At 70.8% G+C, this 55,477-nt stretch carries 54 protein-coding genes and 1 pseudogene (1 of these 55 running past the window's edge); 26 read left to right on the forward strand and 29 right to left on the reverse strand.

The annotated features are described in order from the left end of the window. From glgB to ACTIFU_RS01065, 7 genes are all read left to right on the forward strand, one after another. Positions 1-1,259: 1,4-alpha-glucan branching enzyme (glgB, locus tag ACTIFU_RS01035; RefSeq protein ID WP_439576416.1), on the forward strand; the 1,259-nt coding region annotated here is incomplete at its 5' end. A 181-nt stretch (positions 1,260-1,440) separates the two neighbouring features. Further along, on the forward strand, positions 1,441-1,761 hold the full coding sequence (locus tag ACTIFU_RS01040) for a transporter substrate-binding domain-containing protein (protein WP_439576417.1): 321 nt from the start codon (positions 1,441-1,443) through the stop codon (positions 1,759-1,761). 6 nt (positions 1,762-1,767) lie between these two features. After that, positions 1,768-2,469 carry a hypothetical protein gene (locus ACTIFU_RS01045; RefSeq protein ID WP_439576418.1) on the forward strand — a complete coding sequence of 234 codons (702 nt, stop codon included), beginning with the start codon at positions 1,768-1,770 and terminating at the stop codon, positions 2,467-2,469. Between the two features lie 129 nt (positions 2,470-2,598). After that, positions 2,599-3,765: an amino acid ABC transporter permease gene (locus ACTIFU_RS01050; RefSeq protein WP_439576419.1), complete on the forward strand. Its 1,167-nt coding sequence runs from the start codon at positions 2,599-2,601 to the stop codon at positions 3,763-3,765. 3 nt (positions 3,766-3,768) lie between these two features. Beyond that, a complete protein-coding gene (locus ACTIFU_RS01055; RefSeq protein WP_439576420.1) occupies positions 3,769-5,133 on the forward strand; it encodes an amino acid ABC transporter permease in 1,365 nt (454 codons plus the stop codon). Next, complete coding sequence (locus tag ACTIFU_RS01060; RefSeq protein WP_439576421.1) at positions 5,130-5,906, forward strand: amino acid ABC transporter ATP-binding protein; 777 nt, start codon at positions 5,130-5,132, stop codon at positions 5,904-5,906. Before ACTIFU_RS01055 ends, ACTIFU_RS01060 begins: the two co-directional genes overlap by 4 nt. Before the next feature lie 39 nt (positions 5,907-5,945). Continuing rightward, positions 5,946-6,944 carry an LLM class flavin-dependent oxidoreductase gene (locus ACTIFU_RS01065; RefSeq protein ID WP_439576422.1) on the forward strand — a complete coding sequence of 333 codons (999 nt, stop codon included), beginning with the start codon at positions 5,946-5,948 and terminating at the stop codon, positions 6,942-6,944. A gap of 3 nt (positions 6,945-6,947) precedes the next feature. On the opposite strand, the gene ACTIFU_RS01070 is transcribed toward ACTIFU_RS01065, so the two are convergent. Both ACTIFU_RS01070 and ACTIFU_RS01075 read right to left on the reverse strand, forming a co-directional pair. Continuing rightward, the gene (locus ACTIFU_RS01070) at positions 6,948-8,198 is read right to left on the reverse strand and encodes an MFS transporter (RefSeq protein WP_439576423.1); all 1,251 of its coding nucleotides are present in this window, start codon (positions 8,196-8,198) and stop codon (positions 6,948-6,950) included. A gap of 24 nt (positions 8,199-8,222) precedes the next feature. Then, positions 8,223-9,032, reverse strand: a complete 810-nt coding sequence (locus ACTIFU_RS01075) for an SDR family NAD(P)-dependent oxidoreductase (RefSeq protein ID WP_439576424.1) — start codon at positions 9,030-9,032, stop codon at positions 8,223-8,225. Positions 9,033-9,161: 129 nt separating this feature from the next. On the opposite strand from ACTIFU_RS01075, the gene ACTIFU_RS01080 reads away from it, so the two are divergent. From ACTIFU_RS01080 to ACTIFU_RS01090, 3 genes are read left to right on the forward strand one after another with little or no spacing between them, the layout of a single operon-like run. Beyond that, the gene (locus ACTIFU_RS01080; protein WP_439576425.1) at positions 9,162-10,322 is read left to right on the forward strand and encodes an acyl-CoA dehydrogenase family protein; all 1,161 of its coding nucleotides are present in this window, start codon (positions 9,162-9,164) and stop codon (positions 10,320-10,322) included. Then, on the forward strand, positions 10,319-11,083 hold the full coding sequence (locus ACTIFU_RS01085) for a 3-ketoacyl-ACP reductase (protein WP_439576426.1): 765 nt from the start codon (positions 10,319-10,321) through the stop codon (positions 11,081-11,083). Before ACTIFU_RS01080 ends, ACTIFU_RS01085 begins: the two co-directional genes overlap by 4 nt. Then, a complete protein-coding gene (locus tag ACTIFU_RS01090) occupies positions 11,080-11,526 on the forward strand; it encodes a MaoC family dehydratase (RefSeq protein WP_439576427.1) in 447 nt (148 codons plus the stop codon). The genes ACTIFU_RS01085 and ACTIFU_RS01090 overlap by 4 nt, the downstream gene beginning before the upstream one ends. Here ACTIFU_RS01090 and ACTIFU_RS01095 read toward each other — a convergent pair. The 20 genes and pseudogenes from ACTIFU_RS01095 to ACTIFU_RS01190 form a co-directional block, all read right to left on the reverse strand. After that, on the reverse strand, positions 11,516-12,283 hold the full coding sequence (locus ACTIFU_RS01095; protein ID WP_439576428.1) for an enoyl-CoA hydratase/isomerase family protein: 768 nt from the start codon (positions 12,281-12,283) through the stop codon (positions 11,516-11,518). The genes ACTIFU_RS01090 and ACTIFU_RS01095 overlap by 11 nt on opposite strands. Before the next feature lie 98 nt (positions 12,284-12,381). Continuing rightward, positions 12,382-13,152, reverse strand: a complete 771-nt coding sequence (locus ACTIFU_RS01100; protein ID WP_439576429.1) for an IclR family transcriptional regulator — start codon at positions 13,150-13,152, stop codon at positions 12,382-12,384. 3 nt (positions 13,153-13,155) lie between these two features. After that, a complete protein-coding gene (locus tag ACTIFU_RS01105) occupies positions 13,156-13,956 on the reverse strand; it encodes an SDR family NAD(P)-dependent oxidoreductase (protein WP_439576430.1) in 801 nt (266 codons plus the stop codon). Positions 13,957-13,963: 7 nt separating this feature from the next. Then, complete coding sequence (locus ACTIFU_RS01110; protein ID WP_439576431.1) at positions 13,964-14,488, reverse strand: ABC transporter permease; 525 nt, start codon at positions 14,486-14,488, stop codon at positions 13,964-13,966. A 178-nt stretch (positions 14,489-14,666) separates the two neighbouring features. After that, a pseudogene (locus ACTIFU_RS01115) lies at positions 14,667-14,909 on the reverse strand (ABC transporter permease); the annotation flags it as partial. After that, positions 14,906-15,775, reverse strand: coding sequence for an ABC transporter permease (locus ACTIFU_RS01120; protein ID WP_439576432.1), 870 nt, complete (start codon positions 15,773-15,775; stop codon positions 14,906-14,908). The gene ACTIFU_RS01120 and the pseudogene ACTIFU_RS01115, both read right to left, overlap by 4 nt. Positions 15,776-15,777: 2 nt before the next feature. Continuing rightward, positions 15,778-17,835: an ABC transporter ATP-binding protein gene (locus ACTIFU_RS01125; protein ID WP_439576433.1), complete on the reverse strand. Its 2,058-nt coding sequence runs from the start codon at positions 17,833-17,835 to the stop codon at positions 15,778-15,780. Between the two features lie 34 nt (positions 17,836-17,869). Continuing rightward, positions 17,870-19,402, reverse strand: coding sequence for an ABC transporter substrate-binding protein (locus ACTIFU_RS01130; protein WP_439576434.1), 1,533 nt, complete (start codon positions 19,400-19,402; stop codon positions 17,870-17,872). Between the two features lie 53 nt (positions 19,403-19,455). After that, positions 19,456-20,949, reverse strand: a complete 1,494-nt coding sequence (locus ACTIFU_RS01135; protein ID WP_439576435.1) for a M81 family metallopeptidase — start codon at positions 20,947-20,949, stop codon at positions 19,456-19,458. Between the two features lie 69 nt (positions 20,950-21,018). Continuing rightward, positions 21,019-22,491, reverse strand: coding sequence for a M81 family metallopeptidase (locus ACTIFU_RS01140; RefSeq protein ID WP_439576436.1), 1,473 nt, complete (start codon positions 22,489-22,491; stop codon positions 21,019-21,021). Beyond that, positions 22,491-23,843, reverse strand: coding sequence for an aspartate aminotransferase family protein (locus ACTIFU_RS01145; protein WP_439576437.1), 1,353 nt, complete (start codon positions 23,841-23,843; stop codon positions 22,491-22,493). Before ACTIFU_RS01145 ends, ACTIFU_RS01140 begins: the two co-directional genes overlap by 1 nt. A 106-nt stretch (positions 23,844-23,949) precedes the next feature. Beyond that, positions 23,950-24,261 carry a DUF4387 domain-containing protein gene (locus tag ACTIFU_RS01150; protein ID WP_439576438.1) on the reverse strand — a complete coding sequence of 104 codons (312 nt, stop codon included), beginning with the start codon at positions 24,259-24,261 and terminating at the stop codon, positions 23,950-23,952. A gap of 13 nt (positions 24,262-24,274) precedes the next feature. Beyond that, positions 24,275-25,663, reverse strand: a complete 1,389-nt coding sequence (locus ACTIFU_RS01155; protein WP_439576439.1) for an acyclic terpene utilization AtuA family protein — start codon at positions 25,661-25,663, stop codon at positions 24,275-24,277. 129 nt (positions 25,664-25,792) lie between these two features. Next, a complete protein-coding gene (locus ACTIFU_RS01160) occupies positions 25,793-26,785 on the reverse strand; it encodes a sigma-54 interaction domain-containing protein (RefSeq protein WP_439576440.1) in 993 nt (330 codons plus the stop codon). Positions 26,786-26,826: 41 nt separating this feature from the next. Then, positions 26,827-27,846 carry a C45 family autoproteolytic acyltransferase/hydolase gene (locus tag ACTIFU_RS01165; RefSeq protein ID WP_439576441.1) on the reverse strand — a complete coding sequence of 340 codons (1,020 nt, stop codon included), beginning with the start codon at positions 27,844-27,846 and terminating at the stop codon, positions 26,827-26,829. Beyond that, positions 27,843-28,832 carry an ABC transporter ATP-binding protein gene (locus ACTIFU_RS01170; protein WP_439576442.1) on the reverse strand — a complete coding sequence of 330 codons (990 nt, stop codon included), beginning with the start codon at positions 28,830-28,832 and terminating at the stop codon, positions 27,843-27,845. The genes ACTIFU_RS01165 and ACTIFU_RS01170 overlap by 4 nt, the downstream gene beginning before the upstream one ends. Continuing rightward, positions 28,829-29,800 carry an ABC transporter ATP-binding protein gene (locus tag ACTIFU_RS01175; protein WP_439576443.1) on the reverse strand — a complete coding sequence of 324 codons (972 nt, stop codon included), beginning with the start codon at positions 29,798-29,800 and terminating at the stop codon, positions 28,829-28,831. Before ACTIFU_RS01175 ends, ACTIFU_RS01170 begins: the two co-directional genes overlap by 4 nt. Then, entirely contained in the window at positions 29,797-30,687 is an 891-nt protein-coding gene (locus ACTIFU_RS01180) for an ABC transporter permease (protein WP_439576444.1), read from the reverse strand. The genes ACTIFU_RS01175 and ACTIFU_RS01180 overlap by 4 nt, the downstream gene beginning before the upstream one ends. After that, positions 30,684-31,691, reverse strand: a complete 1,008-nt coding sequence (locus tag ACTIFU_RS01185) for an ABC transporter permease (protein ID WP_439576445.1) — start codon at positions 31,689-31,691, stop codon at positions 30,684-30,686. The genes ACTIFU_RS01180 and ACTIFU_RS01185 overlap by 4 nt, the downstream gene beginning before the upstream one ends. Positions 31,692-31,710: 19 nt before the next feature. Next, positions 31,711-33,255, reverse strand: a complete 1,545-nt coding sequence (locus ACTIFU_RS01190; protein ID WP_439576446.1) for an ABC transporter substrate-binding protein — start codon at positions 33,253-33,255, stop codon at positions 31,711-31,713. Positions 33,256-33,926: 671 nt separating this feature from the next. Between ACTIFU_RS01190 and ACTIFU_RS01195 the strand changes: the two genes are divergently transcribed. The 6 genes from ACTIFU_RS01195 (at position 33,927) to ACTIFU_RS01220 (ending at position 41,357) form a co-directional block, all read left to right on the forward strand. Continuing rightward, positions 33,927-36,755 carry a class I SAM-dependent DNA methyltransferase gene (locus ACTIFU_RS01195; protein WP_439576447.1) on the forward strand — a complete coding sequence of 943 codons (2,829 nt, stop codon included), beginning with the start codon at positions 33,927-33,929 and terminating at the stop codon, positions 36,753-36,755. 354 nt (positions 36,756-37,109) lie between these two features. Continuing rightward, positions 37,110-37,907 (forward strand): ABC transporter permease, encoded by a 798-nt coding sequence (locus ACTIFU_RS01200; RefSeq protein WP_439576448.1) that lies wholly within the window; start codon positions 37,110-37,112, stop codon positions 37,905-37,907. A 52-nt stretch (positions 37,908-37,959) separates the two neighbouring features. Further along, positions 37,960-38,646: a lipid-binding SYLF domain-containing protein gene (locus tag ACTIFU_RS01205; protein ID WP_439576449.1), complete on the forward strand. Its 687-nt coding sequence runs from the start codon at positions 37,960-37,962 to the stop codon at positions 38,644-38,646. Between the two features lie 43 nt (positions 38,647-38,689). Then, entirely contained in the window at positions 38,690-39,190 is a 501-nt protein-coding gene (locus tag ACTIFU_RS01210) for a YcgN family cysteine cluster protein (RefSeq protein ID WP_439576450.1), read from the forward strand. Next, the gene (locus ACTIFU_RS01215; protein ID WP_439576451.1) at positions 39,187-40,125 is read left to right on the forward strand and encodes a dihydrodipicolinate synthase family protein; all 939 of its coding nucleotides are present in this window, start codon (positions 39,187-39,189) and stop codon (positions 40,123-40,125) included. Before ACTIFU_RS01210 ends, ACTIFU_RS01215 begins: the two co-directional genes overlap by 4 nt. A gap of 260 nt (positions 40,126-40,385) precedes the next feature. Continuing rightward, entirely contained in the window at positions 40,386-41,357 is a 972-nt protein-coding gene (locus ACTIFU_RS01220) for a Bug family tripartite tricarboxylate transporter substrate binding protein (protein WP_439576452.1), read from the forward strand. Positions 41,358-41,455: 98 nt separating this feature from the next. Here ACTIFU_RS01220 and ACTIFU_RS01225 read toward each other — a convergent pair whose 3' ends face one another. Then, entirely contained in the window at positions 41,456-41,791 is a 336-nt protein-coding gene (locus ACTIFU_RS01225; protein ID WP_439576453.1) for a DMT family transporter, read from the reverse strand. Between the two features lie 193 nt (positions 41,792-41,984). On the opposite strand from ACTIFU_RS01225, the gene ACTIFU_RS01230 reads away from it, so the two are divergent. From ACTIFU_RS01230 to phnE (ACTIFU_RS01265), 8 genes are all read left to right on the forward strand, one after another. Then, positions 41,985-42,740, forward strand: coding sequence for a metal ABC transporter ATP-binding protein (locus ACTIFU_RS01230; RefSeq protein WP_439576454.1), 756 nt, complete (start codon positions 41,985-41,987; stop codon positions 42,738-42,740). A 5-nt stretch (positions 42,741-42,745) separates the two neighbouring features. Beyond that, the gene (locus tag ACTIFU_RS01235) at positions 42,746-43,603 is read left to right on the forward strand and encodes a metal ABC transporter permease (RefSeq protein WP_439576455.1); all 858 of its coding nucleotides are present in this window, start codon (positions 42,746-42,748) and stop codon (positions 43,601-43,603) included. Between the two features lie 14 nt (positions 43,604-43,617). Next, positions 43,618-44,553: a metal ABC transporter solute-binding protein, Zn/Mn family gene (locus tag ACTIFU_RS01240; RefSeq protein WP_439576456.1), complete on the forward strand. Its 936-nt coding sequence runs from the start codon at positions 43,618-43,620 to the stop codon at positions 44,551-44,553. 92 nt (positions 44,554-44,645) lie between these two features. Beyond that, a complete protein-coding gene (gene phnD, locus ACTIFU_RS01245) occupies positions 44,646-45,632 on the forward strand; it encodes a phosphate/phosphite/phosphonate ABC transporter substrate-binding protein (protein ID WP_439576457.1) in 987 nt (328 codons plus the stop codon). Positions 45,633-45,758: 126 nt separating this feature from the next. Continuing rightward, on the forward strand, positions 45,759-46,751 hold the full coding sequence (gene phnD, locus ACTIFU_RS01250; RefSeq protein ID WP_439576458.1) for a phosphate/phosphite/phosphonate ABC transporter substrate-binding protein: 993 nt from the start codon (positions 45,759-45,761) through the stop codon (positions 46,749-46,751). A gap of 66 nt (positions 46,752-46,817) precedes the next feature. After that, positions 46,818-47,642 (forward strand): phosphonate ABC transporter ATP-binding protein, encoded by an 825-nt coding sequence (gene phnC, locus ACTIFU_RS01255; RefSeq protein ID WP_439576459.1) that lies wholly within the window; start codon positions 46,818-46,820, stop codon positions 47,640-47,642. 118 nt (positions 47,643-47,760) lie between these two features. After that, positions 47,761-48,567 carry a phosphonate ABC transporter, permease protein PhnE gene (gene phnE / locus ACTIFU_RS01260; protein ID WP_439576460.1) on the forward strand — a complete coding sequence of 269 codons (807 nt, stop codon included), beginning with the start codon at positions 47,761-47,763 and terminating at the stop codon, positions 48,565-48,567. Further along, positions 48,567-49,385, forward strand: coding sequence for a phosphonate ABC transporter, permease protein PhnE (phnE, locus tag ACTIFU_RS01265; RefSeq protein ID WP_439576461.1), 819 nt, complete (start codon positions 48,567-48,569; stop codon positions 49,383-49,385). Before phnE (ACTIFU_RS01260) ends, phnE (ACTIFU_RS01265) begins: the two co-directional genes overlap by 1 nt. A gap of 27 nt (positions 49,386-49,412) precedes the next feature. On the opposite strand, the gene ACTIFU_RS01270 is transcribed toward phnE (ACTIFU_RS01265), so the two are convergent. Both ACTIFU_RS01270 and ACTIFU_RS01275 read right to left on the reverse strand, forming a co-directional pair. Further along, positions 49,413-49,841: an OsmC family protein gene (locus tag ACTIFU_RS01270; protein ID WP_439576462.1), complete on the reverse strand. Its 429-nt coding sequence runs from the start codon at positions 49,839-49,841 to the stop codon at positions 49,413-49,415. A 122-nt stretch (positions 49,842-49,963) separates the two neighbouring features. Further along, positions 49,964-51,220, reverse strand: coding sequence for an MgtC/SapB family protein (locus ACTIFU_RS01275; RefSeq protein WP_439576463.1), 1,257 nt, complete (start codon positions 51,218-51,220; stop codon positions 49,964-49,966). Positions 51,221-51,266: 46 nt separating this feature from the next. Here ACTIFU_RS01275 and ACTIFU_RS01280 point away from each other — a divergent pair, with 46 nt between their 5' ends. Continuing rightward, positions 51,267-51,626, forward strand: a complete 360-nt coding sequence (locus ACTIFU_RS01280) for a RidA family protein (RefSeq protein WP_439576464.1) — start codon at positions 51,267-51,269, stop codon at positions 51,624-51,626. A 242-nt stretch (positions 51,627-51,868) separates the two neighbouring features. Next, positions 51,869-52,687: a cyclase family protein gene (locus tag ACTIFU_RS01285; RefSeq protein WP_439576465.1), complete on the forward strand. Its 819-nt coding sequence runs from the start codon at positions 51,869-51,871 to the stop codon at positions 52,685-52,687. 136 nt (positions 52,688-52,823) lie between these two features. Here ACTIFU_RS01285 and ACTIFU_RS01290 read toward each other — a convergent pair whose 3' ends face one another. The 4 genes from ACTIFU_RS01290 to ACTIFU_RS01305 form a co-directional block, all read right to left on the reverse strand. Next, positions 52,824-53,357, reverse strand: coding sequence for a hypothetical protein (locus ACTIFU_RS01290; RefSeq protein ID WP_439576466.1), 534 nt, complete (start codon positions 53,355-53,357; stop codon positions 52,824-52,826). Between the two features lie 27 nt (positions 53,358-53,384). Beyond that, positions 53,385-53,684: a nickel-binding protein gene (locus ACTIFU_RS01295; protein WP_439576467.1), complete on the reverse strand. Its 300-nt coding sequence runs from the start codon at positions 53,682-53,684 to the stop codon at positions 53,385-53,387. Positions 53,685-53,824: 140 nt separating this feature from the next. Then, on the reverse strand, positions 53,825-54,847 hold the full coding sequence (locus ACTIFU_RS01300) for a succinylglutamate desuccinylase/aspartoacylase family protein (RefSeq protein ID WP_439576468.1): 1,023 nt from the start codon (positions 54,845-54,847) through the stop codon (positions 53,825-53,827). Between the two features lie 11 nt (positions 54,848-54,858). Next, positions 54,859-55,477, reverse strand: the 3' portion of a protein-coding gene (locus ACTIFU_RS01305) for an ABC transporter ATP-binding protein (protein ID WP_439576469.1). It continues 338 nt past the right edge of the window; 619 of the gene's 957 nt are visible here — the last part of the coding sequence; the start codon falls outside the window, past its right edge; the stop codon is at positions 54,859-54,861.

Genomic DNA, 55,477 nt, shown 5'->3' on the forward strand with positions numbered 1-55,477 from the left:
TCGCGCCGTGTTCGCGGCTCGGCCCGCCGGAGGGGTTCGCGCGCTTCGTCGATCGCTGCCACGCCGCCCGGATCGGCGTCATCCTCGACTGGGTGCCGGCGCATTTCCCCACCGACGCGCACGGCATGGGAAGGTTTGACGGCACGGCCCTCTACGAGCACGCCGACCCGCGCGAAGGGTTCCATCGCGACTGGAACACGCTGATCTACAATTTCGGCCGCCACGAGGTGCGTGCCTTCCTGATCGCTTCCGCCCTGCACTGGCTCGAGCACTTCCACGTCGATGGCCTGCGTGTCGATGCGGTCGCCTCGATGCTCTACCGCGACTACTCGCGCGAGGCAGGGGACTGGCTCCCGAACGTCCATGGCGGGCGCGAGAACCTCGAAGCGGTCGCGTTCCTGCGCGAGCTCAACACCGCCGTGCACGCGCGCTGCCCCGGCGCGCTGATGATTGCCGAGGAGAGCACCGCCTGGCCCGGCGTGACGCGCGCGGCCGAACAGGGCGGGCTCGGCTTCGACTGGAAATGGAACATGGGCTGGATGCACGACACGCTGCACTACATGTCGCGCGAGTCCGCCTACCGGCAGTGGCACCACGACGAGATCACCTTCGGCCTCGTCTATGCCTGGAGCGAGCGCTTCATGCTGCCGATCTCGCATGACGAGGTGGTGCACGGGAAGGGCTCGCTCTACGGCAAGATGCCGGGCGATGACTGGCAGAAGCGGGCGAACCTGCGCGCGCTGCTGACGCTGCAATGGACGCATCCCGGCAAGACGCTGCTGTTCATGGGCAGCGAGCTTGCCCAGCCCACCGAGTGGAACCACGACGCCGGTCTGCCCTGGCATCTGCTCGACGACCCGCGCCATGCCGGGGTGCAGCGCCTCGTGCGCGATCTCAACCATGCCTGCCGGGCGCGGCCCGCGCTGCACCGGGACGACACCTCGCCCGACGGGTTCGCCTGGGTCATCGGGGATGATGCGGCCCAGAGCGTGTTCGCCTTTCTGCGCCGCGCCGGCGACGACGTCGCGCTGGTGGTCCTCAATCTCACGCCCGTGCCTCGGCTCGGGTACCGCATCGGCGTGCCGCGGGATGGCGCCTGGCGCGAGGTGCTGAACAGCGACGCCGGCGTCTATGGCGGCGGCAATCTCGGCAATGGCGGCGCGACGCTCGCCACCGGCGAGGGCGCGCACGGCCATCCGTATGCCCTGTCGCTGACGCTGCCGCCGCTCGCCGCGATCGTCCTCGTCCCAGGGGCCTGACCCGACCGGGCGCCCGGGCTGGTGCCGGGTCGGCCACCGGGGCGACCGACCACGCGCGTTTATGGTTTGCATGAATGGTTGAAATGGATAGGCTCCCCGATACGGGGCTCAGAATACGTCGGACGATCTCAAGGATCGGCGGGCTGGGGCTCAGGTTTCACAACCAGGGAGCGTGGATCGCATGAAGAAGAGTCTCTCGCTGCTCGGTGCAGCAGCTGTTGTGCTGGCAGCGACCGGTACGGAGGTCGCGGCGCAGCAGACCCTCGCGCAGGTCAAGGAACGGGGTGCGCTGAACTGCCAGGTCGGCCTGCCGACGCCGGGGTTCTATGCGCTGTCGGCCGACGGCAAGTGGTCCGGCCTCGACGTCGACATGTGCCGCGCGGTCGCCGCGGCGATCTTCAACGACCCGGACAAGGTGCGCTACCAGTCGGTGACCTCGGCGGTGCGGTTCACCTCGCTCGCCAACGGCGAGTCCGACATGCTCTCGCGCACCACCACCTAGACGGCGGTGCGCGACACGCAGCTCGGTCTCGAGTTCACCGGCGTCAACTTCTACGACGGCCAGGGCTTCCTCGTGCCCAGGGCGTCCGGCATCAGGTCGGCGCGCGAACTCGACGGCGCGACCGTCTGCGTGCTGACCGGCACGACGACCGAACTCAACCTGGCCGACTATTTCCGCGCCAACAACATGCGCCTCCAGTCGGTGACGAACGAGAACGTCAACGTGCTGGTCGAGACCTATCTCGGCGGCGGCTGCGACGCCTACACCAACGACAAGTCGGGCCTCGCGGCGCGACGCTCGGCCTTCCCGAACCCGCAGGACCACGTGATCCTGCCGGAGACGATCTCGAAGGAACCGCTCGGCCCGGTGGTCCGGCACGGCGACAACAACTGGGGCGACATCGTCCGCTGGGTGCTGATCGGCATGATCGAGGCCGAGGAGCTCGGTGTGAGCTCGAAGAACGTCGACGAGATGATGAAGTCCGACAATCCGAGCATCAAGCGGCTGCTCGGCGTCGAGGGCAATATCGGCCAGGGCATGGGCCTGACCAACGACTTCATGGTGCGGGTGCTCAAGCACATCGGCAACTATGGCGAGGCGTATGAGCGTCATGTCGGCGCCAATACGCCGGTCGGGATCCCCCGCGATGAGTCGCTGAACGCGCTCTGGACCAAGGGCGGGCTGATGTACGCCATGCCGTTCCGGTGAGCCGACACGGAGCGTGACTGACACGCGGGATCCGCGCGCACGCGCGGATCCCGCCTCGTCCTTCTCCGCGTTCCTGACCGGGCAGGGCAGGCCATGGCAACAACGGCCGCGACAACACGATCGGCCGCGGTGACCGCGAGGGGATCCTCGTTCGTCAACGATGCGTTCGTGCGCGCCGTCTTCTACCAGATCCTCACTGCCGCGATCCTGGTCGGTGGCATCTGGTACCTGGTGTCGAACACCATCAAGAACATGTCGCAGCGCGGCATGGCGGCCGGCTTCGACTTCCTGGAGTACACCGCCGGCTTCAACATCGTCTTTACGCTGATCCCCTACCGCGAGGGTGACACCTACCTCCGCGTGTTCCAGGTCGGGCTCGCGAACACGCTGCTGGTCGCCGTGATCGGCATCGTGCTTGCGACCGTGATCGGGCTGCTGATGGGGCTCGCGCGCCTGTCGACCAACTGGCTCATCCGCAGCCTTGCGCGCTGGTATGTCGAAATCCTGCGCAATACGCCGCTGCTGCTGCAGATCATCGCCTGGTATTTCGGGTTCTTCAATCTGCTCCCCGTGCCGCGTCAGAGCATCGACTGGGGCGGCGCATTCTTCCTCAACAACCGCGGCTTCTACTTCCCTGGACCGGTTCCGCAGGACGGCTTCGGCTGGACCGGGGTGGCGCTTGGACTCGGAATCGTGGTTGCGATCGCGATCCATCGCTGGGCGCGACGGCGGCTCGAAGCGACTGGCCAGTCCTTCCCGTCGGTGATCGTCGGCGTGGGACTGATCGTACTGCTGCCGGTCGCGGTCTTCCTCGCGACCGGTTCGCCGCTCGACTGGGAGATCCCTGCCCTGCGCGGCTTCAACTTCCGCGGCGGGCTGAGCGTGCCGCCGACCTTCTGCGCACTGATCATCGCGCTCGCGATCTACACCTCGTGCTTCATCGCCGAGATCGTGCGCGCCGGCATCCAGTCGGTCAGCCACGGCCAGACCGAGGCGGCGCGCGCGCTCGGCGTGAAGCCCTCGCGCATCATGCGCTTCGTGATCCTGCCGCAGGCGCTGCGCGTGATCATTCCGCCGCTGATCAGCCAGTATCTGAACCTGACCAAGAACTCCTCGCTCGCAATCGCGATCGGCTTCCCGGATCTGGTCAGCGTCTGGATGAACACCTCGCTGAACCAGTCGGGCCGTGCGATCCCGATCGTGGCGATGACCATGGGGTTCTACTGCGCGGTCAGCCTGACCGTGTCGCTGCTGATGAACCTCTACAACCGCCGCGTCCAGATCACGGAGCGCTAAGGCATGCCGGACGAATCGCGCCTCGCCGCGCCGCCCGATCAGGCCCTGGTGTTCCGCCCGAAGCCCGTGCGGCCGCCGCCGCCCTCGTCGATCGGCGTGATCGGCTGGATGCGCGCGAACCTGTTCTCGTCGGTCTCGAACGGGCTGCTGACGCTCCTTGGCGCCTACATCGTGATCGTGTTCTTCACCGCCATCATCAACTGGGCGCTGATCGACGCGGTGTGGGAGGCATCGAACCGCCGCGAGTGCCTCGACAGGGTCGGGCGCGCGGGCGCGTGCTGGCCCGGCGTGATCGCCTGGATTCCCAACCTGCTCTATGGGCTCTACCCCAAGGACCAGGTGTGGCGGATCAACCTCGCCTTCCTGATCCTGGTGGTCTGGGCCGTGCCGCTCTGGCTGCCGCGGGTGAAGTCGAAGGTCGGGATCGGGCTCAGCGCCGTGCTGCTCTATCCGTTCCTCGCCTCCTACTTCTTCCATGGCGGCGAGAAGGACCTGCTCTGGACCGCGCTGATCGCGCTCGGCATGGCGGCCTTCGTCTGGGTCTGGCTGACCACGCTCGCCGAACGCATGACGGGCCTGTCGTTCGGCGCCTTCGTCGCCCGCCTGACCGGCGCGCGGGCCGACGACGAGGACGGGACGCGAACCCGCGCGCGCCTCGGCTACGCGGTCCTCTACGTGTTGGCCGTCGCCGCAACGACGCAGTGGACGCTCGACGAGATTCCGACGCGGCTCTGGGGCGGGCTGTTCCTGACGCTGGTGATCTCGGGGTTCGGCATCACCTTCTCGCTGCCGGCTGGCGTGATGCTCGCCCTCGGCCGGCGCTCGACGATGCCGTTCATCAGCCTCTGCTCGACCGCCTTCATCGAGCTGTTCCGCTCGGTGCCGCTGATCACCATCCTGTTCATGTTCAACACGATGCTGCCGCTGTTCCTGCCGGTCGGCGTCGAGGTGAACCGGCTGCTGCGCGCGATCGTCGCGGTCTGCCTGTTCGCCGCCGCCTACATGGCCGAGATCGTCCGGGGCGGGTTGCAGGCGATCCCGCGCGGCCAGTACGAGGCGGCCTCGGCGGTGGGTCTGGGCTTCTGGCAATCGACCGCGCTGGTGATCATGCCGCAGGCGCTGAAGATCATGATCCCGACCATCGTCGGCAACTTCATCGGCCTGTTCAAGGACACGACGCTGGTCTCGATCATCGGCCTGTTCGACCTGCTCAGCATGGCACGTGCGGTCGGCGAGGACACGACCTGGCTCGGCCTGTTCCTCGAACCGTTCTTCTTCATCACGCTGATCTACTTCGTGTTCTGCTTCCTGATGTCGCAGTACAGCCTCAACCTCGAGCGCACACTCGGCGCGGGGCAGCGGCGATGAGCGGCGCGGCGCTCGCGGACGGGCCCGGAGCGGCGCTGACCGGCACGCCGGCGATCGAGCTCTTCGGGCTGAGCAAGTGGTTCGGCCACTTCCAGGCGCTGAAGGACATCGATCTCCGGGTGGCGGAAGGCGAGAAGGTGGTCGTGTGCGGCCCGTCGGGCTCGGGCAAGTCCACCATGATCCGCTGCGTCAACCAGCTCGAGCGGCAGCAGGAGGGCAAGGTCGTCATCCACGGCCGCGCCTTCGGCGAGAGCACGCAGAAGGACGAGGAGATCCGGCGCGACATCGGCATGGTGTTCCAGCAGTTCAACCTCTTTCCGCACATGACGGTGCTGGAGAACTGCACCTTCGCGCTCACCTGGGTGAAGCACCTGCCGAAGGCCGAGGCCGAGGCGATCGCGATGAGCCTGCTCGAACGCGTGCACATCCCCGAACAGGCGCGCAAGTATCCGTTGCAGCTCTCCGGCGGGCAGCAGCAGCGAGTCGCGATCGCGCGCGCGCTCTGCATGCGCCCGCGCATCATGCTGTTCGACGAGCCCACCTCCGCGCTCGACCCGGAGATGATCAACGAGGTGCTGGAGGTGATGGTCGAGCTCGCCGAGTCCGGCATCACCATGATGGTGGTGACGCACGAGATGGGCTTCGCGCGCAAGGTCGCCGATCGGGTGATCTTCATGGACCAGGGCGAGATCGTCGAGGACGCCCCGCCCGAGGTGTTCTTCGCCAACCCGCGCTACGACCGCACGCGACTGTTCCTGAGCCAGATCCTGTAGCCGGTTGCCGGACATCCGCGGCCCGCCCATATCCCTGCCATGCCTCCGCTCTCGGTCCTCGACCTCGCCCCTGTCGCCGAAGGACGCCGGCCCGGCGACGCGCTGCGCAACGCCGTCGATCTCGCACGCCAGGCGGAGGCGCTCGGCTATCGCCGCTACTGGATGGCCGAGCACCACAACATGCCCGGCATCGCCAGTGCCGCGACCGCCGTCGCGCTCGCCCATGTCGGCGCGGGAACGGAGCGCATCCGCATCGGCGCCGGCGGCGTGATGCTGCCGAACCACGCGCCGCTGGTGATCGCCGAGCAGTTCGGCACGCTCGCGGCACTTCATCCGGGCCGCGTCGATCTCGGGGTCGGGCGAGCGCCAGGCACCGACCCGCGCACCGCCTGGGCGCTCCGCCGCACGCTGGCCTCGGACGAGGACGCCTTCCCGCAGGATGTCGTCGAGCTGATGGACTGGTTCCGCGAGCCCGTGCCCGGCCAGGCGGTGGTGGCCACCCCGGGGGCGGGCGAGGCGGTAGAGGTCTGGATCCTCGGCTCCTCCACCTTCGGCGCCCAGCTCGCCGCCGCGCTTGGCCTGCCTTACGCCTTCGCCTCGCATTTCGCGCCGGCGCAGATGATGCAGGCGCTGGCACTCTACCGCGAGCAGTTCCGCCCGTCGGAGCGGCTGGCGAAGCCCCACGCCATGCTCGGGGTCCACGTGGTCGCCGCGGAGACGGACGCGGAGGCGCGCTTCCTGTTCACGTCGCACCAGCAGGCGCTGCTGAACCGGCGCACCGGACGGCCCGGCACGCTGCCGCCGCCGGTGGAGGGTTTCGTCGAGCGGCTCGATCCGCACGCCCGCGCGGTGATCGAGGCCTCGCTGGGCATCGTCGCGGTGGGCGGGCCGGCGACGGTGCGCGCGGAGCTCGCCGCCTTCGTCGAGCGCACGGGCGCGGACGAGCTGATCGTCACCGCGCAGATCTTCGACCATGCGGCGCGCAAGCGCTCCTACGCGCTGCTCGCGGAGGCCGCGGCGGAGGCGATGGCGGCGTAGCGCTCAGCCGTGGCGCGCATTCGCCGGCGCGTCGAGCGGCCAGAGATGCCGGCGCCAGAACAGCGCGATCGCGCCCGTGCAGGCGAGGCCGAACCCGGCATAGAGCGTGGCCGAGCGTGGGAAGCCGATCGTGGCGATCAGCGGCCCCGCGATCAGCAGTCCCACGGGCAGGCCGTACACCGCCAGCATGCGCAGCCCCATCACGCGGCCGCGGAACAGCGGATTGCCGACGCGCAGCAGCACCGCCGCAAGCGGCACCATGGCGAAGCTCTGCACGAATCCCGCCATCGCCAGCAGCGCCATGCCGAGGGCCGCGACCTCGACGCGCGCGAACACCAGCAGCAGCGCGAACCAGAGCGCGGCCGCCGCCAGCATCGTGCGCGCCGGCGGCACCACGCCCCCGCGCGCGCTCAGCAGCACCGAGCCTGCGAGCCCGCCGCCGGCGAAGCTCGCGAGCAGATAGCTGAGCCCGGCGCGGTCCGTGCCGTACACCTCGCGTGCGACATAGGGCATCAGTCCCTGTGACAACGGATACGCCGCGAAGTTCAGCAGGAAGGCGAGCGCGATCGCCGCCAGCAGGGGCGGCGTGGTGCGGACATAGGCCACGCCGTCGGCAAGCTCGCGCCAGGGCGAGGTCACGCTGGCGCCGGTCCGGCGCGCCGTCCGCTCCTCCACGCCGAGCGTCAGCGCGAAGCTCAGCAGGTAGAGCCCGGTGACGACGAGATAGGCCCGCCCCGTGCCGAGGGCGGCCACCAGCGCGGCACCGCTCAGCGCGCCCGCGATCTTCGCCGAGTCGGCACTCGTGCGCTCGATCGACAGCGCGCCCATCAGAAGGGTGGGCGGCATCGTCGCGCCGATCAGCGCGTTGCGCATTCCCATGTCCGACGGCCGCACCAGCCCCGCGAGCGCCGTCACCGCGAACACGGCGGCCGGGCTCAGCGTGCGGGTGAGCGCGAGCGTGGTCAGGATCGCCGCCAGCACCGCGTAGACGATGCGCATCCCGCACAGCACCAGGCGATGGCCGACGCGGTCGCCGGCGACGCCGAACAGCGGCGAGATCAGCGTGCCGACCAGCTGCAGCGCGCCGAACAGGCTGAGCAGCACGACCGAGCCGGTCTCGACCAGCACATACCAGCCGAGGATCAGCGTCTCCATCTCGAACGCCCAGGACACCGCGAGGTCGGACGGCCACTGGAAGCGGAAGCTGCGCTGGCGGAACGGTGCCAGCGTGGAGGCGCGCGGGGTCGGGCTCACGTCGGGCGGGACATGTCCGTGGCGTCAGATCGGCTTGGGCGAGGCGAGCGTGGTGCTGCCGGCGGAGGTGCCGGCATCGACCGGCAGGGTGATCCCGGTGACCCAGCGTGCGGCCGGCGAGACGAGCCAGGCGATCGCCTCGGCGACGTCCCAGGCGGTGCCCTCGGTCTTGAGCAGCGTGGCCTCGCGCCGCGCCGCGCGCCCCGCCTCGTCGAGCCCGCGCACCGCCACCATCGGCGTGTAGACGTAGCCCGGCGCGACGCAGTTGACGCGGATCCCCTCCGGCCCGTGATGTGCCGCCATCGCGCGCGTCATCTGCACGATCGCGCCCTTCGTGGTGGCGTAGAGCAGGCCGGGATGTCCCGCGAGCAGCCCGGCGACCGAGGAGAGGTTGACGATCGCGCCGCCGCCCGACTTGCGCATCTCGGGGATCGCGTATTTCGACATCAGCATGACCGAGCCGACATTGATGCGCATCGCCCGGTCCCACGCCTCGGCATCGACCTCGACCGCGCTGCCAGGCGGGCCGGAGATGCCGACATTGTTCACCAGGATGTCGAGCCGCCCCCAGCGCGCGACCGCCGCGGCGACGATCTCGCGGCACTGCGACGCCTCCGAGACGTCGCCCGTCACCATGGCGTGCTCGCCGCCCTCGGCCGTGATCGTCGCCGCCGTCGCGGCCATCCAGTCGCGCTCGACATCGGCGAGCAGCACGCGCGCGCCGCGGCGGGCGAGCGTGATCGCGGTCGCGCGGCCGTTGCCGATGCCCTCGCCGCGCGAGCCCGCGCCGGTGACGATCGCGACCTTGCCGTCGAGCGCGACGCTGTCCGTCATGCGTTTCCTCCTCCTGCATGCCAGCCTGCACCAGGGCGCCGCGCGCGACCAGACGGGGCGTCTGGACGCAGGGTTGCGCCTCGGCCACGATGCGCGGCCGGGCCGAGGCCTGGTCCAAGGGGAAACGTGATGCCGGACGGCGCAGTCGCGACCGACGATTCCGAGCTCGATCCGTCGCTCGCGCAGCTGCGCGACACGGTGCGGCGCTTCGCCGACGAGCGCGTGGTCCCGCGCGCGGGCGACCTCGACGAGTCGGAGGAGTGCCCCGAGGATCTCTACCGCGCGCTCGCCGCGCTCGGCCTGTTCGGCATCACCGTGCCGGAGGCGCTCGGCGGCACCGGCGCGGGCGCGCTTGCCTATGCGGTGGTGATGGAGGAGCTCGCGCGCGGCTATGCGTCGGTCGCGGACCAGGTCGGGCTGGTGGAGCTGGTCGCCACCCTGCTCGCCGAGCACGGCACGGCGGAACAGCAGGCGCGCTATCTGCGTCCGCTGCTCGCGCGCGAACGGCGCTGCGCCTATGCGCTGACCGAGGAGGGCGCGGGGTCGGATCTTGCGGCGCTGAAGGCGACCGCGCGGCGCGACGGCGCGGGCTGGGTGCTGACCGGCAGCAAGCTCTGGATCCACATGGCCCCACTCGCCGACTTCGCCGCCGTGCTCGCGCGCACGAACCCCGAGGCCGGGCATCGCGGCATGGCGGTGTTGCTGGTCGAGCTCGACGCGCCCGGCGTCACCCGCCTGCGTGCCGAGCACAAGATGGGCCAGCGCGCCTCTCCGGTCGGCGGGCTCGTGTTCGAGGATGTGCGGCTGCCGGACGACGCGCTGCTCGGTCAGGACGGACGCGGCTTCCACCTGATGATGAGCGTGCTGGACAAGGGCCGCATCGGCATCGCGGCCCTCGCCCTCGGCATTCTCCAGCGCGCGCTCGAGGAGAGCATCGCCCACGCCAAGGACCGCGTGCAGTTCGGCAAGCCGATCGCCGAGTTCCAGGCGGTGCAGTGGATGATCGCCGACATGGCGAAGGACGCGCATGCCGCGCGGCTGATGGTGCGCCATGCCGCGCGGCTGCTCGATGCCGGCAGGCGCGCGACGCTGGAGGCGAGTTTCGCCAAGTGCTTCGCCTCCGACGCGGCGGTGGCGCGCACGGCGGATGCGGTGCAGATCCATGGCGGGTCGGGCTATATCCGCGGCGTGACGGTCGAGCGACTCTATCGCGACGCCAAGATCACGCAGATCTACGAAGGCACGAATCAGATCCAGCGCATGATCATGGCGCGCCACCTGCTCGCATGAGGCCCGCCGCCCTCGTCACCGGCGCGCGCCGGGGGATCGGCCGCGCCACCTGTGCCGCGCTCGCCGCGCGCGGCTTCGACGTGGTCGGCGCCGATCTGTCGGATGACGGCGCGGCCGAGACCGAGGCTGCCGTGATCGCGGCAGGCGGGGCGTTCCGCTTCCTCACCGCCGACGTGGCCGCGACCGCCGCGCACGGTGCGCTCGTCGAGGCCGCGTGGGCCGCGTTCGGCGGCCTCGAATGCCTGGTGAACAACGCGGGCGTCGGCGCGCTCGCCCGCGGCGATCTGCTCGACGTGACCGAAGCCTCGTTCGACCGCTGCCTCGGCGTGAACACGCGCGGCGCCTTCTTCCTCGCCCAGGCGGCAGCACGGCGGATGGTCGGCCCTGGCGCGCCCGCGCGCGGGGCGCGCTCGATCCTGTTCGTCTCCTCGGCGAATGCGTTCATGCCGGCGGTCGATCGCGGCGAGTACTGCATCTCCAAGGCGGCCGCGTCGATGGTGGCGAGGCTGTTCGCGGTGCGGCTCGCCGAGGCCGGCATCGCCGTGCACGAGATCCGCCCCGGCGTGATCCGCACGGAAATGACCGCGCCGGTGGCCGAACGCTACACCGCGCGCATCGAGGCCGGACTGTCACCCATCCGCCGCTGGGGCGAGGCCGAGGATGTCGGCCGCGCCATCGCTGCCCTCGCCGCCGGCGACCTCCCCTTCACCACCGGCGATGCCTTCCACATCGACGGCGGCCTGCACCTGCACCGGCTATGAGCGCGCTGCGTTACGAGGAGATCGCGGTCGGGCTCGACTACGACACGCCCGGCATCACGATCGGCGAGCACCACGTGCTCGGCTTCGCCGGTCTGACGGGAGACTTCTACGAGCTGCACGTCGATGACGACTACGCGCGCTCGATCGGCTATCCGGGCCGGGTCGCGCACGGGCTGCTCGGGCTTGCCCTCGCCGACGGGCTGAAGAACCGCGCTGGCGTGCGGCTCGCGGCGATCGTCTCGCTTGGCTGGCGCTGGACATTCACGGGCCCGATCCTGATCGGCGACCGCATCGCCGCGCGCATCCGCGTCGTGGCCAAGCGCGAGACGAAGAAGCCCGACCGCGGCATCGTCACGATCGAGGTGACGCTGACCAATCAGCGCGGCGAGGTGGTACAGCAGGGCGAGAACGACATGATGGTGTGGCGCCGCCCTACCGCTTGAACGCCGCGTCGCGCTTCTCGGCGAAGGCGCGGATGCCCTCGCGGTGGTCGCCGGCGGCGAAACAGAGCACGTTCATCTCGTTCTCGTAGGCAAGCCCGGCCGAGAGCGGCGCCTCCAGCGCCTGGCGCACGGCCGCCTTCACCGCCTGCACGGCGACCGGGCTGAAGCCCGCGAGCGTCCGGCAGAGCGCGCGCGCGACCTCCTCCTCCGCCCCGTCCTCCACCACCTGCTCGACCAGGCGGAGCCGCTGTGCCTCCTCGGCATCGACAGGTTCGCCGGTCAGCAGCAGCCGCATCGCCGCCCCGTAGCCGATCAGCCGCGGCAGCATCTGCGACGCCCCGCCGCCGCCGACCCAGCCGCGCGTCACCTCCGGGAAGCCGATGCGCGTCGAGCGAGCGGCGATGCGGAGGTCCGAGGCGAGCGCCATCTCGGCGCCGCCGCCGAGCGTCCAGCCCTTCAGCGCAGCGATCACCGGCTTGCGGATGCCGCGGATCGCCGCCTCGTAGACGACACGGTTGCGGAACGCCCACGCATCCGGATAGGCCGCGAGCGCATGGAGATCGCTGCCCGCGCAGAAGGCGCGGCTGCCGGCACCGCGCAGCAGCACCGCACGGACCGCGTCATCCGCGTCGATGCGGCGCGCGTGCTCGGCCAGCTCCGCCGCCATCGCCGGCGTCACCGCGTTGTGCTTGGCCGGCCGATCGATCACCAGCTCCGCCACCCCGTCCGCGACCTCGAGCCGCACCGCGCCGTCCATGCACATCCCTCCGCGCTCCATTCCCGACGCCAGATTGGCCCCGCCGGCACGGCGCCGCCAGCCTTGCGCGGGGCGCCACGCCATGCCGGCGTTGACGCTCAGCGCGGCGGCGTGCCGTCGAACCGCGCCGCAACCGCGGCCGCTGCCTGCATCAGCGCCGCGCCGATGCGCGGCAGCGCCTCCACCGGCAGGCGCTGCGCCGGCCCCGAAATGCTGAGCGCGGCCGAGAGCCCGTGCAGCGGAATCGCCGCGGCGACGCAATGCGCGCCGGTCTCGTTCTCCTCCAGGTCGAGTGCGAAGCCCTGCGCGGACGCGGTCGCGAGCTCCTCGGCGAGGGCCGCGCGGCTGGTGATCGTGCGCGGGGTGCGCCTCAGCAGCCGTCTCGGCAGCCCGTCCAGTCGATCCTCCTCCGGACGGATCGCGAGCATCGCCTTGCCGAGGCTGGTCGAATGGATCGGGTCGCGCGCGCCGATCGCGGCTTCCATGCGCAGCGAGCGCGTGCTGCCGACCATCGCGACATAGATCACCTCGGCGCCATCGGCGACACCGAGATTGACGGTCTCGTTGAATCGCAGCTGCAGCCGCTGCATCTCGGGGAGCGCCGCCTGGCGCAGCGCCTCGATCGCGGCGGCGGGCGCGGGCATCGCCGCAAGCCGCGGCCCGGCCGTGTAGGCGTCGTTGCCCTCGGCCTGCACGACGAACCCGGCCGAGCGCAGCGTGTAGAGGTAGCGGAACGCAGTGGTCTTGGGCAGCGCGGTGCGCTCGGCGAGCTCCGACAGCGTGAGCGGCCGCCCTTCGCCCACCAGCGCCTCCAGCAGCTGCAATGCCTTGCGCACCGGCTTGACGACGTAGCGGGCGTCCAGACTCATCGGTCAGATCGCCACCGTCATGGCGCCGTCGACGGTCAGCACCGCGCCGGTCGTGTAGGAGGACGCAGCGGAGCAGAGATAGAGCGCGGCCGCCCCCAGTTCGTCCGGATGACCCCAGCGGCCCGCCGGCGTGCGCGCGGCGATGCGCGCCTGGAATGTCGGATCGCTGCGCCGGAGCGTCTCGTTGCCGGCGGTGAGAAAGTAGCCGGGGGCGAGCGCGTTCACCGTCACCCCGCTCGGCGCGAGCTCCACCGCAAGCGCGCGCACCAGCCCATTCATTCCGGCCTTCGCCGCGGCATAGCCCGGCATGGAAGGCCGGGCGATGAAGGCGTTGATGGAGGAGACGAACAGGATGCGCCCGTAGCCCGCGGGCACCATCACGCGTGAGGCCTCGCGCGCGAGCCGGAAGCCCGCGGCGAGATGCGACTCGAACACCGCGCGGAAATCCGCGTCGGTCTGATCGAGCGCGGGCTTGCGCACGCCGCCGCCGGCATTGCTGACCAGGATGTCGAGCCGGCCATGCCGTTCCGCGATCGCTCGCACCGCGGCGGTCGCGGCCTCGGCATCCGTCACGTCGAACGGCGCGACCTCCGCCGCCAGACCCCAGGCGCGCAGGGCCGCCTCGCGCGACGCGAGCGCGGCCGCATCGCGCCCGTTCAGCGCCACCCGCGCGCCGGCGGCGGCCAGCGCGCGCGCGATCGCCCAGCCGAGCCCCCGCGAGGCGCCCGTCACCAGCGCGACCCGGCCCGTCAGGTCGAACAGTCTCGCGGGCGGTGCGGGCGGCGCGTCTGCCGGCGTGCTCATCGCTCGCTCAGGCGTACTCGATGCGCGGATCGATATAGGCGTAGAGCACGTCCACCATCACGTTGATGACGATGTAGATCACCAGGATCACCAGGATGCAGCCCTGGATCAGCGGGTAGTCGCGCGTGCTGATCGCGGTGATCAGCAGCCGCCCGAGGCCCGGATAGGTGAACACCGCTTCCGTGACGACCGTGCCGCCGATGAAGTTCGCCATCATCAGCCCGACGATGGTGACGAAGGGCAGCATCGCGTTGCGCATCACGTGCCGGCCGACCACGTCGCGCTCGGGCAGCCCCTTCGAGCGCGCGGTCCGCACATAGTCGGCGCGCAGCTCGGCCACCAGCGAGGCGCGCAGGAAGCGGGCGAAGATGCCCGACACATAGACGCCGAGCGTCAGCGCCGGCAGCAGGATGTTGCGCAGCATCTCGATCGGCGAGTCCCAGAACGGCACGTAGCCCGAGGCCGAGGGCAGCCAGCGCAGGTGCACCGCGAACAGCAGGATCAGCAGGATGCCGAGCCAGAAGGTCGGCACGCCGAGTGCCAGCGCGCTCCAGCCGCTGAGCGCGGTCGAGCCACGAGCCGGGCATCAGCGCGCTCGCCACCGCCACGGGGATGCCGATCAGCAGCCCGACGACGGTCGCCGCGAGGCCGAGTTGCACGGTGGCCGGCAGGCGTTCGCCGATCAGCGACGCGACGGGCTGGCGCGAATGCAGCGACACGCCGAGATCGCCGCACAGCGCGTCCGTCAGCCAGGCCCAGTACTGCACGATCACCGGCCGGTCGAGGCCGAGCTCGGCGCGCAGCGCGGCAACCTGCTCCGGTGTCGCGTTCTCGCCGAGGATCATCCCGACGGGACCACCCGGAATCGCATAGACCATCGCCCAGATGCCGATCGAGGCGAGCACCAGCACCGGCAGCAGCTGCGCAAGGCGGCGGAGGATGTAGCCGATCACGGCCGGCCTCCCTGAAGCGCTACGGGCTCCTCGATCTCGTGGCGGTCCTCGAGCACCGAGGCCATGGCGCGGCCGAGCAGGTCGAGCGAAAGGATCGTCAGCGTCAGCACCAGCCCGGGCAGCACCGCGTAGGTCGGCGCCTCGTAGAGGAAGGTCTTGCCGGTGCGCAGCATCTCGCCCCAGGAGGGCGTGGGCGGCGGGATGCCGATGCCGAGGAAGGCGAGCGCGGCCTCGAGCAGGATCGCGACCGAGGACAGCACCACCACCTGCACCAGGATCGGGCTCCAGGAGTTCGGCAGCACGGTCCGGAACATCATGTAGGCGGCCGAGCCGCCGAGCGCCTCGACCGCGACGACGAAGTCGCGCTTGCGCAACGACAGCACCTGCGCGCGGGTGATGCGCGCGAAGGAGGGGATGCCGGTGATGCCGACCGCGAGCAAAGCCGCCGCCTGGCTGCGCCCGATCACGGCGATGATCGCCATCGCCAGCAGGATGCCCGGCAGCGCCAGCAGCACATCGACCAGCCGCATCAGCACCGCGTCGCGCCAGCCGCCGAAGAACCCCGCCATCAGCCCGATCGGCACGCCGACCGCGCCCGCGATTGTGACGGCGCCGGCCGCCGTCATCAGCGAGGTGCGCGCGCCGTAGATCACGCGCGCAAGGATGTCGCGGCCGAGCTCGTCCGTGCCGAACCAGTGCGCGGCCGATGGCCCTTCCAGTTCCGCGAGCAGGTCCTGCGCCAGCGGATCGATCGGCAGCACGGGGGCCAGGATCGCGAGCACGATCAGCGTCGCGAGCCAGGTGAGGCTGACCTGCGCGGCACCGCGCGCGACCACACGCCTTGCGAGTTCGCGCGACCGGTGCATCGTCACACCACCTCCTGCGGGCGCGCGGCACCGGCCGCCGGCACCAGCGGTCCGGCGTGGTGGCAGGCGGTGCGCGTCGGCAGCCCGGGATACGGCCGGAACGCGGGCGCCTCTGCCGGGCAGCGCGCATCGGCGCGGAAGCAGCGCGGGTGGAAGGTGCAGCCCGGGGGCGGCGAGGCCGGGTTCGGGATCTCGCCCTCCAGCACGATGCGCTTGCGCACGCCGCGCAGGCTCGGATCCGGCACCGGCACGGCCGAGAGCAGCGACTGGGTGTAGGGATGCACCGGTGTGGCGTAGAGCGCCTGCTTCTCGCTCTCCTCGACGATCCGCCCGAGATACATCACGGCGACGCGGTCGGAGATGTGGCGCACCACCGACAGGTCATGCGCGATGAACAGATAGGCGAGGCCGAGTTCGCGCTGGAGATCCTGCAACAGGTTGATGATCTGCGCCTGGATCGAGACGTCGAGCGAGGCGACCGGCTCGTCGAGGATCAGCAGGCGCGGCTCGAGCGCGAGCGCGCGCGCGATGCCGATGCGCTGCTTCTGCCCGCCCGAGAACTCGTGCGGGAAGCGTCCCATCATGCTCGGCGACAGCCCCACCATCTCGAACAGCCGCGCGATCCGCGCGGCACCGCCCATCTGCTCGTAGAGCCCGTGGATGCGCAGCGGCTCGGCGACGATCTCGCCCGCGCTCTTGATCGGGTTGAGCGAGGCGAAGGGGTCCTGGAACACGTACTGCATGTGCCGGCGCACCTGGCGCATCGCGCCGCGGCCGAGCGCGGTGATGTCGCGGCCGCCGAAACGGATGCGCCCGCCGGTCGCCTTCACCAGCCCCATGATGGCGCGGCCCGTCGTCGTCTTGCCGCAGCCGGACTCGCCGACGAGGCCGACCGTCTCGCCCTCGTGCACCGCCAGGCTCACGCCGTCGACCGCACGCAGCCAGCCGACGCGGCGTCGCAGGATGCCGGCCCTGATCGGGAAATGCACCTGGAGGTCCTCGACCGACAGCAGCGGTTCCGTGTCGCGCTGCAGGTTCGGCAGCGTTCGTTCCGCCGCATCGGGCTCGCGCACCACCGACGGTGCCGGCACCTCGTCGGCGAAGTGACAGGCGCTGAGATGCGCCGGACCGCAGGCGCGCAATGCCGGTTCCTCGGCGCGGCAGCGATCGCGTTCGTTCGAGACCGCGCAGCGCGGATGGAACACACAGCCCGGCGGCAGGTTCGCCGGCGCGGGCGGCTGGCCCGGAATCGGCTCGAGCCGCACGCCCCCGCCGTCGAGTCGCGGCAGGCCGCGCAGCAGCGCGACCGTGTAGGGATGGCGCGGGCGGGCGAAGATCGTCTCGACCGGGCCGGACTCGACGATCCGCCCGCCATACATCACTGCCACGCGATGCGCCATTTCGGCGATCACGCCGAGATCATGCGTGATCAGGATCACCGCGGCCCCCGTCTCGGCCTGGCGGCGGGCGAGCAACGACAGCACCTGCGCCTGCACCGTGACGTCGAGCGCGGTGGTGGGCTCGTCGGCGATGATCAGGCGAGGCCGCCCCGCCATCGCCATCGCGATCACCGCGCGCTGGCGCATCCCGCCCGAGAACTGGTGCGGGTACTGGATCACGCGCCCGGCGGGATCCGGGATATCGACCTCGCGCAGGAGCTCGACCGCGCGCGCGCGCGCCTGCTCGGCGCGCAGCCTTCCGTGCGCAACCTGGCCCTCGGTCACCTGTCGGCCGATCGTGAACACGGGGTTCAGCGTCGTCGTCGGGTCCTGGAACACCATGCCGACATCGACACCCCGCATGCGTCTGAGCGTCTCGGGGTCGGCGTCGGTGATCTCGACGCCGCCGAGCCGGATCGAGCCGCGCACGCGCGCGGTCGGCGGCAAGAGACCCGAGATCGCGAGCGAGGTCACGCTCTTGCCCGAACCCGACTCGCCGACGATCCCAAGCACCTCGTTGGCGCGCACGTCGAGGTCGATGCCGCGCACCGCCGGCACGGGACGGCCCGAGCCGACGAAGGCCACCTCGAGCGCACGGACGGAGAGGATCGGCTCAGTCATCCGTGCGCTCATCCATGCGGCATCCCGCCTCGGCTCAGGGCTTGAACCCCAGCGTGCGCGCGACGAGCATGTTGTCGATGTCGAGCGTGAAGCCGCCCACCCTCGGCGAGGCGACGATCAGCCCGATCGGGTAGGAGTTGGTCGGGATGCCGAACGCCGTCTCGACCAGCACGCGGTTGAGGTTGTCGTAGGCGGCCTTCACCTCGGCCTCGCTGCCGAGCGCGGTGTCCACGCGCCGGATCGCCTCGACATACTCGGGGTGCGGGTTGGGCTCGCCGAGGATCGGGTTGTTCACCGTGCGGTAGATGCTGTTGGTGGTCAGCCGCGTCGGGAACTTCTGGATGTTGCCGACCGCGCCGAACACCGCGTCGAACTTGCCGGTGAGCAGCGCGTCGATGAACTCGGCCCCCTGCTTGAGGTCGAGCTCGATGGTGATGCCGGCGCGCGCAAGCGAGCCCTGCACGATCTGGCTGATGCGGGTCGAGACCTCGTCGCCGCCGTTGACCAGCAGCTTCCAGTTGCTGATCTCGGCCTGCGGCAGGCCGGATTGCTGGATCAGCGCACGGCCCCTGTCGATGTCATAGGCGTAGCGCTGGGCGTAGGACGGATCGTGCGCGGGGCTCGCCGGCGCCCAGGGCAGCGCCGTGACCTCGCCGAGCCCGGCATAGCCGACGCGCAGGATGCCGGCACGATCGATCAGGTGGTTGAAGGCCTGGCGGAAGGTCTGGTTGCGGAACGGCCCGCGCGTCGAGTTGATGCGGAACACCTGCACCAGCGGCCCCGGCCCGTCGACCACCTGGTAGCCCGCGCCGCGCAGCCGCACCGCCGTGCGCCCGGTCGCGCCGTAGACGAGATCGACCGCGCCGGATTCGAGCGCGGCCGCGGCTGCCGCGTCGTTCTCGAACACGGTCAGCACGACCTCGGGCGAGAGCGGCTGATTGGCGCGCCAGTGCGACCGGTTCGCCTCCAGCCGCACGCGCTGGCCGACCGCGCGCTCGGCGAGAAGGTAGGGGCCGGTGCCGACGGGGCGCGTCGAGACGGTCTCGATCGTCGCCGGATCGATCACCGAGATGAACTGCAACAGGTCGGTGATCTGGCGGGTCGGCGCGGGATTCTTGAAGGTGATGCGGATCGTTCGGGGATCGATCACCGTCCAGTCCTGGACGATCCCCATGGTCGGATAGACGTTCTTGCCCGCGCGCGGATCGGCCGCCTTGCGCAGCGTGGCCGAGACGGCCTCGGCGTCGAAGGGCGCGCCGCTGTGGAACTTGACGTCAGCGCGGAGCGTCAGCGTGACCGAGCGGTTGTCGGGCGCGATCGTCCAGGCCTCGGCGAGGTTGGGGATCGCGCGGCCCTCGGGCGTATACTCGATCAGGCTGTCATAGAGGTTCTTGATGGTGGGGAAGTTCACGGTCGAGAACGCCATCGGATCGAAGTCGTTCACGTCCGAACGCATCGCCACGCGGATCTGGCCGGGGCGGAGGTCCTGCGCCAGCGCCTCGGCGGCGACGGAGAGGGTGAAGGCGGCAGCCACCAGCGAGGTGGCAAGGCCGGTGCGATAGCTCATGCGGCGACTCATCTCGGTATGGCCTCCTCTGTTGCGTGACGACGGGGTGGCGCTCATGCGGTTGCGCGCGCCTCCCGCCAATGGGCGACCGGATCGAGCGGATGGATCGGTCGCGGAATGCGACGCCAGGGCAGGGTGAACAGGTCCGACTGTCCCGGTCCGCGCGTGTCGCACCGGATCACCTGCGAGGAGATCGGCGCGAACCACTGGAAGTTCGAGGCGGTCTTCAGCACCGCCATCTTGTAGTCGCGCGGCTCGATGCCGAAGGGGCGATAGATCTCGGGCATGTTGCCGCCGACGCCGCGCAGCTCGCTGATCAGCAGCGTGACTGGCCCCGTTTCGAGCACGACGACGCGGCCCAGGTCGATCGCGCGCTGATGCGGGTTGTCGGCCTCGACGATGCCGCCGCCGATCCGCCGCACCGTCCCGGTCACCTCGAGCGGGGTGAAGAAGGCGGGCGCGCTCTCGCCGCCGAGCGGCAGCGTGACCGTCGCCCCCTCGCCGGCGGCGATCAGCCGCGCGATCGCCTTCGGCGCGATCATCGGGATCAGCGCGCGGCTTGTGATGCCGAGGCGAAGGATCGCCTCCAGGATCAGGTTGCTGTCGCCGGCCGCTCCGCCCGCCACGGTGTCGCCCGTATCGCTCAGCGCGACGACGCCCTTCGGCGCGGCATCCGCCATGCGCACTGCCTCGTCCACCGGCACGGCCTCCTTCACCTGGAAGGCATCGCGCAGCGACCAGGCGAGATCGGCGGACTGATCGGCGAGCCGCTCGGCGAGCGCCGGGTCGTTGTCGGTAACCACGACCGTGCTCCAGCCGCCCTCGGCGACATCGAGCCAGGGCTGCATCGGGAAGGGCGCGATGTGCAGCACGCGCGGATCGGCCTCGGCCGCGCGGGCATGGTCGAACCAGGTCTTCATCGGCGGCCTGGCCGTGAGGAACTGCTCCTGGTGCGACATCAGCGGGATCTTGCGCCAGGCCATCACCGGGCGCACCTCGCCGGCGCAGATGCGGATCAGCAGCTCGGCGCCGATCCGTCCGGTATCGAACGGATCATGCGGCTGGGTGCGGTGGCCGACGATCGCGGTGGCATTCGCCATGATCCGCCGGGTGACGTTGGCGTGGTGATCCAGGCCGAGCACGATCGGGAACTCCGGCCCCAGGATCTCGCGGCAGAGCGCCACCTGCGCGCCCTCCACGTCGTCCTCGCCCTCGGCCGCGCAGGCACCATGGAGCTGCAAGGCCAGCCCATCGAGCGGACCGGCGGCCGCGAGCCCCTCGCGGATCTTGCGCGCGAAGAACGCGAACGACGCACGGTCGATGCGTCCGCCCGCGGTCGAGTGCGCGCGGAAGATCGGCACCGGCTCGATCGGATGCGCCGACGCCTCGACCGCGGCGAGGAAGCCGCCGACGAAGCCGACACCGCGCAGCGTGGCGAAGATCGGCGCGCCCTCGAAGATGCCGAAGGACTCGAAGTCGCGCAGCGTCGTCGGCACGGGATTGAAGTCGTTCGTCTCCTGCGTGATGTGGAGGACACCGAGACGCATCATCCCTCTCCCCGCCGCTTGGGCGCATCGCATCGTCCTGCCGGGTGCTGCGCGTGTCGAGCCCGCATGTCAGATCGGGTCCAGCGGATGCACCGGCCGGCGGACACGCCGGAACGGCACCTTGCGCAGGTTGGTGCAGGTCGGCCCCGGCGTGTCGGCGACCAGGATGCGATCGGCGATCGGCGCGTAGGAGGCGCGGAAATGCGACGGCGACTTCACGAACACCAGCGCCGCGTCACGCGGATCAAGCCCGACCGAGCGGTAGATCCCGCTGTCCCATTCGAGCCCTGGCACCGAACGGAGCGCGAGCCGGATCGCGCCGATCGCGATCACCGCCGCGAGCCCCATATGTGCCAGCGTCCCCTCGGCGCCGGCGTCGCGCATCACATAGTCGCCGTCGGTGAGTGCCTGCACCCGGCCGGAGACCATGATCGGGCTGCCGTCTGCCGTCGAGAAGTGGTGTCCGACGCGCAGCAGCACGGTGGCGCTAGGACCTGCCGCAGCCGCTGCCTTGGCGGCCGGCGGATCGACAAGGGTGAGGTAGCTGAGACGCGGCGCCCGGTCCGCGCCAGCGGCGATGAGGGCGCGCAGCACCGTGACGTTGTCGCCGGCTGCCCCGCCGCTCGGGCCGTCGCCGCTGTCGCCCACCGCCGTCAGGCCCGGCTCGCCGAGGCCGATCCGGATCGCCTCCTCGAGCGGTGTGTGCTCCGGCAGCAGGCGCTCGCGCCGTTCCCACGTCATGTCCGCGAGGTGGTCGGCAGCCGCCTGCGCTGCCGTCTGGCCACCGTCCGCACAGACAAGCACGCCGAAGCCCTGGTCCTCGAAGTCGAGCCACGGCTGCACCGGGAACAGCGAGGCGTGCAGCACGGGGCCGCCTGCCTCCAACGCGCGCGCCGCGGCCGCGACCTCGGCGAGCGGGCCGTCGGCGGTGCGGCCGTTCACCGGGCTGATCAGCATGGGCCGCTTCGCCAGCGCCATCACGGGCTTCCGCTTTCCGGCAAGCGCGTCGAGCAGCAGCCGCGCGGTGCGCTCGCCGGTCTCGTAGAGGTCGATATGCGGGTATTGCTGGTAGCCGACGATGAACACGTCCGGTTGCAGCAGGCGCGGTGTGACGTGCGCGTGCAGATCGAAGGAGACGCCGATGGGCGTGCCGGGCGGAACGAGCGCGCGCACGCGTTCGATGATCTCGCTCTCGGCGTCCTCCTCGTCCTCGACCGCCATCGCGCCGTGCAGCGCGAGCAGCACGCCATCCACCGGCAGGGCGGCCTTCAGCCGCGCCAACATGTCGCCGAGCAATGCCTCGAACACCGCGCGCTCGACCGGCCCTCCCGCGCCGGCATAGGCCGCGAGCAGCGGTACCGGGGTCGCACCCGCGTCACGCAGCACCGCGAGCATGCCGGGGATCTCGACGCGCGCCGCGCCGAAGCCGGTGAGCAGTTCGTCGCCGCGCCGCACATAGTGGTCGAGGAAGCCCTGCATCCCCGTGCGGAACGGCACGAAGGTGTTGCTCTCCTGGAAGATCGAGCCGAGGGCGACGCGCATCAGACCGCCTGCGCCGCCTCCGTGACCGAGGCGAGCGTCTCCTCGATCACCAGGCCGTCGTGGGTGGCGGAGAGGAACCAGGCGCCGCGTTCGAGCGCGCGCACGCGGTGCTTCAGCAGCTCGCCGCAGAAGCGGATGTAGCGCGGCTTGTCGACGCGCAGCAGATCGCGCCAGTCGCGCGGCGGCTCGGTCAGCCCGAAGGCGACGTGGAAGATCTGCGGGAACCCGGTGACGGTGGCCGGGATGCCGGCCCTGGCGAGGATGGACGCGATCCCGTCCATCAAGCGCCGCCCGAGCGGTTCGATCGCGTTGATCACCCGGCCATCCGCGAGCGTGCGCAGGGTGGCGAGGGTCGCCGCCATGCTGGCCGGATGGGCGTTGTAGGTGCCGCCATGTAGCGCGCCACCGGTCGCGAAGAGGTCGAGCAGCGCCGCCTTGCCGGCGACCGCGGCGACCGGAAAGCCGTTGGCGACGCATTTGCCGAAGGTGGCGAGATCGGGCGTAACGCCGAGGCGCTGCTGCGCGCCGCCCGGGGCGACGCGGAAGCCGGTGATCACCTCGTCGAAGATCAGCACTGTGCCGGTGCGCGAACACGCCGCGCGCACGCCTTCGAGATAGCCGGGCAGGGGCAGGATCGCGCCGGCGTTGCACATCGCCGGCTCCATGATCACGGCGGCGACGTCACCGGCGGCAAGGCGCTGCTCGACCGCCGACAGATCGTTCCAGCACAGCACCTCGACGCTGCCCCAGGCGGTCTCGTCCTGGCCGGCGCTGCCGGGGATGCGGTTCGGGTGCGCGCGCTCGCCGGCCCGGTCGACGGGGGGCGCGACCGAGACCAGCACGGAGTCGAACCAGCCGTGGTAGTGGCCCTCGAACTTGATCACGGTGCGCCGGCCAGTGGCGGCGCGCGCGAGCCTGAGCGCCGCCTGCACCGCCTCGGAGCCGGAGCCTGCGAAGCGCAGCTTCTCCGCGCACGGCACCAGGGCGCAGAACAGCTCGGCCGCCTCGGCCTCGATCCGGCTCTGCCCGCCATACAGCAGGCCGCGTTCGAGCTGAGCGATCACCGCGCGGCGCACCACTTCGGGATTATGGCCGAGGATCATCGGCCCCATGGCGAGGTAGTAGTCGATCAGGCGGTTGCCGTCGGCGTCGAACAGATAGGGGCCGTCCGCGCGCTCGACCACGAGCGGCGTCGGCACCATGCCCATGCGGAAATTGCTCGACACGCCGCCGGGCATGAAGTGGCTGGCGGCGGCGATCAGCCGGCGTGATTCCTCGAAGGTCGCGGGCGGCTGGTCGGGGCGGTTCGCGCCCTCGTCCGTGCCTGACACCGGCTCTGCCTCGCTCCGCACCGTCCCCTCGTTGCTGCGGCCGGGCGCGAAGGCCCGACCGCGGCGAGACTAGGGGCAGCGTCCCATCCCGGCCACGAAAAACAGGTTTCGCTTCACGAAACCCGCGTCACGGCACCTCGACCCCGAACAGCGGCGCGTATTGCTGCGAGCCGAACACGTCATGCTCGCCGGGCGAACCGGAGGGGCGCTCCCGCTTGATCGTGAACTTGATCGCGTTCGCCGGCTCGAACACCACGAAGTCGGTGATGCGCTCGCGCGGGATGCGGTAGAGCGCGGCCACACTGTCCGGCGTCAGCACCTTCGAGTCGCGCACGCGCTCGAAGTTCGCGCGGTCGCGGAAGATCAGGTCGAAGGTGATATGATCGACGCCGGCGTTCTTGCTGCGGATGGTGCTGGCGAGATCGCGCAGCGTGGGCATGTTGCGGATCATCTCAGGCGGCCTTTCGCGCGGAACCGTTGACGGCATGGAACGTGGTGCGGAACAGCTCCGAGGGGTCCTTCACCGGGGTGACGTGGTTCAGCGTCCACTCGTAGCCGGGCTTGCCGACCAGCACCTCGTCGGCCATCAGCGCGGCCGCCCCCGCCGTGCCCTTCACCTCGGCGAGGCGGGCATAGAACAGGTTGCGGGCGGCGAGCGCGCAGATCTCCTCGCCCCGCCTGCCATCCTGGCAGACCGTCTCGACGACGATGCCGAGCTCGTGCGCGCGCGCGGGCGGGCTGGGTTCGAGATCGCCCATCACGCCGTTGCGGCCATAGACGTGGTAGAACACCCGCCAGCCCGCCTGCTCGGGCGCGCCGAAGCGCTCGGCGAGCCGCGCGCGCGCCCAGGCGATCGCCTTGTCGATGTTCTCGATCGTGTAGGGATCGCGGATGCCGACGACGGCGAGGCGGCGCTCGCCCACCTTGCCGGCACCTTCCAGCTTCACCATCGGCTGGGCGGAGGGGACGAACACCGCGCCCGAGGCGCGCGTGGTCTTCTCGTCGAGCTGCTCGTAGCGACAGTTGCTCATGTCCACGTAGCCCGAGGCGACGTATTCCCGATAGGGATCGCGCCGCTCGTACATCGCGTGGCTCGCGAGCGAGGCCGGCGTGCAGCGCTGGCCGAGATGCATCGCGGTGACGCGGATGTCGTTCTCGCGGATGCGGCCGAGAATGCTCTCCTTGCCCATGAAGGGCTCGCAGCAGAACGAGGCGCACTCCATCAGCTTGCCGGCGTAGTAGGCGGTGGCCGGGCTCATCCCGGCGTTCAGCAGGGGGGCGGCGAACAGCGCGCAGTCGGAGGCGCGGCCGGCGATCACCACCTCGGCGCCATCCTTCAGCGCCGCGGCGATCGGCTCCGCACCCATCACCGCGACGATGCGATCGGTGCGCGCCAGCACCGAGGCGTCGGCATCCGCCCGCCCGTCGAGCCCCGTGATCGGCACGCCGGAATTGAGCCGCGCCAGCATCGCCTCGCGCGTCTGCTCGGCGTGGATGGTCGCCATGCGGAACGGCGCGAGTCCGTGTTCGGCGACGATTTCGCGGATCAGCGCCGCGAACTGATCCACGCCGCGATCGGTGCCGGTGTCGGAGGCCGAGCCGACGATCATCGTCACGCCGAGCCGGCGCGCGGCCGTGAGCATGATTTCGAGGTCGTGGCGCTGCCAGGCGGCCGGGCTCGCCTGGCCGTCGGCGCCGAGCGGATAGGGGCCGATGTCGCAGGAGCCGGAATCGGCGATGATGAAGTCGGGCCTCAGTTCGCAGCCGGCGAGGAAGCTGTCCTTCTCCAGCGGCGTGAAGCCCAGGTGCCCGGTCGGGCACAGGATGCTCACCTCGGTCATCGGCGTCTCCCTCGTGGTGTGACGCCGGGACTGCACGCGGCGTGCCAGTTCATGCCCAGAGCACGAAGGCCACGCCTTCGTGCGGAGGGCATCGCGCGCGGGGCTGGTGGGGCGGCCGCGCGCAGAGCGTTATGCCGCCGTTGCCTCCGCCATGCCGAGCTTCAGCATCCGGTGCCTGAGCGCGTGGCGCGACAGCCGGAGCCGCTGCGCGGCGCGGCCGTGCCGCCCGCCGGCTTCCTTCAGCGCGGCGGTGATCAGGGCACGCTGGTAGTCCTCGCTCGCCTCGTGGAAGCCGCGATGCAGCGGCAGCGCCGCCCCTTCGCCGGCGGAGAGCGCGGGCGGCGCCCGCCCCTCCACCTCGCGCACGATCCGGTCGGGCAGGTGCTTCACGAGAACGAGCTCGTCCGTCTCCAGGATGGCGATGCGCTCGATCAGGTTCTCGAGCTCGCGCACATTGCCGGGCCAGGAGTAGCGGCGGAACATCTCCGCCACGCGCGGCTCGAGGCCGCGGATCACGCGGCCGCAGCGCGCGCCGTGGTGGCGCAGGAACGCCTCGGCCAGCAGCAGCACGTCGTCGCCGCGTGCGCGGAGCGGCGGGATGTTCACCGGCACGACCTGGAGCCGCCAGTAGAGATCGTCGCGGAACCGCCCGGCCTTGACCTCGGAGAGCAGGATCCGGTTGCTGGACGCGACGAAGCGCACGTCCACGCTCGCCGATTTCACCGCGCCGACGCGGCGGAACTGCTGCGTGTCGAGCAGGGTCAGCAGCTTGGCCTGGAGCTGGAGATCCATCTCGCGGATCTCGTCGAGGAACAGCGTGCCGCCATGCGCCGCCTCGATCAGCCCCTGCTTGGTCGCCTGCGCGCCGGTGAAGGCGCCGCGCTCATGGCCGAACAGCTCGGACTCCATCAGGGTGGCCGGGATCGCGGCGCAGTTCACGTCCACGAAGGGCCGGTTCGCGCGCGCCGACATGCGGTGGATCATGCGTGCGACCAGGCCCTTGCCGGTGCCGGTCTCGCCGTAGAGCAGCACCTGGCGCACGGGGCTCTCGGCGATGCGCGCCACCAGCGCGCGCACGGCCCTGAGGCTCTCGTGCTCGCCCAGCAGGTCGGCATAGGCCATGGCGAACTGGTCTCCGCGCCCGTCCTGCGCGGAGACTACGCCTAGGCGTGCGTTTCGCGCCATCCCTCGGCGCCCAGGGCGAAGACCCGCCAGCGCGCGGTGCAGGGCGGGCCGAAGGCGATCGCGGCGCTGCGGCGGGGCGTGTCGTAGACCGCGCCGGCGAGGGTCGGCGAAGGGTCGGGTTCGTGCCGGCAGAGCGCCTCGGGCGCGTGCAGGGCGAGGATCGCGCGCGCATCGGCGGTGTCCGCCAGCGCCGCGCGCAGGGTCGCGAGCCGCGCCTCCGAGTGGCTCACCGGGGCGAGCCGGTCGGGCGCGCCCGTAGAGTGGTTCGTGCGCGCGACGCACGCGCCCTGCTCGATCTCCACGCGGCCGTGGCGAAGTTCGACCGCGGCCGCCGCACCCGAGGCGTCGGCCAGCACCAGGCTGCCGCCGCCCGCATGCGGCAGGGCGCGGATCAGCTCGAGCGCCTCGGCCACCGTGGCGCAGCCGGCGAGCAGCCGGTTCATCAGGAAGTAGCGCAGGATTCCCGGGCCGTGCTCGGCCGTCGGGATCTGCGTGTCGGCGAGGGCGAACCCGTCGCTGTTCATCCCCGACGACCAGGCGCCCGGCGCACCGAGCGAGCCGAGGCAGAACACGCTGCGCCCGCCCCAGGCGGGATCGCGATGCGCGAAGGCGCGTTGCAGGGCGGCGTGCTCGGGGCGGAAGTCGCGGTTCTTCGCCACCCGGCCCGCGCGCGCGAAGGCGGTGCAGCCGTCACGGTCGTCGGGCAGGCCAGCGAGATCGGCGAGGCAGCCGAGATGGAGGAAGACGAACCCCTCGTCGGGATCGAGCCCGAAGCCTTCGGTGATGCCGGCGAGCTCGGCCAGCGCCTCGGGGGCGAGCCGCGCGGTCGCCTCGTGCTGGGCGGCGAGGAAGGCGCGCGCGCCTGGCGTGCCGGTCGGGGCGGCCGCCAGCCGATCGCGGATCGCCGCGCGCACCGCCGGCGCGGCGTCCGGACAGGCGCGCGCCTGGCCGAGCCCGCGCGCGTGCGCATCGCCCTCCAGCACGACAAGCGGCGTCACGCCACGCCTCCGTCGAGCAGGTGACACGCGGCGCGATGCCCTGCCTCCAGCGGCACGGGGCGCGGCACCTCGCGCGAACAGCGCGGGCCCGCCTCGGGGCAGCGTGGATGGAACGGACAGCCGGGAGGCGGGGCGAGCGGCGAGGGCAGGTCGCCGCCGACATGGCGCTTGCGCGCGGCCCCCGGCTGGTCGAGCCGCGGCACGGCGGCGAGCAGCGCGCGGGTGTAGGGATGCGCGGGACGTTTCGTTACCGCATCGCGCGGCCCCTCCTCGACGATCGTGCCGAGATACATGACGGCGATGCGGTGGGCGAGATGCGCCACCACGGCGAGGTCGTGGCTGACGAACAGCAGCGTCAGCCCCATCTCGGCGCGCAGATCGCGCAGCAGCCCCAGTACCTGCGCCTGCACCGAGACGTCGAGGGCCGAGACCGGCTCATCGCAGACCACGAACTCGGGCTTGAGGATCAGCGCGCGGGCGATGCCGATGCGCTGGCGCTGACCGCCGGAGAACTGGTGCGGGTAGCGGTCCATGTGCGCGCGCGCGAGCCCGACCCGATCGAGCATCTGCGCCACGCGCGCCTCGGCCTCGGGCCCGCGCAGCTTGGCATGGAGCGTGAGCGGCAGGCTGACGATCTCGCGCACGGTGCGGCGCGGGTTGAGCGACGCGTAGGGGTCCTGGAAGATGATCTGCATGCGCGGCCGGAGGGGCCGCAGCGCGTCCTCGGGCAAGGTGGTGATGTCCTGGCCGTCGAAGCGGATGGTGCCGCCGGTCGGGTCGTGCAGGCGGATCAGCAGACGGCCGAGCGTGGACTTGCCGCAGCCGGATTCGCCGATCAGGCCGAGCGTCTCGCCGCGCGCGATATCGAGATCGACCCCGTTCACCGCGCGCACGCTCGGCGCCGGCGCGCGCGTGATCCGCGCGGCCAGCGTGCGCGCGAGCGGATAGGCCTTGGCCAGCCCGCGCGCCTCGATCAGCGCGGTCATGCGACCTCCTCGGCGCGCAGACAGCGCGACCAGCGGCCGGGCGCGACCGCGCGCAACGCGACGGGCTGGGCGCACGCCTCGATCGCGAGCGGGCAGCGGTTGCGGAAGCGGCAGCCGGCATCGACGCGCGCGAGATCGGGCACCTGTCCCGGGATCGCGTGCAGCGGGCGGTCAGGGTCCTCGAGCGAGGGCAGGCTCGCCATCAACCCGCGCGTGTAGGGGTGGCGCGGCGCGGCGATCACCTCGGCGGTGGGCCCGGTTTCCACCACCTGGCCCGCATACATCACCATCACCCGCGCGCAGCGTTCGGCGACCACGCCGAGATCATGCGTGATCATCGCGACCGCCAGCCCGGTCTCCTCGCGCAGCTCGTCGATCAGGTCGAGCACCTGGGCGCGGATGGTGACGTCGAGCGCCGTCGTCGGCTCGTCGGCGACCAGCAGGCGCGGCTGGCCGGCGAGCGCGATCGCGATCATCGCGCGCTGGCGCATCCCGCCCGAGAACTGGTGCGGGTAGTCGTCGAGCCGCCGTTCCGGCGACGGAATGCCCACGCGATGCAGCAGCGCCACCGCCTGGTCGCGCGCCTCTGTCCCGCTGCGCGCGAGCCCGTGTGTCAGGACGGTCTCGATGATCTGCGTGCCGATGGTGAAGGCCGGATTGAGGGCAGAGAGCGCGTCCTGCATCGCCAGCGCCATGGCGCGGCCGCGCAGCGCGCGCAGCGACGACGGCGGCAGGCGCGCGAGGTCCGTGCCGTCGAACAGGATCGCACCCGCCTCGATCCGTCCGGGCGGACGCACGAGGCCGAGCACGGAGAGGAACGTCACGCTCTTGCCCGAACCCGACTCGCCGACCACGCCGAGCGCCTCGCCGGGGTCGATGTCGAGATCGACGCCGTCGCAGGCGGCGAGCGGGCCGCGCCGCGTCGGGAACACCGTGCGCAGGCCGCGCACCGACAACAGCGCCGTCATGAGGTGTGCAGCCTGGGGTCGAAGGCGTCGCGCAGCCCCTGGCTCGCGAGGTTGATGGACAGCACGAGCGCGAGGATCGCGAGGCCCGGCACGGTCGAGACCCACCAGGCGTCCACCAGGAAGTCGCGCCCGTCGGCGACCATCGAGCCCCACGATGCCGTCGGCGGCTGCACGCCGAGGCCGAGGAACGAGAGCGAGGCCTCCATGATGATCACGTAGGCCATACGGAAAGTGGCGACGACCAGCACCGGCGACAGCACGTTGGGCAGGATCTCGCGCAGCATGATGTGCAGCGGCCGGCAGCCGACCGCGCGCGCGGCTTCGACATAGTCCTGCTCGCGCGCGGCGAGCGTCTCGCCGCGCACCACGCGGCAGGTGAACACCCACTCCTTGTAGACCAGCGCGAGGACGATGTTGTGCAGCCCCGGCCCCATCATCGCCATCAGCCCGATCGCGAACACGAGATAGGGGAAGCCGAGCAGCGTATCGACCAGCCGCGAGATCAGCGTGTCGGTCCAGCCGCGCAGATAGCCGGCGGCAAGCCCCGCCATCGTGCCGATCGCGGCGGCGATCGCGATCACAAGCCCGGCGACCAGCAGCGAGACGCGCGCGCCGTAGATCAGCCGCGAGAGGATGTCGCGGCCGAGCCCATCGCAGCCGAGCAGGAAGCCCCACTCGCCGCCCTCGGCCCAGGCAGGGGCCTGGAGGCGGCGGAACAGGTCGGCCTCGGCCGGATCGTGCGGCGCGATCAGCGGCGCGGCGAGGGCGATGACGATGAAGGCGAGAATGACGATCGCCGAGCCGAGCGCGGTCTTGTTGCCAGCGAAGCGGATCAGCCCCAGCCGCAGCGGCGAGATCGGGCGGTCCTCGATCGCGGCCGCGCTCACAGCCGCACCTTCGGGTTGAGCGCGGTGTAGAGCAGGTCGGCGATGAAGTTCAGCAGCACATAGGTGACCGCGTAGAGCAGCACGGCGGCCTGCACGAGCGGATAGTTGCGCGCGAAGATGCTCTCGACCACGAGGCGCCCCAGCCCCGGCCAGCCGAACACCGTCTCGACGATCATGTTGCCGCCGAGCAGGGAGCCGGTCTCGATCGCGGTGACGGTGACGGCCGGGATCAGCGCGTTCTTCAGCGCATGGCGCAGCAGCACGCGCCGTCGCGAGAGCCCCTTGGCCTCGGCGAACAGCACGTAGTCGGAGGCGAGCACCTCGGCCATGGCGCTGCGCACCACGCGCGCGAGCAGGGCGGCGGTCGGCAGGCCGAGCGTCACCGCGGGCAGCACCAGATGCGCGACCGTGTTGCCGAAGGCGGCCGGATCGCCAGCGAGCAGCGTGTCGATCAGCATGAAGCCGGTGGCGCGCGGCACCTCGAAGGCGAAGCCGATCCGCCCGCCCACCGGCAGCAGGCGGAACTCCACCGCGAACAGCAGGATCAGCAGGATGCCGAACCAGAACCCCGGCAGCGAGACGCCGAACAGCGACGCGGCGGAGAGCGCGCGGTCGATCCAGCGATCCCGCTTCACCGCCGCGATCACGCCGAGCGGGATCGCCACCAGGATCGCGACGATCAGCGCGACGAGCGTGAGCTCGATGGTCGCCGGCAGCCGTTCGGCGATCACGTCCCACACCGGCCGGCGGTGGAAGAACGAGATGCCGAAATCGCCGCGCAGCGCGTTGCCGAGGAACACCAGGAAGCGTTCGACCAGCGGGCGATCCAGGCCGAGATCGCGCCGCAGCGCGGCCGCCTGCTCCTCGGTCGCGCGCTGATCGGCGAGCATGATCTCCACCGGGTCGCCCGGCGTCAGCGTGATCATCAGGAAGACGATCAGGCTGACGCCGAGCAGCACCGGCAGAAGCTGGGCGAGCCGCTCGGCCAGCCGGGTCGCGGTCATGGCGGAGCGGCCGCTCCGGTCAGGCGATGCGCACCCGGTGCAGGTTGATCCGGCTGTCGGCCTGCGGCGTCCAGCCGGCGATGCGCTTCGAGACGCCGTAGAGATCCTGCGGCAGCCAGAGGAAGATCCACGGCGCCTGGTCGGTCACGATCGCCTGCGCGCGCTGGTACATCTCGGCGCGCTTGCCCTGATCGGGCTCGGTCTCGGCGGCATCGAGCAGCCGATCCACCTCGGTGTTCGAGAACCCCGCCGAATTGCCGCGCCCGCCCGTCCGCAGCGTCGGCACCATGATGTCGGACGGATCGAGCGAGCCGTTGCCCCAGGAGGTGAGATACATGTCGCGCTCGCGCCGGCGGTCGGGGTTCTGCCACATCGGCGTCAGCACCGCGCCCTCCCAGATCTGCGCGCGCACGCGCAGGCCCGTGCGCGAGAGCAGCGCGGCAATCGCCTCGCCCACCTCCTTCAGCGCGGCGGTGGTGTCGATCACCAGCTCGGTGCCCTCGGCCACGCCCGCCTCGGCGAGCAGCGCGCGGGCGCGGGCGAGGTCGTGGCGGTACTCCGGCAGATCGGCGTTGAAGGCGAAGGCATCGGGGCTCATCACGCCGCGCAGCGCGGTCGCGGTGTTGTTGAGGATGCGGCTGATGATCGCGCCCTTGTCGAGTGCGTGGTTCAGCGCGCGGCGCACGCGCACATCCGAGAACGGCGCCTTGGCGTTGTTGAGCGAGACGAAGAAGGTGCGCGTGCCGTTCACCTTGGCGACGTCGGCGTTGGCGCTCGCCTCCACCTGGCGCATGGCAGAGGGCGGCAGCTCGTTGATGATGTCCACCTCGCCGGCGAGCAGGGCGGCGATGCGCGCGCTGTTCTCGGGGACGACGCGGAAGATCACGCGGTCCACCTGTGCGGGGCCGGCCGGCGGGATCTCGGTCGAGCCGCCGTAGTAGCCGTCGAAGCGCTCCATGATCACCGCCTCGCCGCGGCGCCATTCGGCCAGCCTGTAGGGGCCGCAGCCGTCGGGGCGGGTCTGCATGCCTTCCTGGCCGACGCGCTCGAGATGGCGGCGGTTCACCACCTCCTGGAACGGCAGCATCGCGCCGAGGATCGGCCAGGGCTCGCCCAGGATCATGCGCACGGTGCGCTCGTCCACGACCACCGTGTCCTGGAGCGGGCCGAGCAGGCCCTTGCGCGGGCTGGTCTGCCCGCCCATGGCGTTGTCCTTCACCAGCCGGTTGAAGGTGAAGGCGACGTCCTCGGCGGTGAGCGGGTCGCCGGAGTGGAAGCGGATGCCCGAACGGATACGGAACTCGTAGGTCTTGGCATCGACGGCGCGCCAGGACTCGGCGATCTCGGGCACCACCTTCATGGCGGGGTCGCGCGTGAGCAGCCCGTCATGGATGTTGCGGATGATGGTCTGGGTCTCGCGGTTGCGGTGGTTCGCCGGGTCGAGGGTCAGCGCGTCCTGGCTGAAGCCGACCCGCACGTCGCGGGTGCGCGTCTGCGCGGCGAGCGGGCCCGGCACCGCCGCGACGGCGGCGGCGGTCGCGAGCAGACTGCGGCGTCCGATCATGGTCGTCTCCCGTTGGTGTTGGCTGCGGCGCGCGCAGCTTGGCGCCGTCATCATCCCCTGCGCAGCAAGCGGCGTGCCATCGCAGCCACGCGGGCGGTTTCGGCGGTCGGCCTGTTGCGGGGTCGTGACAGGCGTGTGTTTCGCGCCATGGCGTGCCGCGCGCGCACCGGTCAGATCAGGTGGGCGTGGTTCCGCTGGAAGACGTTCAGCGCATCGTCCAGCGCCACGCCGATCCCGCCGGCACCGGACCAGGGCGTGCCGGCATGGACGGCGGCGCTGGCGCGGCTGCTGGAGTTGAACCGAGCGCGGGCAGCACCCTCACCCTGTCCCTCTCCCGCAAGCGGGAGAGGGAACCCGGCGACTCCCTCGCCCCCGGAATGGGTGAGAGGGTTGGGGTGAGGGGGCGGTTGGCCCGGGTCGCAGCACCCTCACCCTGTCCCGGGTCCGAGCGCGGGAGAGGGAACCCGGCGGCGACGCTGCGTCCCTTCTCCCCCGCCAGGGGGAGAAGGTCAGGATGAGGGGGCGTTGGCCCGGGTCGCAGCACCCTCACCCTGTCCCTCTCCCGCACGCGGGAGAGGGAACCCGACGGCCACTCCCTCGCCCCCGGAACGGGGGAGAGGGACAGGGTGAGGGGGTTGCCCCAACCGCCCGCACCCGCAACGCTCCGTCTCATGCAGCCCGCCGATTTCATCGCCGCCTGGCGCACCCGCGACGGCACCGAACGCCAGCTCGCCCAGGCGCATTTCCGCGATCTCTGCGACCTGCTCGGCGTCGCTGCCCCGCCGGACGGCGAGGGCTACGTGTTCGAGTACGGCCTCGGCAAGACCACCGGGGCGCGCGGCTGGGCGGATGTGTTCCGCCGCGGCTGTTTCGGCTGGGAATACAAGCGCCCCGGCGCCGACCTGACACCCGCCTACGCACAGCTTCAGCAATACGCCCCGGCGCTCGACAACCCGCCACTGCTGATCGTCTCGGACTGCCGGCGGATCGAACTGCACACGAACTGGACCAACGCGGTGCACGAGGTGCACCGGTTCGGGCTGGAGGACCTCGCGGATGCCGCGCAGCGCGACCGGCTGAAGCGGGCCTGGACCGACCCCGACTTCTTCCGCCCCGGCCGCACCCGCGCGCAGGCGACCAAGGAGGCGGCGGACGCGTTTGCCGATCTGGCCGCACGGCTGGCGACGCAGGGCCATCCCGCGCCGGCGATCGCGCGCTTCATCGACCGGTGGGTGTTCTCGCTGTTCGCCGACGATATCGGCCTGCTGCCCGACGGACTGGTGCCGCGGATGCTCGCGGCCTCGGAGCGGTTCCCGGACCGGTTCGCGGAGAACTGCGCCAAGCTGTTCGCCGCGATGGCGCGGCCGGGCGGCGTGATCGATTTCGAGCCGGTGCCCTGGTTCAACGGCGACCTGTTCGCGGATGCCGAGGCGCTGCCGGTGGGGCGCGACGACATCCGCCTCTTGCGCGGGATCGCCGCGCTCGACTGGTCGCAGATCGACCCCGCGATCTTCGGCACGCTGTTCGAGCATTTCCTGAACCCGGAGAAGCGGGGCCAGATCGGCGCCTACTACACCGATCCGCGCCAGATCATGCAGCTTGTGGAGCCGGTGGTGATCCGCCCGCTCGCGGCCGAGTGGCAGGCGGCGCGGGAGGAGATCGCCGCACTGCTCGGCAAGGCCGCGAAGGGGGCCGCGCGCACGCGGGCGGAGCGGCGGGCGGGCGAGGTGTTCGGCGCGTTCATGGAACGGCTGCGCGGCTACCGGGTGCTCGATCCGGCCTGCGGGTCGGGCAACTTCCTGTATCTGTCGTTGCAGGCGCTGAAGGATTTCGAGCGCATGGTGGGGATCGCGGCGGAGGCGCTGGGGCTTGCGCGTCCGCTCGCCTTCGCTGTGGGGCCGGAGAGCGTTCGGGGGATCGAGAAGGACCCGTATGCGGCGGAGCTCGCGCGCCTCGTCGTTTGGATCGGCGAGATCCAGTGGAACCGGCGCAACGGTTTTGATGTGGCGCGCGATCCCGTGCTGCGGCCGTTGCCGGGGATCGAATGCCGCGATGCGCTGCTGACGGCGGATGGGGGCGAGGCGTCGTGGCCGGCGGCGGAGGCGATTGTGGGGAATCCGCCGTTCCTGGGCGGACAGTTCATTCGCCGGGCGCTCGGCGACGCCGACTATGCGACGCTGCGCCGCGTGTTCGGCGACCGCATCGCGGGCTCGGCCGATCTTGTCACCTACTGGTTCGAGAAGGCGCGCGCCCAGATCGCGAGTGGCAAGGCGAAGCGTGCCGGGCTGGTCGCCACGAACAGCATCGGCGGGCAGGCGAGCCGGGGCGTGCTGGATCGCATCCGCGACAGCGGCCAGACGATCTTCGAAGCGTGGTCCGACGAGGAATGGATCGTGGACAGCGCGGCGGTGCGCGTCTCGCTGATCTGCTTCGGTGAGCCGCCATCCGACGCGATCACACTGGACGGCAAACCGGTGACGGCGATCAATGCCGATCTGTCCGGCGGCGGCGGCGATCTGACGCAGGCGCGTCCGCTGCGCGAGAACGCGGGGCGCTGCTTCCAGGGCTCGAAGAAGGTCGGGCCGTTCGAGGTGCCGGGTGAGCAGGCGCGGGACTGGCTGCACCTGCCGGCCAACCCGAACGGGAGGCCGAACGCGGATGTGCTGCGACCGTCCTGGATCGGCATCGATCTCGTGCGCCGCCCGCGCGACCTTTGGATCATCGACTTCTCCGGGCTGACAGCCGAGCAGGCCGCGCTCTACGAGGCGCCGTTCGCGCATGTGCTGCGGCACGTGAAGCCGTTGCGTGATCAGAATCGCGACCGGCAGCGGCGCGAACGATGGTGGCTTTTCGGGCGGAGCGGCGCCGACATGCGCGCGGCGATTGCGCCGCTCGCGCGCTTCATCGCCACGCCGGAGGTTGCGAAGCACCGCGTGTTCCGCTGGGTGCCGGCCCCGGTGCTGCCGGACTGTCAGTTGATGGTGACCGCCCGCGACGACGACACCACCTTCGGCATCCTGCACTCGCGCTTCCACGAAGCCTGGGCGCTGCGGCTCGGCACGTGGCTCGGCGTGGGCAACGACCCGCGCTACACCCCCACCACCACCTTCGAGACCTTCCCCCTCCCCGAGGGCCTCACCCCCGACCGTCCGCCCGACCCGTCCGACCCGCGCGCCGCCGCGATCGCCGCTGCCGCGCAACGGCTGGACGCGCTGCGCGAGGCCTGGCTCAACCCGCCCGATCTCGTCCGCCGCAAACCCGAGGTGGTGCCGGGCTTCCCCGACCGGCTGCTGCCCGTCTCGGCCGAGGCGGCGGCCGTGCTGAAGACCCGCACCCTGACGAATCTCTACAATGCCCGCCCGCAGTGGCTGGTCGATGCGCATGCGGCGCTCGATGCGGCGGTGGCGGCGGCCTATGGGTGGGACGCGGGTGTGGGCGAGGACGAGGCGCTGGCGCGGCTCCTGGACTTGAACCGGGCGCGGGCAGTGCCCTCACCCTGACCTGGGTCCGAGCGCGGGAGAGGGAACCCGGCGGCAACGCTGCGTCCCTTCTCCCCCGGCCAGGGGGAGAAGGTCAGGATGAGGGGGCGGTTGGCGCGGGCCGCGGCGCCCTCGCCCCGACCCGGGTCCGGCGCGGGAGAGGGAACCCGGCGGCAAGGTCGCGGCCTGACAGTTCGGTGAGCGGGGCGGGCCGCGTCCGGTTCTGGCGCAGGCGTGCGCTAGGCTGCGCGCCGTCCCGCCGCCGCCCCGCTTCGCCCGGCCCCGCGCGGGGCGGATAAAGCGATAAAGTCGTAAAGTGATAAAGTGACGCGCCGCTGGCGCGCCGCTCCATCCCCGGGTCCTCGTGAGGGTGCAATGACCGGCTCGCTCCGCCGCATCTGGGGGCTGATCTACCGCCACCTCGCGCTCTACCGCCGCTCGTGGCCGCGGCTGGTGGAGCTCGCCTACTGGCCGGTCTTGCAGATGTGCATCTGGGGCTTCGTCACCGAGTTCATGGTGCGCCAGTCCGGCTGGGCGGCCGCCGCCTCGGGCGTGCTGATCGGCGCGGTGCTGCTGTGGGAGGTGTGCCTGCGCAGCCAGATGGGCTTCGCGATCTCGTTCCTCGAGGAGGTGTGGTCGCGCAACCTGGGCAACCTGTTCGTCTCGCCGATCCGGCCCTGGGAGCTGATCGGCGGGCTGATCGCAATGAGCGTGCTGCGCATGCTCGCCGGGATCGTGCCGGCGATCGTGCTCGCGTTCGTGCTCTACGCCTTCGACCTCCTGGCGATCGGCCCGGCGCTGCCGCTGTTCTTCGCCAACCTGATGGCGATGGGCTGGGCGGTGGCGCTGGCGGTGACGGCCATGATCCTGCGCTACGGCGCCGGCGCCGAGGCGCTCGCCTGGTCGGTGCTGTTCGGGCTCGCGCCCCTCTCGGCGGTGTTCTACCCGGTCGGCGTGCTGCCGCCCTGGCTCCAGCCCGTGGCCCTGGCGATTCCCGCGACCCACGTGTTCGAGGGCATGCGCGCGGCCCTGCTGGAGGGGCGGTTCGCCGGCGGAAACCTCGCCGCGGCGACGGCGTTGAACCTGGTGTGGCTCGGCGCCGCGGCGGGCCTGTTCACGGCCGTGTTCCGCACCGCGCGACGCAAGGGGCTGCTGCTGAACGTCGGCGAGTGAGGGCGTGCTAGGCTTGCCGCCGATTCGCGCCACCCGGCAGAAGGAGGTTGGCATGACGTGGTCTCTCACCCGGCGCGGGCTGGCGGTCGCCGCCGCGGCGCTGATGCTGCCCGCAGCCGCGGCCGCGCAGGCGGACCAGCAGGCGCTGGTCGATCGCGCGACCCTGACGGTGAACGAACTCATGGGCGGCGAGCATGGCGTGGATGCGCGCACGGTGCTGCGTCGCGCGCGCGCGGTGATGGTGTTCCCGCGGGTGTTCCGCGGCGGCTTCATCCTCGGCGGCGAGGGTGGCTCGGGCGTGCTGGTCGCGCGCGACGGCGCCGGCAACTGGTCGAGCCCCGCGTTCTACGGCATGGGCGGGGGCAGCCTCGGGCTTCAGATCGGCGTGCAGGACAGCCAAGTGATGCTGTTCGTGATGAACGACCGCGCGCTGAACGCGATCCTGCAGAGCCAGTTCAAGTTCGGCGCCGACGCGTCGGTCGCGGTCGCGCATCTCGGCGCCGGGATCGCTGGCGGCACCACGGCCGCACTGCGGGCCGACGTCGTGTCGGTCGCGAAGTCTCGCGGGCTCTATGCCGGGGTGTCGCTGGAGGGCTCGATCCTGGCGCGGCGCAACGAGGAGAACGCCGCCTATTACGGCCGGCAGGTCAGCGCCGAGCAGATCGTGCTGACCATGGAGGTGCACAATCCGGGCTCGGACAACCTGCGCGCCGCGCTGATCCGCTGGAGCCAGGAGTAGCCTGGCTTCCCTCACCGTCCAGCGCGGCGTAGCGTCCTACGCCATGCCGGACGCGCCCCCGTTCTGGGACACCAAGACGCTGGAGCAGCTCTCCCCGGCCGAGTGGGAGGCGCTGTGCGACGGCTGCGGCCGCTGCTGCCTGCACAAGCTGCGCGACCCGGATGACAGCGCACTCGCCTACACCGCGGTCGCCTGCCGGCTGCTCGATCTCGACCTCTGCCGCTGTACCGACTACCCCCGCCGCCATGCCCGCGTGCCGGACTGCGTGCGCCTGACGCCCGAGGAGGTACACCAGGCCGACTGGCTGCCGCCCACCTGCGCCTATCGCCTGCGCGCCGAGGGCAAGACGCTCGCATGGTGGCATCCGCTGGTATCGGGCGATCCGGAGACCGTCCACCAGGCCGGGATTTCAGTGCGCGGGCGCGCCGTGTCCGAGCGGGTGGCAGGCGCGCTCGAGGATCATGTCGCGTCGTGGCCGCGGCGCTGGCCAAAGGGGGCGAAGGGCGCTAAGCCGCCGGCAAGCGAAGGGAGAACCCGCCCATGACCATGCTCGACGAGGCGATCTATGGCGGCGTGAACGCCGCGGTGCTGACGCCGATGAAGGCCGATCTCTCGCCCGATGTCGCACTCATGGCGGAGCACTGCCGCTGGCTGCTCGCCAATGGCTGCGACGGGCTCGGCGTGCTCGGCACCACCGGCGAGGCGAACAGCTTCTCGGCCGCCGAGCGGATCGCGGTGATGGAGGGGCTGGTCCAGGCCGGCATCCCGGCGGCGAAGATGATGCCCGGGACGGGTTGCGCGTCCTTCACCGACAGCGTCGAACTGACCAGGAAGGCCAAGGCGCTGGGCTGCCCGGGCGTCCTGATGCTGCCGCCTTTCTACTACAAAAACCCGAGCGATGACGGGCTGTTCGCCTATTTCTCGGAGGTGATCCAGCGTGTCGGCGGCGGGATCAAGGTGTATCTCTACCACTTCCCCCAACAGTCGGCGGTGCCGTTCTCGCTCGACCTGATCGGCCGGCTGATCAAGGCCTTCCCGGGCACGATCAAGGGCGTGAAGGACAGCTCGGGCGACTACGCGAACATGAAGGCGATGATCGACGCCTTCGCGAAGGATGGGTTCGAGGTCTACTCCGGCTCCGACGAGTTCCTGCTGCGGATTCTGCGCGAGGGCGGCGCCGGCTGCATCACCGCGGCCTCGAACGTGAACTGCTCGGCCGGCGGCCGCGTGGTCGCGGCCTTCCGCAAGGGCGACGCCGCCGCGGCCGAGGCCGCACAGACGGTGCTCACGGCCACGCGCCGGGTCTGCACCACCGTGCCGCTGATCGGGGGCCTGCGCGAGATCGTCGCCCGTGCGACCGGCAACGCGGCGTGGCGCACGATCCGACCGCCCAATGTGGCGCTGAAGGCCGAGCAGGTGGGTCCGTTCCTCGCCGCCTTCGACGCCACGGGGATCGGTGGGCTGAAACTCGCGGCCTGACACGCTTGGGTGGCGCCCGCCACCCGCTTCCTCCACTGCCATGATCGCTCCGTGGCCCGGCCTGACGGGTCCGGCCGCAGACTTTTTCTGTTGACCATCGCAACGGTGTTTGTTTACATTTCATAAAAGTTTTGATACTGAAGGCGCGTCGGCTCTCGGGCGCGCCACGGTTTCTTCTGCCCAATTGGGGAGAAGAAACCGTGGCTGTGCGTCCGCGTTTCGGTCTCCAAATCATAATGAAGAAACGGAGGAACACGCCCATGTCCAGGCACCCATTCCGCGTCGCCGTCGTCATCGGGCTATTCGCCGGCATCGCCGGCGCGGAGTCGGCCTCGGCGCAAGGGATGTCCACGGGACCAACCAGGTTGGTCCTCGGTTTCCCCGCCGGCAGCAACACCGACCTGCTCGGCCGCGTGCTGGCCGAAGCATTGCGCGAGCGCCTCGGCAGCACTGTCGAGGTCGAAAACCGGCCCGGCGCGGCTGGCGTCACCGCCCTCGAAGCGGTCGCGCGTGCATCGCCCGACGGCGGCACCATCGGCTTCGCGGCACCGACCCTCGTGACGCTCCGGCATGTGGTGAAGGACCTGACATTCGATCCACGCACCGACCTCACGCCGATCAGCGTCTTTGCCGCAACGCCCGTTGTACTGACGTCCGCACCCGGCTTCCCGCCGCGCGATCTGGCGGCACTCCGCGAGAGCTTGAGGGCGGCGCCCGGCACGCGCTGCGGCACACCCGGCAAGGGCAGCTTCCTGCACCTTGCGACGGTGCTGCTGACGAACGCGATGGGTGTGGCATGCGAAGCGGTCCACTACGCGAACCTCACGCAGGCCTTCACCGATCTCCAGATGGGCACGATCCAGCTCTACATGAACCTGTTGCCGGCAGCTCTGCCGATGCTGCGCGACGGTCGCGCCCGCGGACTTGCCCTCGCCTCGTCCAGCCGGCACCCACTGGTGCCCGATGTGCCGGTCGCCGCTGAGACCATCCCGGGCTTCGAGTTGGTCGGCTGGTTCACGCTGACCGCGCCGCGCGGGCTGCCGGAGGCCGTCGTCAGGCGGCTCGAAGGGGCCGCGGTTGCCGCTGCGCGCGACCCGACGGTGGTTGCGAAGCTGAATGCGCTCGGCGCGGAAGCGGTCGGCCTGAACGCCGTCGAGTCCGCGGCGAAGCTGAAGGCAGAGGACGAGCGCTGGGGTCAGGTCGCACAGGGCCTCGGCCTCGCCGCGAACTGACATCGGCGTCGACCGACCAGCGCGGCCGGCCGCAGCCCGCGCAGGCCGGTGGCACGCCCGGCGCAGCACCTCAGGCCCGCAGTCGGCGGCCGAGCAGCTCACGCCCCGCCCTTTACGCCCGCCGAGAACAGATTCAGCACCAGCACGCCGGCGAGGATCAGCCCGATCCCGATCAGCGCCGGCGCGTCGAGCGCCTGGCGGAACACCAGCCAGCCGATCAACGCGATGCCGACGATCCCGACTCCCGACCAGATCGCGTAGGCCACACCCACCGGGATCGTGCGCAGAGCAAGCGAGAGTGCGTAGAACGCGAGCGCATAGCCCGCGATCACCAGCAGGCTCGGCCAGAGCCGGGTGAAGCCGTCGGAGGACTTCAACGCTGCGGTGGCAATCACCTCGCAGACGATCGCGACGGCAAGGGCGAGCTGGGGCATGGCGCATCCGGATGGTCGGGGAGCGCCAGCATCGCACGGCGCCGCCGAGTCCCGGGTTGGCGGCGCCGAATTTGTCATGTTATACAGTAACTATGTTTGGCCCCTTCTCGCTTGCCGATGGCGCCGGCCGTCGCCTTGCGCTGGTCGCGCCGTTGCTTGTCGCGCTCTGGGCGCTAGTGCTGTGGGCGATGCTGTGACCGCGTCGATCCGCCTCGCCGACGTCACCGTCGCGTTTCGGCGGCATCCGGCGGTGCACCACGTCTCAGGCACCTTCGCACCCGGCAGCATGACCGCGATCGTCGGCCCGAACGGTGCGGGCAAGACCACACTCCTGCGCGCGCTGATGGGCGAACTGCCGATCGACCAGGGCCGGATCGACCGGGGCGGGATCGATCCGCGCGACATTGCCTATCTGCCGCAGCAGGCCGCGCTCGACCGCAGCTTCCCGCTCGCCTGCGCCGAGGTCGTGGCGATGGGGCACTGGGGCCGGGTGGGCCCGTTCCGCCGCATGAACGGCGAGGCCGCCACGCGCACGGCGGAGGCCCTCGGCGCCGTCGGGCTCGACGGCTTCGCCCGCCGCCCGATCGCCACGCTCTCGGCCGGGCAGTTCCAGCGCGTGCTGTTCGCGCGCATGCTGCTCCAGGACGCGCCGGTGATGCTGCTCGACGAGCCGTTCACCGCGATCGATGCGCGCACCACCGCCGACCTGATGCGCGTGGTGACGCGCTGGCACGGCAAGGGCCGCACCGTGATCGCCGTGCTGCACGACCTGGAGATGGTTCGCGCGCAGTTCCCCGACGCGCTCCTGCTCGCGCGCGAGGCGATCGCCTGGGGGCCGACGCAGACGGCGCTGTCGGCTGCCAATCTGTTCCGCGCGCGCATGATGGCCGAGGCCTGGGGCGAGGACGCGGGGGTCTGCGCGCACAACGAGACCCGCCGCGCGGCCTGACCGCCATGCTGCTCGATCCGTTCCTCGAATTTGCGTTCATGCGCCGAGCACTCGTGGGATGCCTTGCGCTCTCGCTTTCCGCCCCGCCGCTCGGCGTGTTCCTGGTGCTGCGGCGGCTCTCGCTGATCGGGGATGCGCTCGGCCATGCGATCCTGCCGGGGGTCGCGCTGGGCGTTGCCGTGTTCGGCCTCTCGCTCGTGGCGATGAGCGCGGGCGGCGTGCTTGCCGGGCTCGCTGTCGTGCTCGGCGCTGGGCTCGCCGCGCGCGGCACGGCGCTGCGCGAGGACGCCTCCCTCGCGGGGTTCTATCTCGTCGCTCTCGCGCTTGGCGTGGCGATCGTCTCGGCGGGCGGCGGCCAGGTCGATCTGCTCGCGCTGCTGTTCGGCGCCGTCCTGGCGGTGGACGATCCGGCGCTGCTGTTCATGGCCGGCACTGCGTCCGTCACGCTCGTGGCACTCGCGGTGATGTGGCGGCCGCTGGTGATCGAGACCTTCGATCCGGGCTTCCTGCGCGTTGCGCGCGGGCGGGGCGCGGTGTGGCATCTCGGCTTCCTGGCGCTCGTGGTGCTGAACCTGGTCGCGGCGTTCCAAGCGCTCGGCACGCTGATGGCGGTCGGGCTGATGATGCTGCCCGCCACCGCCGCTCGGTTCTGGTCAGGCTCGCTCGGCGGCCAGGTGGTCGCGGCCGCGGTGCTGGCGATGCTCGCCTCGGCGATCGGGCTCACGCTGTCCTTTCACGCCGACATCCCGACCGGACCGGCGATCGTGCTGACCGCCGGGGCGTTCTGGCTTCTCTCGCTTGCGGCGGGACCCGAGGGCTCGCTGCTCGCGCGCGTCCTGCGCCGGCCGCACTACGCCGGCTGAAGAAGGAGGATCCGATGCTGACTCGTCGCCATGCCCTGCTGGGCACCGCCACGCTGAGCCTCGCCGCAACCGGCGCGCGTGCCGCCGAACCGATCCCCGTGGTTGTCTCGTTCTCGATTCTCGCTGATTTCGTGCGCGAGGTGGGCGGCGAACGCGTGCGGATCGACACGCTGGTCGGCCCCGACCAGGACGCGCACGCGCTCCAGCCAGCGCCGGGCGATGCCCGGCGTATCGCCACCGCGCGCGTGGTGGTGCTGAACGGGCTCGGCTTCGAAGGCTGGATGACGCGGCTGATCCGCGCGGCCGACTTCAAGGGCACGCAAGTGCTCGCAAGCCAGGGCATCCGCACGCTGCGGGCGCAGCACGGACACTCGCACGGGCACTCGCACGGGCATTCCCACGGACACGGCCACGGACACGGGCAGACCGATCCGCATATCTGGCAGGACCCCAAGCGCGCGCAGGTGATGGTGCGCCGCATCGCCGCCGGGCTCGCCGCCGCCGACCCCGCCGGCAAGGCGAGCTACGACGCCAACGCCGCGCGCTACAACGAGCGGCTCGAGGCGTTGCACGCCCAGGTGGAGGCGCAGTACGCCGACATTCCGCGCGCCCGACGCCGTGTCGTCACCAGCCACGACGCCTTCGCCTACTACGGCGAGCGCTACGGGATCGACTTCCTCGCCGCCCAGGGCGTGACCACGCGCGGCGAGCCCTCGGCGCAGCACATCTCCCGGCTGGTGCAGCAGATCCGGCGCGAGCGCATCACCGCGATCTTCGTCGAGGGCATGGCGAATCCGCGCATCCTCGAACAGGTCGCCGCCGAGTCGGGTGCGCGCGTCGGCGGCACGCTCTACTCCGATGCGCTCTCCGGCCCGGACGGCCCGGCGCCGACCTACGAGGCGATGATCCGCCACAACACGAGCAGGATCGCCGAGGCGCTGGCCGGCTGACACGCGGTCGGCCGTTGTCATAAATCTGTCATATGTCATTCTTCCCGTAGCCTCTGCCGGGACGCACCCGGGGGGCCACGGGAGGAACGACCATGACCGAGACGACGCGCCGCTGGGCACTCGCCGGGTTGCTGCTGGGCGGGTTCGCTCTGACACCCTTGGGCGCGTCCGCGCAGGACTGCCCGCGCGGTACGCTCGACGCCCGGTTCTGCGACCGCGACGGCGACCTGATCGCCGATGTGCCGACGGACGCGCGCCAGCTCACCGATCCACGCACCCTGGTGTTCGCCTACACGCCGGTCGAGGACCCTGCGGTCTATCGCCGGGTCTGGGCCGAGTTCATCGACCATCTCGCCAAGGCCACGGGGCGGCAGGTGCAGTTCTTCCCGGTGCAGTCGAATGCCGCGCAGATCGAGGCGATGCGCGCCGGGCGCCTGCACGTGGCCGGGTTCAACACCGGCGCGGTTCCGTTGGCGGTCAACTGCGCCGGGTTTGCGCCCTTCGCCATGATGGCCTCGAAGGACGACGCATTCGGCTACCACATGCAGATCATCGTGCACCGCGACAGCCCGATCCAGACGGTCGCGGACCTGCGCGGACGGAACATCGCCTTCACCTCGCCGACCTCGAACTCAGGCTACAAGTATCCGTCCTGGCTGCTCCGCGAGCAGTTCGGCCTGCGGGAAGGCACCGACTACCGCACCGCCTTCTCCGGCCGGCACGACAACTCCATCACCGGGGTCGCGAACAAGGACTACGACGCCGCGCCAATCGCCGATTCCGTGATGTTCCGCATGTTCGAGCGCAACGTGGTGCCGCGCGACGCGCTGCGGTCGATCTACAAGTCCGACCCCTTCCCCACCACGGCCTATGGCCTGGTGCACAATCTCCACCCTGACCTCCAGGCAAAGATCAGAGAGGCATTCTTCAACTTCGCCTGGGAGGGCACGGCGCTCTACGCCGAGTTCCAGAAGAGCCAGCCGCCGGTCTCGAAGTTCATGCCGATCACCTACCAGGAGTACTGGAAGGTGATCCGCGACGTCGATACGGCGTCGGGTGTGTCATACACCTGCCGGTGACCAGGTTACGCCTGCACAACGTCATCGTTCGGTCATTTGCCCTGTCCGGCGCGCGTCCGTATTTCGGCCGCGGCATGGATGAAGCCTCGGGCTCATCCGTGAGTCGCCGGACAGGGAGAGATCGGCATGATGGAGACGACGCGCCGCGCGGCGCTGTTCGCCGCGTTGACGGCTGGTGTGGCCTTCGCGCCCGATGTGGCCGCCCAGGCGGCCCAGGACTGCCCGCGGGGGGCACTCGACGTGCGGTTCTGCGACCGCGACGGAGACCTGGTCGCGGATACCCCGACCGACCCGAGCCAGTGGGTGAACCCGCAGACCCTCGTCTTTGCCTACACCCCGGTCGAGGATCCCGCAGTGTATCGCCGCGTCTGGGCCGAGTTCACGGACCACCTGGCGAAGGTGACGGGGCGGCGCGTGCAGTTCTTCCCGGTGCAGTCGAACGCGGCGCAGATCGAGGCGATGCGCGCCGGGCGCCTGCATGTTGCCGGGTTCAACACCGGCTCGAACCCGCTCGCGGTGAACTGTGCCGGCTTCGTGCCCTTCACCATGATGGCCTCGAAGGACAACAGATTCGGCTACGAAATGGAATTCATCGTCCACCGCGACAGCCCGATCCAGCGGATGGAGGACCTGCGCGGCCGCACGGTGGCGTTCACGGCGCAGACCTCGAACTCCGGCTTCAAGGCGCCGTCTGCGCTGCTCGAGAAGAACTACGGCCTGGTGGCCGAGCGCGACTTCAAGCCCGCCTTCTCGGGCCGGCACGACAACTCCATCGTCGGCGTCGCCAACCGCGACTACGAGGCGGCCGCGATCGCCAACAGCGTGATGTACCGGATGTTCGAGCGCGGCGTCGTCGACCGCACCGCGATCCGCACGATCTACAGGAGCCAGTCCTTCCCGACGACCGGCTACGGCTATGTCTACAACCTGCACCCGGAGCTCCAGGCGAAGGTGCGCGAGGCCTTCGCCAGCTTCCAGTGGGACGGCACCGCCTTGCTCGCGGAGTTCGGCAAGGCCAATCCGCCGCAGGAGGCGTTCATGCCGATCACCTACAAGGAGCACTGGGCGGTCATCCGCGAGATCGACGCGGCGATGAACGTGTCCTACGCCTGCCGCTGATCCGGAGTAACCTTGGGGGCGGCCGGGGGCGATCCCGGCCGCCCCGTGCCTGTCCGGAGTGACCCGATGCTGGTGATCGAGGGGCTGACCAAGCGCTACCCGACGGGTGACCTCGCCCTCGACGACGTTTCGCTGACCGTTCCCAAGGGCCAGGTGATGGCATTGATCGGCCCCTCGGGTGCCGGCAAGTCCACGCTGATCCGCTGCGTCAACCGGCTCGTCGAGCCGACCGCGGGCACGATCCGGCTCGGCGAGACCGTGCTGACCGCGCTCGGCGATCGCGCGCTCCGGCGCGCGCGGCGCCGGATGGGGATGATCTTCCAGGAATACGCGCTGGTGGAGCGGCTGACCGTGATGGAGAACGTGCTCTCCGGCCGGCTCGGCTATGTCGGATTCTGGCGCTCCTGGCTCCGCCGCTTCCCCCTCGCCGACATCGAGGAGGCGTTCAGGCTGCTCGCGCGCGTCGGGCTCGACGAGATGGTGGACAAGCGGGCCGATGCGCTCTCGGGCGGGCAGCGCCAGCGCGTGGGCATCGTGCGCGCGCTGATGCAGGACCCCGAACTGCTCTTGGTCGACGAGCCGACCGCGAGCCTCGACCCGAAGACCAGCCGGCAGATCATGCGGCTGATCATCGAGCTCGCGCGCGAGCGCGGGCTCGCCGCGATCATCAACATCCACGACGTGGCGCTCGCCCAGCAGTTCGCCGAGCGGATCGTCGGGCTGCATGCGGGGCGGATCGTGTTCGACGGCCCGGCCTTGGACCTCACCCCCGAGGTGCTGACGACGATCTATGGCGAGGAGGACTGGTCGGCGACGATCCGCACGGCGGAGGACGACGACGAGGACGAGCCGCCCGCGGTCGAGGCGGCCCGGATCGCTGCGGCGGAATGATGCGCAAGCGTGCCCTCCCCCTGACCCTCTCCCGCGCGGGAGAGGGGAGCCGCGCTGCGACCGGGTGCCCTCTCCACCGGAACGGGGGAGATAGTCAGTGTGAGGGGGCACGCCAGTGATGGACGCGGCCGCCGTCGCCGCGCGCGCCTGGCGCCCACCGCCGCTGATCGAGGCGGCATGGCTTCGCTGGGCGGTCTATGGCGGCGCGCTCGTCTACGCCGTGCTCGCAATCGCCACGCTGGAGGTGAACTGGGTGCGTGCGGCCGAGGGAGTCGAGCGCGGCGCGCGCTTCCTCGGCGCATTCTTCCCGCCTGACTTCGTCACCCACTGGCTCGAGATCGAGGAGGGACTGCTCGAGAGCCTCACCATGACGGTCACCTCGACCGCGTTCGGGGTGATCCTGTCGGTGCCGGTGGCGCTCGGCGCGTCCCGCAATCTCGCGCCCATGCCGATCTACCTGTTCTGCCGTGGGTTCATCGCGCTGAGCCGCACCTTCCAGGAGATCATCATCGCCATCCTGTTCGTGGCGATGTTCGGCTTCGGTCCGCTCGCCGGGATGCTGACGCTGACGTTCTCGACGATCGGCTTCATGGGCAAGTTGCTGGCCGAGGACATCGAGGACATCGAGAAGTCCCAGGCCGAGGCGGTGCGGGCGACCGGGGCCTCGTGGTTCCAGCTGCTCGCCTGGGGCATCCAGCCGCAGGTGCTGCCCCGCTTCATCGGCCTCTCGGCCTACCGCTTCGACATCAATTTCCGCGAGAGCGCGGTGCTGGGACTCGTCGGCGCCGGCGGGATCGGCGACACGCTGAACTCCTCGCTCGACCGCTACGAGTTCGGCACCTCGGCGGCGATTCTGCTGATCATCATCACCATCGTGATGGTCTGCGAGTACACGAGCGGGTTCATCCGCCGGGCGGTGCAGTGATGCCGGTGATCGCAAACGGCGACGGCGCGAAGCTGTGGATGCGGCGCACCACCGCGGCCGACATGGCGTCGTGGTTCGGCTGGCTCGGCGGCGTTGCGCTGACGGTGCTGTGCTTCCAGTTCATCAGCGACCAGACGATCTGGGCGTTCGTCTGGGATGCGCCGACCCAGGCGGCGGACCTGCTGGATCGCGCGTTTCCGCCGCGCTGGGCCTATGCGAACCAGCTCTGGCGGGCGATGTGGGACACGATCAACATCGCCACGCTGGGGACGGTGCTGGCGCTCGCGATCGGCGTGCCGGTGGCGTTCCTGGCCGCGCACAACACCACGCCCTCGGTCGTGCTGGCGCGCCCGGTGGCGCTGTTCATCGTCGTCTCGTCGCGGTCGGTCAACAGCCTGATCTGGGCGTTGATCCTGGTGATCATCTTCGGCCCCGGCATGTTCGCGGGCATCCTGGCGATCGGGCTGCGTTCGATCGGCTTCATCGGCAAGCTGCTCTACGAGGCGATCGAGGAGATCGACGAGAGCCAGGTCGAGGCGGTGAAGGCGACCGGCGCAGGCCGCGCGCAGGTCTTGGCCTGGGGCATTGTACCGCAGGTGATGCCGGCCTTCGCCGGGATCAGCGTGTTCCGCTGGGACATCAACATCCGCGAGGCGACGGTGCTTGGCCTGGTCGGCGCGGGCGGCATAGGGATGCAGCTTCAGGCGAGCATCAACACGCTCGCCTGGCCGCAGGTAACGATGATCCTGCTGCTCATCCTCGGCACGGTCGTGGTCAGCGAGTGGCTCTCGGCGCGGGTGCGCCACGCGATCATCTGACCGGGGGGCGGGGGCGGCGCCCCTGCGTCACGCTTCGACGTTGCCGGCGCCGGCAGTTTCTGTCCGCCGCATCAGCCCCGCGATCGGCACGGTACGGCGGAGCGTCGCGCAGACCGCCCCATGGTGCTGGACCTCGTGATGCAGCGCCTCCACCGAACCTGCGGGCGCGTCGGTCTGCAGCACGATGTGGTAGCCGACACGTTGAAGCCCTTCCGTCTCGTCCCAGTCTCCCGACACGGACATCGCCACGCCGTCGATCCGCACGTCATGCCGCGGCGCAAGCGTCTCGATCGTGTGCATGAGGCACGCGGCGACCGCGGAGAGCTGCAAGCCGATGGGGCCGAGCGCGTCCGTCCGCGCCTCGCCTCCCGTGTCGGCCTCGATCTCCGCCTCGCCGGCGGTAAGGAGGGCGCCGTATCGGCCCAGGCGGACCGCCTCGATCGTCTCGGTGTGCATTGCCGTTCCTCCGCACTCCGGCCGCAGCCGGCTCTCGGCCGTCACCGCGCGCTTGTTCGGATCTTGTCTCTCGGCGGTGCTCTGCCAATAGAGTATGGGCAGCGGGGCTGCCTTGATCCAGATCAGATCGCCAGCGCGACCGCTCTCCAGGTTGCCGCCGACAGGGCGTAGAGCGTGCCGGCCGGACGCCAGGCGCGGCGCCCGCCGCCGAAGCCGAGCGCGACGCAACCCTTGACGATGTTGTTCGAGGCGGTGGCGATGAGGATCGCGCCGGCGCCGCCGGGCACGGGCGCCGTGGCGAGGCGGATGGTGATCGCGTCGAGATCGCCGAGGCCGACGGCCGCGGCGACCGCATAGAGCCCGGCCGCACCGAACCGGCCGCCGAGCCAGGCGGTCGCCGCGGACACCGAGATGAACAGGACGGCAAACGCCAGAGCGGTGCCGATGCGCAGCGGGTTGCCGGCCGGGTTCGGCAGCTCGGGCTTGAGCCCGCGCCCGTCGCGCAGCAGCACCATGGCGGCGAGGCCGGCCGCCGCGCCGAGGCCGATCAGCCAGGGCGCGAGCGTCAGCGCGAAGCCGGTGTCGAACACGGCCGCGATCAGCACGATGCGCAGGAACATCACCGCGGTCGCGAGCACGATCGCCGCCTCGACCACGGGCTGGCGGCCCGACGCATCGCGCAGCACGCGCGCGAGCGCGACCGTGGCCGCGGTCGAGGAGTAGAGTCCCCCGACCGCCGCGCCGATCAGCGGCCCGTGGCCCGGCGAGACGTAGCGCTGGAGCAGATAGGTTCCCCACGAGATCCCGCTCATCGCGATCACGGCGAGCCAGATCTGGAAGGGGGTGAGCGGCAGCCACGCCGCAATCGGATCGTGCGGCACGAGCGGCAGGACGACGCCCGCAAGCACCAGGAACTGCGCGGCTGTGGTGATCTCGCGACCGGGTACGCGCGCGGCGAGACCGTGCAGGCTGATCCGTGCGCGCAACAGCAGCACAGCGGTCATGGTCAGACCGACGGGGATCCAGGGCGCCTGGGTCAAACAGGCCGGCCTGATGGCTGCCGCCGCGAGGTTGACAACGGGAACCATCAAGCCGCCCCGTGGACGGAGCTCGCCCGACTGCTGCGCCGCCATCCAGGCCCGCCAGTAGAGCAGCATCGCCACGGCGACGAAGCCGAGCAATACCAGGAACGCGGTGCCGTGCTCGGGCTCGATCAGCCACAGCACCGCGCCGGCAAGCGCGAGCATCGGGAAGGTGCGGATGCCGCCTGGGCGGCGGACCTGGTCCTCGGCGTAGTGCTCCTCGAAGGCGAGGCCGAGGAAGAAGCCGAGTCCAAGGGCCAGCGCGAGTGCTGCCGGAACGGTCAGGACATCGTCCATCGCCCGAGGCTAGCATCGGGTTCCGACGGAACGGAGAGGAACGGGGATGATCCGGCGCATCGACATCGAGAACGGACGGCTGTGCAACGCCGTCGTGCACGGCAATACCGTCTATCTCGCCGGCCAAGTGCCAGAGGACGGGATCGCGGGGGCGGAGGCGCAGACCGCCTCGGTGCTGCGCGAGATCGACGCCATGCTCGCGAAGGCCGGCACCGACAAGCGGCACATCCTCTCCGCGCTGGTGGTGCTCGCCGATATCCGCGACGCGCCGGCGATGAACCGGGCTTGGGATGCATGGGTGGACAAGGACCATCCGCCGGCGCGCGCGACCATCGAGGGCAAGCTGGTCGTGCCGGAGTGGACGGTCGAGATCATCGTGACGGCCGCCCTGCCCGCCTCAGGTTGATGTGCCTCCGGCCCGGCGTGTAATGTCGGCTTGGCCGTGACGGCCACGCAATGAGATAACATAACGTTTGGGAAGGAGACGCCATGTCGCTGTCGCGCCGCCTCTTCGCACACTGCCTTGCCTGCGCCGGGCTGGCAGGAGGATTCCGGGCCACCTCGGCCTCGGCCCAGGCACCGTGGTCACCGCCACCCGCGGCAGAGCGCTGTCCGTCGAAATGGGGTGCTGCGGATACCCGCGGAGCGATGAACCTCCAGACGGCGGAGCAGGTTCAGAAGGCCGCGCGGCTGATCCGGACCGGCCGTGTAGTGGAACTCGGCCACACGCTGGAAGGCGGCATGCCGTTCTTCGGCACGCGCCGATTCGATGTGCACCTCAAGCAGATGTTCATGAACACGCAGGCCAACCGCCGGGGCTCGAACGAGGAGATCGTGATCACCGAGATCGGCCAGGTCGGCACGCAGCTCGACGCGTTTCCGCACCAGACGATCGGCGACGAGGTCTACAACTGCAACAAGGTCGGCGAGATCTCCTCGCGCAGCGGCTTCACCCAGATGGGCGTGGACGGCATCGGTCAGATGTTCACCCGCGGCGTGCTGATCGACATCGCCGGGCTCAAGGGTGTGCCGACGCTCGAGGACACCTACGAGGTCACGGTGGAGGACCTCCAGCAGGCGATGGCCCGTCAGAACGTGCGCATCGAACGCGGCGACGTCATCCTGATCCGCACCGGCTGGGAGGCCTACTGGGGCACCGACAACGCACGCTACGTGCGCACCTGTCCCGGCATCGGCGTAGCGGCGGCCGAGTGGCTGATCCGCCAGGAGCCGATCATGCTCGGCTCGGACAACTGGCCGGTCGAGGTGGCGCCGAGCAAGACCATGCCGCACGCCTCGCTCCCGGTGCACCAGATCGCCCTGGTGGTGAACGGCGTGCACCTGCTGGAGAACCTGAAGCTGAACGACCTCGCGCAAGTCGGGCAGAGCGAGTTCGCGTTCATCATGCAGCCGCTCAAGGTGAAGGGTGGCACGGGCGCGACCGTGGCGCCCACCGCTGTTTTCTAGGGATAGGGGGTTTGGGGGAAAGGGCCTTGCGGCCCTTTCCCCCAAGGTTGTCTTCGTGGGGGGGGGGGGGGGGGGGGGGGGGGGGGGGGGGGGGGGGGGGGGCCATTGGCCCTTCCCTCCAAACCACCCATCCCGCTTACGGCGCGCCTGCCGCGCCCAACCTGATCTCAGCGTGGTCGCACGTCACCGCGGGGTTCCAGTCGCTGAACAGGCCCGACGGATTGTCGCGCCAGTGCCAGACATGGATCTCGTAGAACGGCTCGACCTCGTGGTGCCCGACCGAGGTCTTGCGCCTCATCCGCTGACCCAGGAACGAGGGCGGAATGCGGCTCGGCCAGTCCTTCTCCCAGACGATGTACTCGATCGCAACCAGGTGCAGCGAACCGTCCGGCTGGGGCTCGTACATCAGCGCCTCGGGCTCATCCAGCACCAACCTGCCGTCGTTCAGCCGTCCGGCATGGATGTAGTGCACACCCATCGCGCCATGACCACCGTGGGTCACGCAGCCGAACATCGGCCGGTAGCCGTCATCGAGTGCGGCCTGCACATCGACATACTTCTCCGCCGCCGACCGCGAGCGATCGAGCTCGGGGTACGACGGAACCTGCCAATAGGCGTTCGTCGCACCGGCGATCAGCAGCGTGGAGGCGAACATGAAGGTCCTGAGCATGGGACGATCTCCTTCCGCGAGCCGGGCTCAGGCCGCCTGAGCGGCCACGGGGTCGGCACGGATCACCGCGGTGTCGACGACCTCGACGATGTCCTCGGCCGGCATGCCGACGCGGCGCGCGTGCTCGACCAGCGCCTCCGGCCCGACCGCCTGGTAGACGCAGACGGTGCCGAGCGTGCCGTCTGGCTCGTTGACGATGTAGGTACGGATCCAGCGCACCTGGTCGGCCATCTCCTCGTTGCCCACCCGGGCCGAGATGGCGGCGGAACGCTTCAGATCCTCGGCCGTCTTCCAGAACGCACGACGGCGCATGGTGTAGGTCTTCATCGGGTCGTCTCCTGTCCGGGAGCCGAACGGCACGGGATGCGCCGGCGGCATGACGGGAGGGACCCTATGGATGCGAGGCCGGCCAGTCTTTGCGGTGGGCTTGGGGTTTCCTGGTGTTTTCCTGAGGGGTGCGGCGCAGCCTAGAGGCCGGTGTCGGTCCCCAGATGGAACAGGCAGTCCCCGCGCATGGTTCGGCCCGGCACCCGCTTGCAGAGCACGAAGCCGTCGCCGAGGAACTGCGCGGTCGCCGGCTCGCGCCAGGGCGTCTCGGGCGTGTGGATGCGGGCGGCCGGCTGGCCCGCCTTCACCGTGTCGCCGAGCTCCACCAGCGGCTCGTAGACCCCGCTCTCCGCTGCATAGACGAAGTCCTGGGCACCGCGCACCTCCAGGATGCGCGTGCTCGCCTCCGCCGGAACGCGATCCTCCGGCGGCAGGATGCCAAGCTCGACCAGCACGTTGCGCAGCCCGCGCTCGGCGATCCGCAACGCAGCGGGCGTGAGCGTGCCGGACCCACCGAGCTCGCTGCCAAGCGAGACGACTCCATGGGTCGCCGCCGCGCCCGACAGCGTACCGCCATGTCCGGTCCCCTGCCCGCCCGCGGTCAGATAGGCCACCGGCGCGGCGAACGCCTTCAGCAGCCGGAGCGACAGCGCCGCCCTGTCGGGATCGGCCTGGCGCCGCGCCAGCGCCGAGGGGATGTACATGAGCGACGATCCGCCCGAATGGAGATCGACCGTGGCATCGGCCAGCGGGATCAGCTCGTTCGCGACGAACCAGGCGATCTGCTGCGTTACCGTACCGTCCGGGTCGCCCGGGAAGCTGCGGTTCAGGTTGCCCTCGTCGATCGGCGACGTGCGCGTGCCGGCCATCGCCGCCGGGAAGTTCAGCATCGGCAGGATGATGACGCGCCCGCTGATGCGCGTGTGGTCCAGGCTGCGGACCAGGTTCGCGAGTGCAATCTGACCCTCGTACTCGTCGCCGTGGTTGCCGCCGGTCAAGAGCACGGTCGGGCCGGTGCCGTTGCGGAACACCGCGATCGGAATCGGAATGAAACCGTAGGCCGAGCGGTGCACGGAATGGAACAGCCGCAGGAAGCCACAATGCACCCCGTCCTTGTCGAACGGCACTTCGGGAACGATCTGGCTCTTGCGCGGTGGGCTCACGGTCGGGCTCCTCAGGCTTCGGCGAGATGGCAGGCGACGCGGTGGCCCGGCGCCAGCTCGCGCAGGGCCGGATCGTCCTCGGCGCAGCGTGCAACCGCGATCGGACAGCGGGTGCGGAAGCGGCAGCCGGACGGCGGATTGAGCGGCGACGGCACCTCGCCGGCGAGCGGCACCGGCGGCGGCGCGCCCGGCTTCGGCTGCGGCACGGCGGCGAGCAGCGCGCGCGTGTAGGGATGACGCGGGGTCGCGAACAGCGCCGTCTTCGGTGCCTCCTCGACCACGCGGCCGAGATACATCACCGCGACCCGATCGGCGATGTGGCGCACCACCGACAGGTCGTGCGCGACGAACAGATAGGTCAGCCCGTGCGACTGCTGGAGGTCCTGCAGCAGGTTGATGATCTGCGCCTGGATCGAGACGTCGAGCGCGCTGACGGGCTCGTCGCACACCACGAGATCGGGCTCGAGCGCCAGGGCGCGCGCGATGCCGATGCGCTGGCGCTGCCCGCCGGAGAATTCGTGCGGGTGGCGCGTCGCGTGCGCCGGCGTCAGCCCGACCTGCGCGAGCAGCGCCTCGACGCGCGCGCGGCGTTCGGCGCGCGTGCCCTCGCCGAAGATCCGCAACGGCTCG

Source organism: Elioraea sp., assembly GCF_051860475.1.
Lineage (GTDB): Bacteria > Pseudomonadota > Alphaproteobacteria > Acetobacterales > Acetobacteraceae > Elioraea.

What these genes read in the sequence shown, in the direction of transcription:
- ACTIFU_RS01040 (WP_439576417.1), top strand. Translation starts at nt 1,441, where the DNA reads ATGAAGAAGAGTCTCTCGCTGCTCGGTGCAGCAGCTGTTGTGCTGGCA.
- ACTIFU_RS01055 (WP_439576420.1), top strand. Translation starts at nt 3,769, where the DNA reads ATGCCGGACGAATCGCGCCTCGCCGCGCCGCCCGATCAGGCCCTGGTG.
- ACTIFU_RS01060 (WP_439576421.1), top strand. Translation starts at nt 5,130, where the DNA reads ATGAGCGGCGCGGCGCTCGCGGACGGGCCCGGAGCGGCGCTGACCGGC.
- ACTIFU_RS01065 (WP_439576422.1), top strand. Translation starts at nt 5,946, where the DNA reads ATGCCTCCGCTCTCGGTCCTCGACCTCGCCCCTGTCGCCGAAGGACGC.
- ACTIFU_RS01075 (WP_439576424.1), bottom strand. Translation starts at nt 9,032, where the DNA reads ATGACGGACAGCGTCGCGCTCGACGGCAAGGTCGCGATCGTCACCGGC.
- ACTIFU_RS01080 (WP_439576425.1), top strand. Translation starts at nt 9,162, where the DNA reads ATGCCGGACGGCGCAGTCGCGACCGACGATTCCGAGCTCGATCCGTCG.
- ACTIFU_RS01085 (WP_439576426.1), top strand. Translation starts at nt 10,319, where the DNA reads ATGAGGCCCGCCGCCCTCGTCACCGGCGCGCGCCGGGGGATCGGCCGC.
- ACTIFU_RS01090 (WP_439576427.1), top strand. Translation starts at nt 11,080, where the DNA reads ATGAGCGCGCTGCGTTACGAGGAGATCGCGGTCGGGCTCGACTACGAC.
- ACTIFU_RS01095 (WP_439576428.1), bottom strand. Translation starts at nt 12,283, where the DNA reads ATGGACGGCGCGGTGCGGCTCGAGGTCGCGGACGGGGTGGCGGAGCTG.
- ACTIFU_RS01100 (WP_439576429.1), bottom strand. Translation starts at nt 13,152, where the DNA reads ATGAGTCTGGACGCCCGCTACGTCGTCAAGCCGGTGCGCAAGGCATTG.
- ACTIFU_RS01105 (WP_439576430.1), bottom strand. Translation starts at nt 13,956, where the DNA reads ATGAGCACGCCGGCAGACGCGCCGCCCGCACCGCCCGCGAGACTGTTC.
- ACTIFU_RS01120 (WP_439576432.1), bottom strand. Translation starts at nt 15,775, where the DNA reads ATGCACCGGTCGCGCGAACTCGCAAGGCGTGTGGTCGCGCGCGGTGCC.
- ACTIFU_RS01125 (WP_439576433.1), bottom strand. Translation starts at nt 17,835, where the DNA reads ATGACTGAGCCGATCCTCTCCGTCCGTGCGCTCGAGGTGGCCTTCGTC.
- ACTIFU_RS01130 (WP_439576434.1), bottom strand. Translation starts at nt 19,402, where the DNA reads ATGAGCTATCGCACCGGCCTTGCCACCTCGCTGGTGGCTGCCGCCTTC.
- ACTIFU_RS01135 (WP_439576435.1), bottom strand. Translation starts at nt 20,949, where the DNA reads ATGCGTCTCGGTGTCCTCCACATCACGCAGGAGACGAACGACTTCAAT.
- ACTIFU_RS01140 (WP_439576436.1), bottom strand. Translation starts at nt 22,491, where the DNA reads ATGCGCGTCGCCCTCGGCTCGATCTTCCAGGAGAGCAACACCTTCGTG.
- ACTIFU_RS01150 (WP_439576438.1), bottom strand. Translation starts at nt 24,261, where the DNA reads ATGCCCACGCTGCGCGATCTCGCCAGCACCATCCGCAGCAAGAACGCC.
- ACTIFU_RS01155 (WP_439576439.1), bottom strand. Translation starts at nt 25,663, where the DNA reads ATGACCGAGGTGAGCATCCTGTGCCCGACCGGGCACCTGGGCTTCACG.
- ACTIFU_RS01160 (WP_439576440.1), bottom strand. Translation starts at nt 26,785, where the DNA reads ATGGCCTATGCCGACCTGCTGGGCGAGCACGAGAGCCTCAGGGCCGTG.
- ACTIFU_RS01170 (WP_439576442.1), bottom strand. Translation starts at nt 28,832, where the DNA reads ATGACCGCGCTGATCGAGGCGCGCGGGCTGGCCAAGGCCTATCCGCTC.
- ACTIFU_RS01175 (WP_439576443.1), bottom strand. Translation starts at nt 29,800, where the DNA reads ATGACGGCGCTGTTGTCGGTGCGCGGCCTGCGCACGGTGTTCCCGACG.
- ACTIFU_RS01185 (WP_439576445.1), bottom strand. Translation starts at nt 31,691, where the DNA reads ATGACCGCGACCCGGCTGGCCGAGCGGCTCGCCCAGCTTCTGCCGGTG.
- ACTIFU_RS01190 (WP_439576446.1), bottom strand. Translation starts at nt 33,255, where the DNA reads ATGATCGGACGCCGCAGTCTGCTCGCGACCGCCGCCGCCGTCGCGGCG.
- ACTIFU_RS01195 (WP_439576447.1), top strand. Translation starts at nt 33,927, where the DNA reads ATGCAGCCCGCCGATTTCATCGCCGCCTGGCGCACCCGCGACGGCACC.
- ACTIFU_RS01200 (WP_439576448.1), top strand. Translation starts at nt 37,110, where the DNA reads ATGACCGGCTCGCTCCGCCGCATCTGGGGGCTGATCTACCGCCACCTC.
- ACTIFU_RS01205 (WP_439576449.1), top strand. Translation starts at nt 37,960, where the DNA reads ATGACGTGGTCTCTCACCCGGCGCGGGCTGGCGGTCGCCGCCGCGGCG.
- ACTIFU_RS01210 (WP_439576450.1), top strand. Translation starts at nt 38,690, where the DNA reads ATGCCGGACGCGCCCCCGTTCTGGGACACCAAGACGCTGGAGCAGCTC.
- ACTIFU_RS01215 (WP_439576451.1), top strand. Translation starts at nt 39,187, where the DNA reads ATGACCATGCTCGACGAGGCGATCTATGGCGGCGTGAACGCCGCGGTG.
- ACTIFU_RS01220 (WP_439576452.1), top strand. Translation starts at nt 40,386, where the DNA reads ATGTCCAGGCACCCATTCCGCGTCGCCGTCGTCATCGGGCTATTCGCC.
- ACTIFU_RS01225 (WP_439576453.1), bottom strand. Translation starts at nt 41,791, where the DNA reads ATGCCCCAGCTCGCCCTTGCCGTCGCGATCGTCTGCGAGGTGATTGCC.
- ACTIFU_RS01235 (WP_439576455.1), top strand. Translation starts at nt 42,746, where the DNA reads ATGCTGCTCGATCCGTTCCTCGAATTTGCGTTCATGCGCCGAGCACTC.
- ACTIFU_RS01240 (WP_439576456.1), top strand. Translation starts at nt 43,618, where the DNA reads ATGCTGACTCGTCGCCATGCCCTGCTGGGCACCGCCACGCTGAGCCTC.
- phnD (WP_439576457.1), top strand. Translation starts at nt 44,646, where the DNA reads ATGACCGAGACGACGCGCCGCTGGGCACTCGCCGGGTTGCTGCTGGGC.
- phnD (WP_439576458.1), top strand. Translation starts at nt 45,759, where the DNA reads ATGATGGAGACGACGCGCCGCGCGGCGCTGTTCGCCGCGTTGACGGCT.
- phnC (WP_439576459.1), top strand. Translation starts at nt 46,818, where the DNA reads ATGCTGGTGATCGAGGGGCTGACCAAGCGCTACCCGACGGGTGACCTC.
- phnE (WP_439576460.1), top strand. Translation starts at nt 47,761, where the DNA reads ATGGACGCGGCCGCCGTCGCCGCGCGCGCCTGGCGCCCACCGCCGCTG.
- phnE (WP_439576461.1), top strand. Translation starts at nt 48,567, where the DNA reads ATGCCGGTGATCGCAAACGGCGACGGCGCGAAGCTGTGGATGCGGCGC.
- ACTIFU_RS01270 (WP_439576462.1), bottom strand. Translation starts at nt 49,841, where the DNA reads ATGCACACCGAGACGATCGAGGCGGTCCGCCTGGGCCGATACGGCGCC.
- ACTIFU_RS01275 (WP_439576463.1), bottom strand. Translation starts at nt 51,220, where the DNA reads ATGGACGATGTCCTGACCGTTCCGGCAGCACTCGCGCTGGCCCTTGGA.
- ACTIFU_RS01280 (WP_439576464.1), top strand. Translation starts at nt 51,267, where the DNA reads ATGATCCGGCGCATCGACATCGAGAACGGACGGCTGTGCAACGCCGTC.
- ACTIFU_RS01285 (WP_439576465.1), top strand. Translation starts at nt 51,869, where the DNA reads ATGAACCTCCAGACGGCGGAGCAGGTTCAGAAGGCCGCGCGGCTGATC.
- ACTIFU_RS01290 (WP_439576466.1), bottom strand. Translation starts at nt 53,357, where the DNA reads ATGCTCAGGACCTTCATGTTCGCCTCCACGCTGCTGATCGCCGGTGCG.
- ACTIFU_RS01295 (WP_439576467.1), bottom strand. Translation starts at nt 53,684, where the DNA reads ATGAAGACCTACACCATGCGCCGTCGTGCGTTCTGGAAGACGGCCGAG.